Origin of the sequence: Glutamicibacter sp. FR1 (assembly GCF_047300825.1) — a bacterium.
GTDB lineage: Bacteria > Actinomycetota > Actinomycetes > Actinomycetales > Micrococcaceae > Glutamicibacter > Glutamicibacter nicotianae.
The window spans coordinates 222644-279704 of the sequence record NZ_CP178602.1 but is presented as its reverse complement, the minus strand read 5'-3'; the positions used below and the strand labels follow the sequence as shown (position 1 = coordinate 279704).

Sequence of the window (57061 nt, the reverse complement as noted above, 5' to 3'; positions counted from 1 at the left end):
AAGGCACACCCCTGCCCTGGGATATCAAGAACCGCCAAGGAAAAAGGTTGATCAGCACGTTCTGACGATCACCCGGGTAGAGCGGCTGAATAACCAGATGGTGCGCATCATCGCCGGAGCCCCGGATCTGGATGGCTACCGTTCCAACGGAGCAATCGACGAATATGTCAAAGTCTTTGTCGCTGATCCTGCCCTTGGACTCGAGCCTCCCTATGACATGCGTGCCTTGCGCCAACGCCTGCCCCGCGAAAAAGTTCCACGTTCCAAGTCGTACACGATCCGATGGATCGACGCGCTTGTCCCGGAAATTGCCATCGACTTCGTAGTTCATGGCGAGCCGGGCACCGTTGGACATTGGGCCGGAACGGTGCAGCCCGGGGCTCCTCTGGTCATTTCGCCACCGCGCAGCAAGTCCTCGCTGTCACTGAACGCCGACTATTATTTGCTGGCAGCAGATGAAGCGGGCATCCCGGCGATCTGCAAGGCTCTGGAAGCATTGCCCGCCGACGCGCACGGCATGGCGCTGCTCGAAGTTGCGGATCGGGACGCAATGTTTGACGTGAAACATCCTCCTGGAGTTGATTTGCGCTGGTTGCCGCGCGATGGGACTTCGGCGGGACGCAGCATATTGCTGGCCGATGAGCTACGCTCCTTGCCGCTGCCTCATCTTCGGATTGGGTTAATCGCTCATGCAGAGCGTTCCGCGGTCAAGGAGATCAGCCAAGTCGCCCGGCACTGGCACCTCGACAAGCGTTCCACCCATATTTCCTCATATTGGACCCTCCGTGAAGAGAGGTTGCGCCGCTAAAGACCAGGCAGCATGAGCGTCGGCATCGGCAATGGCTCTTCCGCGGCCCCATGCGCAAGAAGCAGCAATTTGCGCAGTCAACGTGATCCATTTGTTCTTGCGCCAAGGGCGTGCCTGCGACTGAGGAACATAAAATGGGTTCGGAAAGAGATTTCGAGTAATACATTGCCGTCATATGCCGCCTGGCCAGTTTTTGGCCATCGGCCTAGGAGAACTTTAGTGCGCCCCAGCTTGTCACGAATCGCAGTTGCCTTGTCCATCAGCGCATTGGCCTTCTCCCTTGTCTCGTGCGCGACGACACCTGCCGAGCCAGCGCGGGATACGGGCACAGCGGCATTTGAAGTCGGGCACTGGCCTCGCACGTTCACGGATTCAATGCAGAACGCCGTAAGGATCCCGGCAAAACCTGAACGCATCGTCTCGACCTCGGTAGGGCTAACGGGCTCTCTGCTGGCCCTGGACGCGCCGGTCATTGCCAGCGCGACGGCACCGGAAGGACCAGATGCTGATCGCGACGGCTTCTTCAAGCACTGGGCTGATGTTGCCTCGGCCCGCAAAGTCGATCCGCTCTATGAAGTTGGAAAGTTCGATCTGGAAGAAATCACCGAACAGAAGCCTGATCTCATCGTCGTGGCTGCGACAGGCGCAGACTCCGAATTAGGCAAGATTGATGCGCTGCGAAAGATTGCACCAACCATTGTCTTAGACTATGCGGATAAGGATTGGAACGAACTTTCAAAACTGCTGGCAGAAGCCACCGGCACCGAAGACAAGGCACAGCAGAACACCGCAGCCGTTGCCGAACGGATCTCAACACTGAGAGCGAAGCTGTCAATCCCTTCCGGAACCACCGCCTCGCTCATTTCCTATGCTGCCCGTGGCACCTCTCCGATCGCCAAGGCCGCCGGGCCGTACGCACAGCTGCTGAGTGGACTCGGCTTCACCGTGGTTTCAACGCCAAAGCAGTTCGACACGTCCACGCAGCCAAGGGAGGATTTCAGTTTCGTCAGCTACCAAGACCTGCCAGCGGCGCTCACTGGCGATGCCACCTTCCTGCTGGCGGCGAACAAGAAAACCGCCATGGAGTTTACCGCGGATGAATCATTAGCCCAGCTGCCTTCGGTGCAAAGCGGCTCCGTCTTCCCGCTCAGCGCCCCGCACCTGCTGGATTACTACGCAGCCCAAGAGATCCTGGACTATTTCGAGCACGATTTCCCAGGGCTGAGTTCTTCCGAGCTTGAATAGCAGCAGTCTCTTATGCCTGTGCATTCAAAGTCACGCCACCACACGAAGCAGGCACGGCTAAATCGTCAGCCCCACTGCCTATAGTTCAAGTCAGAGGCATTTTCATGCTCAAGCACCGGCCACTTTTAGGAGTAGTACCACCGCATGCGTTTGCTGCGTCGCACCTTAGCGTTTTTCACCCTCGTATCCACTCTTGTACTCAGTTCGTGCTCTTCACTGGATAGCGCAGAGTTCCCTCCCCTGCCTGATGCGCAAGGCGCACCTGCCCCAAGCACCGCAGTGCAACGTGAGATCTATGCGGAATCCCTCGAACTGCTCGACGAAATTGCTGTGAAGGGCCGCGCGCCGAAAACCGGCTACGACAGAGCAAAGTTCGGCAAGGGGTGGAAAGATCCGGACCGCAATGGATGCGACGCGCGCAACGACATCCTGTCGCGAGATTTGGTGGACGTGACCTATAAGTCGGCCGCTCGACCCTGCGTTGTCCTGAGGGGACGGTTCGATGATCCCTATACGGGCAAGACCATTGAATTCAAGCGTGGCCAAGGCACCAGCACCGCGGTGCAGATCGACCATGTTGTCGCGTTGTCCGATTCCTGGCAAAAGGGAGCGCAGGGCTGGGATGCCGACACCCGACTGGAATTTGCCAACGACCCGTTGAACCTGCTGGCTTCCGATGGGCCGACTAATGCCGCTAAGGGCGACAAGGACGCCGCATCGTGGCTGCCGCCGAACAAGAATTTCCGCTGCGACTATGTCTCGCGGCAGACCCAGGTAAAAGCCAAATACGGAGTTTGGATGACCAAGGCAGAGCACGCCGCGATCGGGAAACTGCTGAATTCCTGCATCTAGCAGCCAAGCAGCTTTGCCTGCATCAATAGCCGGACACAGGATATCCCAAGGTAATATCCGCCTTAAGGCCTATCGTAAAGTCGATGGATTTGTGGCAAGATGGATGTTATTCAACACGATAGCGATTATGTTCTGCGATCGTTTGACCTAATCCTCCACTGCAAAGGCACATGATGAAGACACGAATTCCCGGAGTCCTCCTGCTGGTTTCCAGCGGATTCATCTTCTCTTTTGCCCTGAACACCGCGCAGCGCGATACGGCCACTGCCTGCTGGGTCGTCTCCACCCTCATGTTCATTGGAGCAGCGATGCTGCTGCTGAAAGCGATTGTCGGCTCCTCCACCGTTACCGCGGGAGACCCTCCGCGAAAGCGTCGGCAATAGCTGCAAACTTCCATTTTCAGAAGCAACCTCTCGGCCTATAGCTGGGAGGTTGCTTCTGTTGAATAACCGCCAGAACTTGTACTTCTGCACCTAAATTTAACGCTAAAGCATCGACATGTTCATTCAGATGCGATAGACATATACCTTGTCACACTCGTCACATTTAGGAGTACCCATGTCTGCATTCAGGCAGATAAGCAAACTCGGTCTCGCCTCGCTGGCGACGATTTCGCTGGCGGCCGGCGGTGCCGCAGCAGCCCAGGCTACATCCACGCAGGGCCCCTCGTCGTCTACAGCCTCGGGTGCCGAAGCAGTCACCGTGGACCTAGTCGGCATCAACGACTTCCACGGGCGCATTTCCGCAGACAGAAGCTCCGCCGGTGCCTCGGTGCTCGCCGGCGCCGTTGATGAACTGCGCGCAGAAAACGAGAACACCCTGTTCGTCTCTGCCGGCGATAACATTGGCGCTTCGACCTTCGCTTCCGCGTCCCAGGATGATGAACCAACCATCGCGGCGCTCGGAGCCGGCGGCCTGGATGTCTCGGCAGTAGGCAACCACGAGTTCGACAAGGGCTTTGCTGATCTGGCTGGACGCGTCATCGACAGCTACGCCGATTCCACCGGTGAAAACGGTGCAGACTTCGCATTGGGCGCCAATGTCTATGAAAAGGGCACCAAGACTCCTGCCCTGCAGGAATATGCGATCCGTGAAGTCTCCGGCGTTTCCGTAGGCTTCATCGGCACCGTTACCGAGGACATGCCCTCGCTGGTTTCCCCAGCTGGCATTGCCGACCTGGATTTCGGCAGTGAACTGGAAGCAGCGAACCGGGTAGCAGCCCAGCTCTCCGATGGAGATGCAGCAAACGGCGAAGCTGATGTCGTGGTGCTGCTGACCCACAACGGTTCCGCTGGCGACCAGTGCGCAGATATTGCCACCGAAAACAGCACCTACGGCAAGCTCATCCGCGAAGCCAGCGATGAGATTGACGCGATCTTCTCGGGCCACACCCACCAGTCCTACGATTGCGACATCGCGGACCGCCCAGTGATCCAGTCCCATCAGTACGGCACCACCTTGGGCAAGGTTTCCCTGCAGGTGGATCCCGAAACCGGCGAAGTCACCGAAGCCGACACCGAACGAATCGCCTTGGCCACCGAGGGCGCCGACGGCGAATGGGCGGGCAACTTCGAGGCCAACGCCCAGGTTGCAGAGATCGTCAGCAACGCTGAAGCCGAAGCCGAAGTGGTCGGCAGCGTGAAGATCGGCGCCATTTCCGAAGACATCCTGCGCGGCGGCGAAGAACCAGGCTCAGACCGTGGAGTCGAATCCACCCTGGGCAACACCGTAGCCGACATCCACCTGTGGGCCACCTCGAACGACGACTTTGCCGGCGAACCAGCCGAGATCGCGTTCATGAACCCGGGCGGCCTGCGTGCCGACCTGCTCTACGGCGAAGACGGCACCGTGTCCTACAAGGACGCGGCCGAAGTCCAGCCATTCGCCAACACCCTGATCACCTTCAACCTCACCGGAGCGCAGATCCGCGAGGCGCTGGAGCAGCAGTGGCAGCCGGCTGGCTCGGAGCGCTCCAAGCTGCATCTGGGCATTTCCGAGGGACTGTCCTACACCTACGTTGAGGAAGCCGCCCAGGGCGAGCACATCAAGGACATCACCTTCAACGGCGAGCCGCTGGACGAGGAAGCAACCTTCCGGGTCGCGGCCAACGCCTTCCTGGCGACCGGTGGCGATAACTTCATCGCCTTCGCAGACGGCACCGATCACGCCGACTCCGGCCAGATCGATTTGGACGCCACCGTGAACTACTTCAAGGCGCACGACGTCGTCGAGCCGGCTCCCCTGGGCCGCGCGGTCCTGCTCGAAGAGGAAGAGCCAACTCAGTCGCCGGTCCCTTCGGATGACCCGACCGAGGATCCAACCGAGCCAACCGCTTCGCCGGAACCATCTGAAGATGCGACCGACGAGCCCACCGGAGAGCCAACCAGTTCGCCAGAGCCAACTGGGGGTGCAAGCGAATCCCCAGATGCTTCTGACGAGCCAAAGAAGGACTCCCCGGATCAGAACACCGATGATCTGGCCGACACCGGCTTCAACGCCAGCTGGATCGGCATCATCGCCGGTGTCGTTGTCCTGGCCGGCATCGCCTTGATTCTGGTACGCCGCTTCGGCAACAAGGCCGGCCGCTAAGGTCCATAGGCAAAGGCAAAGGGAAGAACCGCTGCGGTTCTTCCCTTTGCCTTTATCCCGGTAAATTAATCGATGACCAATTCGCCCATGGAATCCCAGCCCTCGCCGTCCACCTTGCGGGAGACGATCTTCGGGGTGGAGACCAAGTGTGGCCGCATGGATTCAAGACCTGCAGCGAAGTGCGCCGAGTTCACATGTGCCGCAGCGGCCTCGTCATCACGGAAGGCCTCGACCAGAACGAATTCGTTGGGGTCTTCGACACTCACGGACCAGTCGAAGAAGATGTTGCCTTCCTCGGCGCGGGTAGCCGCGGTGAATTCAGCGACCTGATCCATGAAGGTCGGGGTTGATTCTGGCTTTACCTGGTATTTAACAACGATGAAGTACATGCCTCTAGTCTATGCTCCCCTTGTTAATTGTGCCTTGCAGGCGGATGTATTCTTTGTCCCTCCGGGGCATGCCGTCGACCACCAGATCATAGGAATCCTCGATGAGTTCACGCATCAGGTTCGGGTCGAGTCCAGCACGCACGGAATTCCAGTGCTTCTTGTTCATGTGATAGCCCGGGGTGATCTGCGGATGCTCGCTGCGTTGCTGGTCAGCAAGGGCAGGCTCGCATTTCAGGTTCAGCACCAATTCACCATTCAGCTGCATGATCAGCCCGAACATCTTGCCATTGCCAGGATCTCTGCCTGCCACCTTGAATACGGTGCTCTCAGGGCCAAAAGGATAATCGGCATAAGCGCACGGCATGCTCAGGCACAGCTGCGCCCACGCATTTTCCAGTTCATCTTGAGCAGCTGATATTGCCATCAATTCCTCGCTATCGGAATGGGTACTCAATCTTAGGGCAGGTATCCATCACCACGTCCAATCCCGCGTCCTTGGCCCGCTGGGCAGCGGCTTCGTCGATCACGCCGAGCTGCAGCCACACCGATTTGGTGCCCACGGCGATCGCCTGGTCAACGATATCCCCCACCTTGGAGGAGTTCACGAAGCAATCCACCACATCGATGGGTTCAGGGATATCAGCAAGCTTCGTGAATCCCGGTTCGCCCATCACGGTTTCTCCGCTCAATGACACAGGAAAAATCTTCATCGACAGCTCGTCGCGCAGGAACCGTGCGATGGAAGGAGCCACGCGAGCGGGATTATTGGTCAGGCCGACAACGGCCCAGCGCCCCGGTGCGCTCAACAGCCTGCGGATCGTCTCTGGATCATTTACGTGATGGGTGTCCATGCACGACACCCTACCGCGTTGCCGGCGATTCAGCTTCCGGGCATCAAAGAAAGACCAGTGGCCCGGACCCATCCATGCCACTGGCCTTTCAAGCTTGCGGAATTCAGTGCTGCAGCTGCGCTGCTTTCTGGGTGGATGCTGCGCTGTTCTGCGTGAACGCTCCGCGGTATTGGGCCGCCGGATGATTTTCCGGAAGCTTGTCCCCGCGGCCGAACACCTTCTGCCGCAGGCTCCCCGGCGTGTACCCGGTTTGCGCCAGGCCGCGGCGACGCAGCTCCGGAAGGACGCCTTCGATGAAGTTGTCATAGGATCCGGGCAGTACGTGGTTCATGATGTTCAACCCATCAATCCCCGCGTCCTGCCATTGTTCCAGCTCATCAACGATCTGTTCCGGAGTGCCGACGATCTGCTGCGCCTTGGCGCGGTAGTGCGCCAGGTCGCGAAGGGTTGGGTTGCGTCCCGGGGTCGAGGCCAGCGCCGCTTCCAGCACGCCTTGGGCGCCTTCGGTCTTCACTTCCCCCAGCGGGGTATCCAGATCCAGTCCACCCAGATCCACTCCGATGCCTCCGCCGATGTGGGCGATGATGGCGTGCGGATCCAGGTACTGGTCGTATTCAGCTTCAAGGGCCTTGGCTTCAGCTTCCGTGGAACCGACCACGAAGGACAGTCCGGCGAAGACCTTGATGTCTTCGCGGGTGCGGCCGGCGGCCTGCAGGTTGCTGGTCAACTGCGCATTCTTCTTCGCCACATACTGCGGGTGCGGGGCAAAGAGGAACGTCGCTTCCGCATGCGTCGCGGCGAACTGGGAGCCTCGTGGCGAGGAGCCTGCCTGGAATAGGAATGGGGTGCGTTGCGCGCTGGGCAGAGCCAGATGCGGACCATCGATGGAGTACAGCTCGCCACGATGATTGATCTTGTTGACCCGTGCAGGGTCGGCGTAGATGCCCGACTCCTTGTCGGCCAGCAGCGCGTCGTCCTCCCAGGACCCTTCCCACAGCTTGTAGGCCGATTCCACATATTCCTCGGCCCAGGCGTAGCGGTCATCGTGCGCGACCAGGCTCGCCCCGCCGAAGTTGCGGTGCGAGTTCTCGAGCACGCTGGTGACGATGTTCCACGCCACGCGGCCTCGCGAGAGATGGTCCAGCGTGGACAGCTGGCGGGCGAACTGGAACGGGTGCGCCTGGATGACCGAGCTGGTCATCGCCAGTCCGATGTCCTTGGTGGTGGCGGCCAGCGCGGAGAGCAGCACCAGCGGGTCGTGGCTGGGCACCTGCATGCCCTTGCGCACATGGGAGGCCCAGCCGCCTTCGTGGTCGCCGTAGAGGCCCACCACGTCGGCGAAGAACAAGTTGTCGAACTTGGCTTCTTCCAGCTTCTTGGCCAGGTCCACCCACAGATCCAGCTCGTTGAACTTGTGCTGCTGCGCCTCAGGGTGGCGCCACATGCCGCCGAGGATGTGGCTTGAGGTGTTCATGAGGAAGGCCGACAGCAGGAAGCGCGGACGTGATTCGAAGGTACTCATGGCTACTTGGCTCCCTTGGCTTCACCGATCGAGTGCAGACCCGTCGGGATGGTTCCGTTGATGAAGTAGTCGCCGACCGAGCGCGCCTTGAAGGCCACCGGATTGTGGGTGGCGACGGTGCGTGCGTTGCGCCAGAAACGGTCCAGCGACTTCGAAGTGGATACCGCCGAGGCGCCGGTGACGTCGAAGAGTTCGCTGGTGGCATCCAAGACCAGCTTCGGTGCGGCCACGTGCGCCTGTTGCACGGCGAGCTCGGCGCGCAGGAAGGCCTCCTCGGCATTCAGGCCGAGGCTCGGGTCCAGTGCTGCGTCGAGGTCGCAGGCCGCTGACACCACAATTGATTCTGCGGCGAATACGTTCGAGGCAAGGCGTCCTACGAGCTCCTGGATCTGCGGATCGTCCTTGAACAGTGCGCCGGAGCCGGTGTTGAAGGTACGGGTGCGGGTCGCCACGATGCGGGCGGCTTCGTTGCGGGCTGCTTTGCCGATGCCAACCAGTACCGAGAGCAGGCAGAGCTGGAAGAACGCCGGCTCCAGGGTGGAAGCCACCTTGCGCTGGATGATGTTCTGCTCGTCCACCGCGACGTCGGTGAAGATCGCGGTGCCGGTGCCGGTCAGCGGCTGGCCGAAGCCGTCCCAGTCGTCCAGGATTTCGACGCCTTTGGCGTGGCGTTCGACTACCGCGTACTGCCGCCCCTCAACGCCGTCGGTGGTGGCCATGACGACAACCCAGTCCGCGAAGATCGATCCGGTGGTGTAGTACTTCTCGCCGCGCAGCACCCACCCGGCGTCCGTCTTGACGAGCTTGGTGTTGGTGCTGCCCAGGGCGTTGCCGCCGCGCTCGGTGGCGGCATTGCCGAAGATCTCCCCCGCAAGCACCCGCGGGAACCAGCGGTCCTGGAACTCCTGCGGCTGCAGGGCAATCGTTTCCACGAACGAGAAGTGGCTGCGCAGCAAGTGGGCTACGTTGGAGTCGGCTGCCGCCAGTTCGATAAGCAGGCGGAACAGGTGCTCATGGCTAACCGGCGAACCACCGTGGCTGGCTGGCACGCGCAAGGTGGTGAATCCTGCGTCCTTGAGCCACTGCACCTGCTCGAAAGGCAGAATGCGCTGCTGTTCGCGTTCGGTAGCTCCCTGCGCGATACGGGCAAATACCTGGCTGAAGTGTGCCAAAAGTTCTTGGTAAGCGGCTTCGGTGTGCTGCTGGGCGGAAGGACGGAATGTTGCCAAGGCTTCAGTGCTCATGGATGCTCCTAGTAGATTTTGGAATTGGTGTGAAATGGCTAGGCGGTACGCGTATCGGCCAATTCGCGAAGTACCTTGCCGGGATTCGCCGCAAGCAGGGTCCTGGTGTACTCATGCTGGGGATTGGAATAGATTTCATCAACGGTTCCCGACTCGACAATTTGCCCACGGCACATCACACCAACGCGGTGGCTGATCCGTTCCACCACATGCAGATCATGGGAAATGAACAGGTAGGTCAGTTGTTCTTCGCGCTGCAACTGGTCGAGCAACTCAAGTATTTGTTCCTGGGTGAGTACATCAAGTGCGCTCAATGCTTCATCTAGGACGAGAATTTTGGCACCGCTTGCCAGAGCCCGGGCAATGGCGACGCGTTGGCGTTGTCCCCCGGAAAGCTCTCCTGGGCGTCTTCCGACCAGCTGTTCTGGCAGGTTCACCTGATCCATCAACTGCGCTACTCGCTGGGCACGCCAAGCGGAATCACCCAGACGGTAGTTGACCATTGGTTCAGCGATGATCGAGCCGATCGACTGTCGCGGGTCCAGGGCAGAGTCGGGGTTCTGATAGACCAGTTGCGCGTCCCTCCACAGGTCATAGCGCTGCTTGCCACTGATGTTGGCAACGTCTCTGCCGTTGACCAGCACCGATCCTTCGGTGGCTGGATGCATTCCCATGATGATTTTTGCTGTTGTGGATTTTCCGGAACCGGATTCGCCTACCAGCGAGAACGTGGTGCCTCGCTGCACTTCGAAACTGACGCCCGAAAGAACCTGGTGTTCGTTGCGGCCTTTGCCGAAGACCTTGCCGAGTCCCTCCACTGTGATCGCGATGTCGTCTGAGGTTGAAGGTTGCTGCCGGTCCTGATGCGCGTAGGCCTGGTCGAGCAGTGCCTTGGTGTACGGTTCAGTGCTCTGTGCAACCAGCGCCGGAACGCTGCGATCTTCGAGGACCCGCCCCGAATTCATGACCAGTACCCGGTCTGCGATGTCAGTCGCAACAGCCAGATCGTGAGTTACGAAGAGTACAGTGGTTCCCTTCTTCCGAGCCAGCGATACGAAAACTTCCAAAACCGTGCGCTGGACGGTGACGTCCAAGGCGCTGGTGGGTTCATCCGCAATGAGCAGTTGAGGATTCAACGCGAAGGCAATGGCAATCAATACACGTTGCTTCAGCCCGCCAGAAAGCTCGTGCGGAAATTGATCCAGCCTGCTTTCCGCCCGGTCGATGCCAACGCTCTGCATCAGTTCGATCGCCTTAGAGCGCCATTGGGCCTTTGGCACTGAGCGTGACGGATGCAAACGGAATACTTCGATGATCTGGGAGCCAATGGTCTTCACGGGATCCAGCGAGGCGCCCGGATCCTGCGGGACTAAGCCGATTCCGGCACCACGAATGGCACGCCAGTCGGACAAAGAAAGATTGGTGACTTCAGTCCCGCCGAAACGCACACTTCCCTGGACCTCCGTCCCCTGTGGCAATAGGCCAATCAGGGTCTTGGTCAGCGTTGATTTGCCCGAGCCGGATTCACCGACAATGGCAACGATTTGTCCCGCTGGAATTTCCAAGTTGATACTGTCAGCAGCTACGGTACCTTGGGCATACTGGACGGTTAAGTCCTCTATGCGGATCACCGCAGAAGAAGCGTTGCTGGTTGCGTTCATGGTCTTGTCCGTTCATCGAAGAGTAGAGCTAGAAGCGGAATGCCTTGTTGATGGCACGTCCCAGTACGGCTGTCAGCATGACCGCCGACACAATGACCAATCCCGGCAATGTCGTCAACCACCAAGCCACCGAAAGGTACTGGCGGCCTTCGGAAATCAGCAGTCCCCATTCAGGGGTTGGCGGTGGCGACCCGAAGCCGAGGAACCCTAAACCGGAGATCGCAAGAATTGCAGCACCCAGATCCACAGCTAGCAAGGACAGCACCGGACCGACGATATGCGGGATGATGTGCCGACGCAGCACCGTGAAGTACTTCCCGCCACTCATTAACGCTGCCTGCACGAAATCGCGAGAGCGGACCCTCAGCACCTCTGTTCGCACGAGGCGTGCGAATGCCGCGATCGAGGCGATGCCTACACCCAGGCCCAAGGACAGCGGTCCAGGTTCAGTCGCGGTGACCAGAATCAGCGCAATGAGGAATGCCGGAACTGCCAGGACAATATCGACAAATCGCATTGCCACGGTATCTGCGAACCGTCCAGCAGTGCCCGCCAGCAGACCGAGGATCGAGCCGACAACGCTTCCAACCAAGCACGCCAGGCCCGCGGTCAGCAGCGTCTGGCGCGTTCCGTAGACAACTCGGCTGTAGATGTCACGCCCCAGATGGTCGGTTCCGAACAGGTGTTCCGCGGATGGCGCTAGCAGCTTGTCAGCCGGCACACCAGTAATCGGGTCGTGGCCCGTAAAGAGCGATGGAAGAAAAGCCCACGCCACAAATACGGCCAGCGGAATGAGAACCCACCAGGCGGCAAACCAGCGTGCTGCTGGATTTCCTATTTTGGTTGCAGGCTTGGTTGAAGCCATCGGCTGGTCATCACTGGCCACCGATCCAACGTGTTCGGTTATGAGACTCATTAGTCCTACTTTCCTTACGCAACAAGCGAGCGGGTTGCGCCGCTTGTTGACGTGACGATGCGTGGATCGAGCTGCGGGTGGATGAGATCAACGAGCAAGTTGACTGCGGTGAAAACGACTGCGGTCAGCAGCACCAATCCCTGGACCAGTGGAATGTCCTGCGCCGTCACTGACTGCAAGATAAGCTGGCCTAATCCCGCGCGGGAAAACACGGTCTCGGTGATGACGGAACCAGCGAGCAAGGCACCAATGGTGATACCGGCAATGGATAGCGCGGCCGGGGCCGCGTTCTTCAAGGTATGCCGGTAGAAGATCCATGCTTCGCTTGCGCCTTTGGCGCGCAAAACTTCAATAAACGGTTGCCTATTCACTTCCTGCACGCTCTTGATCAGGACCTGGGCAATCGGAGCGCTCAGATGCACGGCCAGCACGAAGATTGGCACCGCCAACGACATGAACGATCCATCCGGGAACAGCGACATCACGCCGAGCTGCACGGCCAACAGCTGCAAGAGCAGCAGCCCCAACCAGAAAACAGGTATCGAAACCATCAAAGGTGGCAGGTTCAGCAGCGCCTTGCGCAACTTCCCGCCTCTGGCCAAGCTCGCAGCCGACGCGATAATCAGGGCGAATACCACCGAAAGAACGAATGCACTACCAGCCAGAACCAAGGTGGATCCAGCGACTTCCCCGATGCGCGTCGCCACTTCCGAACCATTGGATAACGAATATCCAAGATCCCCGCGAAGCAGCCCGAGCAACTGCGAGAAGTACTGCACGAAGAGCGGCTGGTCGTATCCGTAGTATGCCTTCATCTGGGCAATGGTGGCCGGATCCACCGCCGAGTCAGTGCTCAGGAAGATCGTGACCGGGTCATTCGGCAAGGATTGCACGGCAATGAAAACCGCTGTGTAGGCAAGCCAGATGACCAGAAGCGCCTGTCCCAGTCGTTTTACGATGTAAGTGCCCATGGATTTGGTTCCTAGCCTTCGCTCTTCCAAGCACCTTGGAAGATGGGCGCGGTACCGGAAGTGAACTCGACGTTCGCCGAGCTATTGGCGCCATAGACCTGGACTTCGTCCCAAAGAACCAGCGTCAGGGCCTTGTCCAGCACCAGGGCACGCTGTTCCTCTTCGACCAGCTTCAGGTGTTCCTCATCGGTGGCCGCCGACTGCTCTTTGATGAAAAGCTTGTTCAGTTCAGGATCAGCGCGAAGGGTCTGGTTGTTGTTCGCAGGTGCATAGACCGGGCCCAGTCCGCCGTACGCAAACTGGCGAGTTCCGAAGAACTCCACCTTGTCGTCGACAAGTGCGTTGGTCAGGAAAGTATTGTCTGCCGCGCGGTTGATCAGCTGGACACCAATCTCGCGCCATTGCTGTTCAATCAGTTCGAACGCTGGCTTAATGACTACGGAGTTATTGGAGGTGGAAACCGTGACTTCCAGTTTCTTCCCGTTCTTCTCCCGAATGCCATCTGCGCCCGGCTTCCATCCGGCCTCGTCCAATAACTGCTTGGCCTTTTCCGGGTTATAGGCCAATTCAGCTGACAGGTCTACAAACCCTGGTGCCTTGTGGTTGAGGATCGATCCCGAGATGACATAGCTATCCGAGAGAACGGTGTCTTTGATTGCCTGGCGGTCGATTGCAACCTGCAGTGCCTGGCGGACTTTGACGTCTTCCAGCTTTCCCGAGCCAATGCGCACGGCCGCGTGGTTGGTGGTCAGGTCCACCCCTTCGGCGGCATAAACCTTGCCGCCACTGGAGGCCAGCACCTGTTCATCTACCGGCTGCAATCCTCGGACGAGATCCACCTGCCCGGACTGGGCGGCGCCGGCACGGCTAGCGACCTCTGGAAGGTACTTGATAACCAGGGTATCCAGATAGGCATCACCCTGGTTCGGCGCAGTTTCTGGCGCCCAGGCGTAGTCATCCCGGCTGCTGAAAACGACTTCTTCATCAGGCTTTTCCGATTCGAAGACGAATGGGCCGGAACCAACAATCTTGGAGATCGAAGACTGCGCGGCATTGTCCAGTTCAAGGGTCTTCGGGGACACCAAACCAGCAGTTACGGAGGAAGTCGACCTAAGGAAATTGGCATCTGGCCGCTTGAGCGTGACCTTGACCTTGTTGTCCCCTACGACCTCTGCCGACTTATAGGCAGCAAAGTCAACGTTTGGCGCAATCTGGGCAGACTTGATTCCCTTTCCAAGGGCGTCCAGGTTCAGCTTCACAGCCTCAGCATCCAGCGTGGAGCCGTCTGAGAAAGTGACACCGTCGCGAATGGTGAAGGTGAACTCCGTCTGGTCTTCATTAGCTTCGAATTCGCTGGCGATCCAGCCAACCAGTTTGCCGGCTTCCACATCGTAGTAGGTCAGGCGATCAAGCACTGAGTTCAGAACATTCGCTTTCTCATAGAAGCGTGCTGCCTGAGTCTGCCAATTGTTGATAGGGGTAACTTCAGCGAAGGTGAAGGTGCCACCTTCAACCGGAGTCCCTGGATCGGCTGCTGCTTGCGCTGCGCCCGTCTTGGTGGCGTTGCCTCCGCAAGCGGTGAGCGACAAGCCCAGAACGGCAAGAATCGCAGTGGTCTTCAGTCCAAAATGTGCTGTACGCATGATTTCAAATGTCCTCTCGGTTGGTGACCCGAGGATTACGCCTAGATTCGCTGCACGTTCTGCCATGATTTGTGGGAATACTCTTGGCGAGTTTCTCCCCGCAGACCGCCGTGAAAATTAGCAATCTCCATCGGTCCTGGCCTTAGCACCGCTCCCGTTCACGGGTGGTTGCTGCGACTTCAACGAGCCAGGTCTCTCGGTCGCTCTGGATGGGGTGTCCGGCTGTACCGGCCGAACAATTCAAGTCTGCAACCCGTGAATTCAGCAGACAAGCGTTACGTAAGGAGCGGTCATGAAGTCACACAAAGCATCCTGAAATGCCCGATGTTCGTCATACTGGGCGTCACGAAAACCCTTTCATGCGTCATATGACTTTCCATGACGGCAGGTTTGGGCAGATCCGCAGAAATCCTTGCTTATGCTGGATTTCCGATTGAAGGTTTGGGGAATTACCCCACCCGCTAGCCGGTTGTAGCAGATGCAAGAACTTACGAGAGGACCTCATGAAGATCGCAATTACCGGAGCCACCGGACAGCTGGGAAAACTCGTCATCGATGCACTGCTGGAGCGCGGGGCCGATCCCGCGCAGCTGATTGCCATCGGCCGTTCGGAAGAAAAACTGGCCCCGCTGGCAGGCAAGGGCTTGGAAACCCGCGTTGCCGATTACAACGTCCAGCCAGATCTGGTTTCCGCGCTTGAAGGCGTCGACAAGCTGCTGCTGATCTCCTCCAGCGAGGTAGGCCAGCGCGTCGCCCAGCATGAGAACATCATCAACGCCGCCAAGCAGGTGGACGTCTCGCTGATCGCCTACACGTCAATTGCCAACGCGATGACCGGCGGCATGGAGCTCGCCGAGGAGCACATCGCCACCGAGCGGTTGCTGGCTGGATCAGGCATCGGCTACGTGCTGCTGCGCAACGGCTGGTACATCGAAAACTACACCGACCAGCTCATGGGCTACCTCAATAGCGGCGTAATCCTCGGTGCCGCGGGCGAGGGCAGAATCAGCGCTGCCGCCCGTGCCGATTTCGCGGAGGCAGCCGCGGCGGTGCTGCTGTCCGATGAAGAGCAGAACGGCAAGATCTACGAGTTGGGCAGCGACAAGCCATTCACCCTCGCCCAGCTTGCTGGCGCTGTCGGCGCCGCCGCTGGCCAGGACGTCGCCTACCAGGAAATGGATCCCGAACAGCTGGAAAAGATCTACGCTGACGCCGGAGTCCCCGGACCCTTCGCGCACATCCTCGTCGATACCGACGTGCGCATTCGCGAAGGAGCACTGGAGGTTGGAACCGGCGACCTGGCCAAGCTGATCGGCCGCGCTCCAGCGTCCCTGGGCAAGGTCATCAAGGACAACCTGGACAAGTAGCACCCTCTCATCAAGGGTCCAACGGGCAGGCACTCGCGGCAGTCGTTGCCGCGGTGCCTGCCCTTCAGCATTTAAGCTTCATAACCGCGAATATTCGCTCGACAAGGGGAAATTTAACACCCAGATAGATAGTGCCGCGTGTCACAAGCTCGCCGGGAGAGCCCGCTCCCGTAAATTTGCGCATACTTCATCCCCACCTGAAGAGGAGATCAAAGTATGCCACGAGCACGTTTGAGGCCAGTTGCCTGCGCTGCAGCCATCGCCTTGGGCCTGGGAGCTTTCTCGGCTGTCTCGGCGAGTGCGGATCCACGCCACACCGAAAAGGTCCCGACTGCCATCGGAACCGGAGGCGCGGTGTCATCGGTGGACCCGGAGGCCACCGCCGCCGGTATCGAGGTCCTGCGCAAGGGAGGCAACGCCGTGGATGCGGCTGTGGCCACCGCGGCGGCCCTCGGCGTCACCGAACCCTACAGCGCCGGCATTGGCGGTGGCGGATACTTCCTCTACTACGATGCGCAGTCGGGAAAGGTCAGCACGATCGATGGTCGCGAAACCGCCCCGGCAGGCATGGCCAATGACGCATTCATTGATCCCGAAACCGGCGAGCCGTACAACTTCACCCCGGAACTGGTTACCAGCGGCGTGGCAGTAGGCGTGCCCGGAACCTTGGCCACATGGCAACGCGCCCTGGACAATTGGGGTTCGCAGAACCTGAAGCAGGTCTTGCGCCCGGCAACCAAAATCGCTTCCCGCGGCTTTGCCATTGATGAGACCTTCCGCGAGCAGACCTTGGATAACAAGGAACGGTTCGCCGCGTTCCCTGCCACGAGCGAATTGTTCTTGCCCGGCGGGGATGCTCCCCAGGTCGGGACCATCTTCAAGAATCCGGATCTGGCGGACACCTATCGGATGCTGGCCAAGCAAGGCCTCGATGGGTTCTATGCGGGAGACTTGGCCGCCGAGATCGCCCACACGGTGCAGGCACCGCCAAAGAGCGCAGATACCGGCCTCCCGGTTCCCGCGGGGCAGTTGTCCACCGCCGATCTGGCCGGCTACGAAGTGGTTGAGCAGGAACCCACGCAAGTGGATTACCGGGGCTACGATGTCTTCGGCATGGCTCCATCTTCCAGCGGAGGAACCACCATCGGCGAATCGCTGAACGTCCTGGGCCAGTTCGACGTGGCGGCCATGGACGAAGCCGATGCGTTGCACCATTATTTCGAGGCAACTGCTCTTGCCTACGCTGATCGCGGCAAATTCGTCGGCGACCCGGCTTTCGCCAACGTCCCGACCCGCACCCTGACCGACAAGTTGTTCGGTGCGGAGCGGGCGTGCGTCATCGACCCGGACCAGGCCGCGGCCAAGCCGGTCGCTCCGGGCGATATCGAGAACTATGATGGCCAGTGCCCGGCTGCCACCAGCGAGCCGGTTGAAGAGCGGGACACGGAAAACATCTCCACCACCCACCTGTCGGTGGTGGATCGCTGGGGCAACGTCGTTTCCTACACGTTGACCATCGAGCAGACCGGAGGCTCGGGCATGGTGGTTCCGGGCCGCGGATTCCTGCTGAACAACGAGCTGACCGATTTCTCCACGGTCTACGATCCGCAGGATCCGAACCGCATTGAGCCGGGCAAGCGCCCGCGCTCATCGATGGCGCCCACCATTGTCCTGCAGGACGGCGAACCGGTGCTGGCCATCGGTTCCCCGGGCGGTTCAACCATCATCACCACGGTGCTGCAGACCCTGGTGAACCGCATCGACTTGGGCATGAGCATCAGCGAAGCCATCGCCGCGCCGCGGGCTTCGCAGCGCAATACTGCCGCGGTCACCGCCGAACCCGAGTTCATCGAAGCCTATGGTCCTGCGCTTGAGGCCTTCGGCCACAAGCTCACGCCAGCTGGCGATTCCTTCACCCCGCAGGCTGAAATCGGCGCCGTCGAAGCGGTGGAGATCGCGGCCGATGGCACGCTCACGGCAGCGGCCGAGCCCACCAGGCGCGGCGGCGGTTCGGCCATGGTGCTGGAGCCGATCAAGTAGGCACGCAGTGAAAACGGCGGCCTGCGGCAACATTCTTGCGAAGTTGCCGCAGGCCGCCGATTGCGCTATCTAGCCTGATGCTCAGGCCTGCGCGGCCATCCGGTTGGCGATCTTGAACTGGGCTGCACGGTGGGTGTCCTTCACCCGGTCGCCGGCGCCGAACAGCTTGTTGCGCAACGTGCCCTCGGTGTACTCGGTCTTGTAGACGCCACGGGCCTGCAGCTCAGGCACCACGTACTCGACGATGTCCTCGAAGGTGCCAGGAGTGACAGCGTAGGCGAGGTTGAAGCCGTCCACGTCGGTGTATTCCACCCAGTCGATGAGCTTCTCGGCAACCTCGGCACCCGAACCGACGGAAACCGGGCCGAAGCCGCCTACGCCGATCCATTCGGCCAGCTGGCGGATGGTCCATGGCTTTCCGGTATCGCCGCTGGCCTTCTTGAAGGTTTCCACCGAGGACTGGATGGCGTTGGACTTCACGTCATCGCCAATGACATCGTCCGGTCCGTACACGGACATGTCGATGCCGGTCCAGCCCGACAGCAGCGCCAGCGAGCCCTCGGTATCCACGTAGGAGCGGTAGTCCTCGAACTTCGCCTGGGCCAGTTCCGAGGTTTCGGCGGTGATGATGGTCTGCATGGCGAAGACCTTGACGTCGTAGCGGCCGCGGCCAGCCGCTTGGGCAGCGTCGCGGATCTTGGTGACAGCTTCCTTGAGCAGTTCGCGGGTTGGGCAGGTGACGAAGATGGCTTCGGCGTTCGACGCGGCGAATTCGGTGCCGCGCTTGGAGGCACCCGCCTGGTAGATCACCGGGGTGCGCTGCTTCGACGGCTCGGTGATCGCGATGCCCGGGACCTTGAAGTACTTGCCTTCGTGCTCAATCGGGTGCACCTTGGACGGATCGGTGTAGATGCCGGTTTCCTTGTTGTTCTGCACCGCGTCGTCTTCCCACGAGCCTTCGAGCAGCTTGTAGACCACTTCGAGGTACTCATCTGCGTGGTTGTAGCGCTCGTCGTGCTCCATCTGATCTCCCTGGCCCATATTGCGAGCAGCCGATGGCAGGTACCCGGTGACCACGTTCCAGCCGACGCGGCCGTTGGTCAGGTGGTCCAGGGTGGCCAGGCGGCGGGCGAAGGCGTAGGGGTGCTCATAGGCGGTACCCGCGGTGACGCCGAAGCCGAGGTTCTCGGTCACGGCGGCCATGGCCGAGACCAGCATCATCGGGTCGTTGACCGGCGCCTGGGCGCCGGAGGTCAGCGGGGTGATGTTGTTGCCCTTGTACACGTCGTAGGTGCCCAGCACATCGGCGAGGAACAGGCCGTCGAACTTGCCCTTCTCCAGCACCTTGGCCATATGCGTCCAGTAGCCCAGGGTGTTGTAGGTCGAGGCCTTGTCCTCCGGGTGGCGCCACAGGCCTGGCGACTGGTGCACCACGCAGTTCATGTCGAATGCGTTGAATAGGATCTCGCGCCTGTTCTCGCTCATGCCTTTGCCCCCATTAGGTCGATATTCATGGAAAGTTCCTGGTTTGCGACGCGGGCTCTCAGGCCCGCTGGGTCGAATCTTCGCCGGTGACGGACAGCCGCTGCGGCTGGACGCCGTTGATCTCGTAGTCCCCGACGATGCGCGCCTTGTAGATCGCCGGGTTGTGCGTGGCGATGGTGCGCGCATTGCGCCAGTGCCGGTCAAGGTTGCAGCCGCTCCTGGTGGACGAGGCCCCCAGCCCGTCGAAGAGCTTGCTCGTTACGCCGATGGCCAGCGGCTGCACCACGGTTTGCGCACGGTTGGCTGCCAGCTCGCAGACCGCGTAGCGTTCCTCGTCGTTCAGTCCCGGATCGCCCAGGGCCGCCTCGACTTCAAGCACCGCGCCGATCACCACCGAGTCGGCGGCGGAGGATTCCGCGGACACCTCCCCCACCAGCTGCAGGACCTGGGGTTCCTGGTATACCGGCACCCCGGTTCCGGTGGTGAAGATGCGGGTGCGTGCCTGCACCGCGCTGCGCAGGTCGTTCAGCGCGGCGCGGGCGATGCCTGCCTGCACGGACATGAGCACCAGCTGGAAGATCGCCGCTTCGGAGTCATTGCGCTGCTGCGGCATGAAGCAGTCCACCGGGACCTGATGGAATTCGGTGGTACCGGTTCCGGTCAGTCCCTGGCCGAATCCGTCCCAGTCATCGAGGATCTTGACGCCGCTGCGCTGGGTGGACACCACCGCGATCTGGCGTCCGGCAAGCTCAGGGTGGGCCACCGCAACAGTGGTCCAGTCGGCAAAGATGGTGCCGGTGCAGTAGTACTTCTCGCCGTCGACTACCCAGCGCCCGTCCACGAAGCTGGCCTTCGTATTCAAGGTGCCCAGGGCGTTGCCGCCGCGCTCGGTGTAGGCGTTGCCGACAATCTGCCCGGCCGCGATGCGGGCCACCCACTTCTTGCGCAGCGCCTCGTCTTCCAGTGCCAGCACATTCTCGACAAAAGCGATATGCGCGCGCCACAGCTGGCCTACATGGGAGTCGGCCTCGGAGAGCTCGATGAGCAGGCGGAAGACATCCACCAGCCGCGCACCGTAGCCGCCGTCGGCCACGGGAAGGCGCAGCGCGCCGAAGCGCTCGCGGTTCAGTAGGCCTACCTGCTCGAAGGGAAGCACGCGGTTCAGGTCGCGGTCCTTGGCGGTCGCGGCGATCTGGGCGAAGACCGGGCGGAAGATTTCGGCCAGCCGGTCGTACTGCTCATCCGCGCCGGGACCGGGAGTGATCTTCAGCAGCTGCCGCGTGGGCAGCTGCTCCTCGAACTCGTCCAGTTCCAGAGCGCTGGCTTGCGAAGGATCGCTGAGCTGGTTGAAGTCCAGCCCTGGGGCATTCGGTGATTCGCCAATAGGCATCAGGGTTCTCAATTCTTTCCATCGGTCCTGGCAGTAGCACCGTCCCGCTCTTCGGGTGGTTGCTGCGGCGTCGTGGAGCCAGATCTCTCAGCCGCTCTGGATGGGTCGTGATTCATTTGTAACGGTAATAATCCGGCGCTTCCAAGCCGCGAAGTCATATTTCGCCTCAGATTTGGAAGGGCCTATGCTCAAATCCCACAGCCTAATCCCCGTCCCATCGAAGATGAGTTGCAAGGATAGGCCTGCTGTCGATCAAACCGGCCCTAGGTAAAATAAATAACGAAATTTCTGGGCAATGTGACGCACGTATCGAAGATTTTTTCATGTTACGCAAGATTTGCGTCCAAATCGTTCAACTCGCTGTAATAGAGGGGTAACCATCCCGAGCGGCCGAGAGATCTGGCTCTTTGACGCCGCAGCAACCACCTTCGGAGCTCCACCTCCGCAGGCCGGTGCTACCGCCAGGACCGATGGAGATTGATATGGCTCTTACCATTGCAGCGCCCGAGGCAACTTCAACCACCTCAACCGCACTGGACGTCCAATTCAGCAACGTGTCGCGGACCTTCACCACAAAGAAGGAAAGCCGTACCGTGCTGGCCGACATCAACTTGCACATTCCAGCCGGCCAAGTCGTCGCGATCCTGGGCGCCAGCGGCTGCGGAAAATCCACGCTGCTGCGTTCGGTCTCCGGGTTGGACCACCCCTCCACCGGTGACATCCGCACAGGCACCCACGAGGTCAACGGCATCAACGAGCTATGTGCCGTTGCTTTCCAGGAACCACGGCTGCTTCCGTGGCGATCGGTGCGCGAGAACATTGCGCTGGGTCTGGCTCCAGGAACCGAAAAGGCCTCTGGCGACGCGCTGATTGATGAGCTGATCGAGCTGACCGGGCTGAGCCATGCAGCCAGCCTGCGCCCGCGGGAGATTTCCGGCGGCATGGCCCAGCGTGTTTCGCTGGCTCGCGCGCTGGCCCGCCGCCCGGGCGTATTGCTTCTCGATGAGCCCTTCGGCGCACTCGATGCCCTGACCCGCCTGAAGATGCAGGATTTGCTGCTCTCAATTCACGCATCATTCCCCACCACGGTACTCATGGTGACCCATGACGTGGACGAGGCTTTGACCTTGGCTGACCGCGTTATCGTCTTGGGACGCAGCACCGGGAACGGCGCGGCTGGTGTCATCGAAGACCTAGCGATCTCCGCCGGGCAACCACGCCGGCACACGGACGAGAAGTTCGTTGCCGATCGCCTGCACCTGCTGCGCCTGCTCGGCGTCGATCCAACCAACCATTAGTCCAGGGAACGCATTGGATCCACGGCGATCCTTACTCTTTGCCCTATCATCCATCCGCTTGCACGCATAATTCTAGGATTCTCCATGCTCTTGAACCGCTTCTCCCGCCGCACCGCTCTGTCCGCCGCCGCTTTGCTCATGGGCGCAGTTGCCCTGACCGGCTGCGCTGGCGAAAACGCTACTGCCGACTCCGGTGATCAGACCTTGTCCATCGACTTTGCCACGTACAACCCGCTGAGCCTGGTGCTCAAGGAAAAGGGGTGGCTGGATGCGGCCGCCAAGGAACAGGGCGTTGACGTCGAGTGGATCCAGTCCGCAGGTTCCAACAAGGCCAATGAGGCGCTTCGCGCCGGTGCGATTGACGTCGGTTCCACCGCCGGTTCAGCAGCGTTGCTGAACCGTTCCAACGGTGCACCAATCAAGACCGTCGCCCTGTACTCCCAGCCGGAATGGGCAGCCCTGGTAGTGGACAAGGATTCAAAGATCGAATCCGTTGAAGACCTGGCAGGGAAGACCGTGGCGGCCACCAAGGGCACCGATCCATACTTCTTCCTGCTCCAGGCTCTGGACACCGCGGGACTGAGCGAAGATGACATCAAGCTGCAGAACCTGCAGCATGCCGATGGCCGCACCGCACTGGTCAACGGTTCGGTCGATGCCTGGAGCGGACTGGATCCAATCATGGCAGCCGCCGAAGAAGACGGCGCGCAGCTGGTTTACCGGAATCTGGACTTCAACACCTACGGTGCGCTGAACGCTCGCGAAGACTTCATCGAGCAGAGCCCCGAACTGGCCCAGCTCGTGGTCGACGCCTATGAGAAGGCTCGCGATTGGGCGGCCGAAAACCCTGGGGAAACCGCTGAGATCCTTGCCGACGTTGCAGGGCTCGAACCAGAAGTTGCCAAGACCGTGATCGAGGAACGCTCCAATCTGGACGTTCCAGCGGTTCCCGACGCCAAATTCACCGGAGTGCTGAGCAACATTGGCCCCACCCTGGTCGCCAGCGGCGATGTTTCCAAGCAGGAATCCGTAGATGAAGCACTAGCAACCCTCGTTGACGACCAGTTTGCCCTCAAGGCAGATGCAACGAAGATCTCCGGAGAGTAAACAGCGATGAGCACCGCAAACGCGGCTGATACCCGCGAAAATCCGACACCTGCCAAGCACAAGGCAGACATCGCCGCAACGATCCTGCGCGCACCTAAATGGTTGCTTGCGCTGATCCTGCCTCTGGCCACCGTGGCTGTCTGGCAATTCGTCACGGTGAGCGGCATCGTTGCCCCGTGGACGCTGCCGACTCCAGGCTCGGTCGTTGCCGCCGCCTTTGAGCTCCTCGAAGATGGCGATCTTGGTAAGCACATAGGCATTTCCACCCAGCGTGTACTGCTGGGCTTCGCCTTCGGTTCCCTGCTCGGCCTGGCGCTGGGCGCCCTCGTCGGCCTGTCCAAATTGGCAGATGCGTTTCTGGGCCTGAGCATCAGCGCCCTGCGCGCCGTCCCTTCGCTGGCTTGGGTTCCGTTGCTGGTGCTTTGGATGAAAATGGGCGAAGATTCCAAGGTCACGCTCGTGATCATCGGCGCGTTCTTCCCGGTCTTCACCACCGTCGCCTTGGCCTTGCGCCATGTCGATGCCCACCTGATCGAGGCCGCTCGTTCCTTCGGCTTGAAGGGACTGAAGCTGCTGCGCACAGTCCAGCTGCCCGCGGTAGTCCCTTCCATCTTCTCCGGACTGCGCTTGGCACTGGCCCAGGCGTGGCTCTTCCTGGTCGCGGCTGAACTGCTCGGAGCGTCGATGGGATTGGGCTTCCTGCTCACCGATTCGCAGAACAATGGCCGCCTGGACCGCCTGATCATGACCATCGTGCTGCTGGCCGTCTTCGGAAAAATCACCGATGCCCTGCTATCGATAGCCGAACGCTGGGCGATCAAACGCTGGACCTAGCCCCGGACTAACTAGCACCGGCTGGCAACGCTATCCCGTCCCCCACCAAAGAAAGTTTGCAATGACCACCGAATTGGCAACAACCTCAGCACCTGAATCAGAGGCGGCACGCCAGGAATTCTGGGACGAAGCGGCGCACCTTTTGGATTGGGACACCCCGTGGCACACCACCAGCCGCATCATTCCGGCTGACCCCCAGGCGCAGCGCGGCCCGGAAATTTCCTGGTACCTCGGAGGCAAGCTGAACGCGGCAGTGAACTGCGCCGACCGCCACGTCGCCACAGGACGCGGTGAGAAGGTTGCGCTGTACTTCGAAGGCGAACCCGGCGACCGCGTTGCAGTCACCTACAAGAATCTGCAGGAGCGGGTTTCCCAAGCTGCCAATGCCTTGGAATCCCTGGGCGTGGTGAAGGGCGACCGCGTGGTCATCTACCTGCCGGTGCTCATTGAAACCATCGTCATCACCTTGGCATGCGCCCGCATCGGTGCCATCCACTCGCTGGTCTTCGGCGGATTCTCTGCCGAAGCGCTGAAGTTCCGCGTGGAAGACACCAAGGCCAAGGTGCTGGTCACCACCGACGGCCAGTTCCGCCGCGGCACCTCGGTCCCGGTCAAAGACAACGCCGATGCGGCAGTTGCTGGCGAGAACGCCATCGAAAAGGTGCTGGTGATCCGCCGAACCGGAGATGAGATCCCGTGGACCGAGGGCCGCGACGTCTGGTGGCATGAGGTCGTTGATACCCAGTCCACCGAGCACACCCCGGAGTTCTTCGACTCCGAAACACCGCTATTCATCATGTACACCTCGGGGACCACCGGCCAGCCCAAGGGCCTGGTGCATACCACCGGCGGCTACCTGACGCAGGCGGCCACCAGCTACAACATGCTGTTCGCCAATCCAGACGAGTCCCAGCGCAAGCACGATGTGCACTGGTGCACCGCTGACCTGGCCTGGGTCACCGCCCACACCTACGAGATCTACGGTCCACTGGCCAACGGCGTCACCCAGGTCATCTACGAGGGCGTGCCCAACGCCCCGCATCCGGGCCGGCACTTCGAGGTCATCGAACGCTACAAGGTCACCAGCTACTACACCGCTCCCACCTTGGTCCGCTCGCTGATGGGCTGGTTCCCCGACGGCATCCCGGCAGAATACGACCTGTCGTCGGTGAAGATCGGCGGCACCGTGGGCGAAGCGGTCAACCCCGAGGCGTGGAAATGGTTCCGCCAGCAGATTGGCCGCGACACCGCGGCGGGCCTGCCCATGGTCGATACCTGGTGGCAGTCGGAGTCCGGCGCGACAGTGCTTTCCCCATTGCCTACCGATGAGCACTTCAAGCCGGGTTGCGCCGCACGTGCGCTGCCGGGCATTTCGGTGGACATCGTTGACGCCAATGGCCGCAGCATGCCGGCCAACGAGCAGGGAAATATTGTCATTACCCGCACCGGCCCGTCGATGGCGCGTACCGTTTGGGGCAATCCGGCACGCTACTACACCAGCTACTGGGAACAATACGTCGAGCAAGGCTGGTTCCTGGCCGGCGACGGTGCCCGCTTCGATGAGGACGGCGACATCTACATCCTGGGCCGCACCGATGACGTGATCAACATTTCCGGCCACCGGCTGTCCACCATCGAGATCGAATCGGCGCTAGTCACCAACCCCGGTGTGGTGGAAGCCGGCGTCTGCCCCACCCCGGATCCCAAGACCGGACACGCGGCAACCGCCTTCGTGGTGCCGCTGGACAAGACCCTGATCGCAGAGTCGCCCGATCCGGATCTCGCTGCCCGGCAGGCCGAGTTCATCGCCGAGCTTCGCGAGACTGTCGCGGTCCAGATCGGCCCGATTGCCAAGCCGCGTGAAATCGTCCTGGTTCCAGATGTGCCCAAGACGCGTTCTGGCAAGATCATGCGCCGCCTGCTCACCCAGCTGTTCGAGGGCACCACGCTCGGTGATACGACAAGTCTGCAGAATGAGCCGTGCATCCCGGAGATCAACGCGATCTGCCGTGCACGTGGCTAATCGACCAGGCTCTAGCACTTAAATAAAGTGAAGCTTCTTCCCGGAATCGGGAAGAAGCTTCACTTGCTTTGCCGGTAATTACTCCCCGGCAGTTGGCTTCGGACTCTCGCCGTCGCCCTCAGTTTTCTTGCCGTCCTCCACCGGGTCGGCGGTGGACTCAGCGACTTCAGTGGCAAAGATCTTCGCTTCGGCAGCCTTGCCTTCGGCGGTGACCAAAGGAATTTCGGTGGTCATCAAGCTGAACTGGCTGCCCTCATGGCGGTCAACTGCTTGCCCCACGGAATGCTCGAGAACCTTGCGGGCCACCTTGTCGCGCAGCACCAGCGGATCATTGCTCAAGTCCTTCCACAATGCCACGCAAAGCAGCAGCATCACGATGACGAATGGCAGCGCAGAGACAATCGTGATGTTCTTCAGGCCGGTCAAAGCCTCCGCCGGATGATCACCGCCAGCCAGCAGCATCACCGCGGCCACCGCACCGGTAGCCACGCCCCAGAAAATCACTGACTTCTTGGTTGGCTCTTCGGCGCCGCGTTCGCTGAGCGCACCCATCACGATCGAGGCCGAATCTGCGCCCGTCACGAAGAAGATCGCAATCAGCAGCACGGTGACGACCATCAGCACGGTGGCCACCCAGCCGGAGAGCGGCAATCGGCCAAGCATGTCGAAGAGGATCAGATCGAAGTTGATGTCCGGTGCGCCATCGACAATGCTGGCCAGCTTTTCCCCGGTTTCCCCGGCGCGTTCGGCACGTTCCTGAATACCGATTGCTCCACCGCCGAAGATCGAGAACCAGATCAGGGTGACAGTTGATGGAACCAGCAGCACACCGGTAACGAACTGGCGAATCGTGCGGCCGCGGGAAATGCGTGCAATGAACAGGCCTACGAATGGGCTCCAGGAGATCCACCATGCCCAGTAGAAGACAGTCCACGAGGAGAGCCAATCAGACATCGCCACATCGCCAGCCGCCGTGCGTGAAGCCATCTCCGGCAAGTCGCCAATGAAGGCGCCAACAGCGTTGGGGATGACGTTCAGGATGAACAGGGTTGGACCGCCAATGAAAACGATCAGCGCGATGATCACTGCCAGCACCATATTGGTGTTGGACAGCCACTGGATGCCGCGCTCAATGCCGGAAACAGCGGAAGCGACGAACAAGGCAGTAAGAATAGCGATGATGACCACGAGAACGCCGGAACCGACCTTCTCCATCATTCCTGTGGCCTGGATGCCGCCGCCAATCTGCAATGCGCCAAGACCCAGCGAACAGGCCGAGCCGAAGAGCGTGGCAATAATAGCCAAGATGTTGATGGTGCGGCCGCCCCAGCCGTGGATGGCGCGGTCGCCGAAGATCGAGCTGAACATGGCGGAGAACAGCTGCGGACGTCCCAGCCGGAAACTGCCGTAAGCCATGCCCAATCCGACAATGGCGTACATGGCCCAGGGGAAGAGCGTCCAATGGAAGAGCGTAGTGCCCATGGCTGTGCTCAGAGCCTCGCTGGTGGAGCCTTCCACCGTTCCCGGAGGAGGCGACATGTAGAAGTACAGCGGCTCACCCACGCCGTAGAAGACCAAGCCGATGCCCATGCCGGTGGCAAACATCATCGAGATCCACGAAACCGTGGAAAACTGCGGTGATTCGCCGTCCTTGCCCAGCGGGATGCGTCCGAAGTTCTTGGCCGCTACGACAATAGCGAAGACCGCGAACAATGCGGCGGCGATGACAAATAGCCAACCAGTGTTGCTGATAACCCAGTCCAAGGCTGCACTGGAGGCCTTGCCCAGCCCTGTAGGGGTGGCGAAACCCCAAATGATAAATGCCAGCGCTAGAACGCCGGCGATTCCGAATACCCAATAATCCGTACCGGAAAGGGAGTACTTCTTAGGTCGTCTGTGACGAACTGAATGCAGTTCCTCAACGAGGTCTACGATTGATTGATCCGTCTGCTTCATTGCGTTCTTCCTTCACTGGTGAGATCCCGTGGAGAAGTTCCAGACGGAATCTGCCCAGCCATCGTTTCTAGAGTCAACGATTGCCATGCAGTGTGATTGATTGCGAATTGCTTTTCGGGTGTCGGTCCGTTGTCTCTAAACCTAGCGTCAGAACTGCCTGACAGAAACAGCTATTCTGCGCAAATATCCCGCGAAATGTTCCTGCGAGGTGACCCGATTTAGCACGGAATTGACACGATAAATCCAAAATGGGCCTTTTCCAGCATTGTCGACATCTCACCGAGGGTCAAATCAGATCCTTGATTTCACGCCATTTTCTACGTTGGATACGCACTGGATCAAGATGTTTTCGCTGGTGCCGCGATCCGTGTGAGCTTCCTCGCCTCACTCGAATTTCCGGTTTCCGCTGCCGCGAAATCCTTACCCGCCTCGAATTACCTCCGAAGTCGGAATGACCTATTCTCCACTTTGTTTATTCGTCTCGAATATCCGGAATTCAACAATTACCTCAGCTTCGATTCCCCTCCGCCAAGGCATGCCTCATAAGGCATACTTCCTGCACAGAAGCTCTTTCGGCGCATTGTTGCCACTCGCCAACTTGTAACCTAAAGTACATTCGAACTTATCTTGACTCATTCAAAATAAGCGGGCATGCTGGTTACATGACATCAAAGGCAGGGATCGAGCAGGTGCTGAAGGCCGCATCGATGCGGGTTACACAACCCCGCGTTGCGGTACTGTCCGCTGTCACTGCGCACCCGCACGCGGATACCGAAACCATCATTTCGGCCGTTCGCGAAGGGCACCCTAATGTGTCGCACCAAGCTGTCTACGATTCGCTGAAGCTTTTCACGAAGCTGGGAGTCATCCGGCAGATACAGCCGCAGGGCCATACCGCCCGCTACGAAGCCCGCGTTGACGACAATCACCACCATGTGGTGTGCCGCCAGTGCGGCAAGCTGGCGGACGTCGACTGCGCTGTCGGCGGCGCCCCGTGCCTGCATGCGTCCAACGATCACGGCTTCAGCATCGACGAGGCCGAAGTGATCTACTGGGGCACATGCCCTGATTGCCAGGCTGCGAATGCGCAGAAAGATGTCGTAGTAAACCCCTAGATTTGCCATCACGCAGGACTCGTTCCGCGTGGCGGACATGAACCTCACAATCCCCTAAAAAATCCGGAAGGAAGAGCACATGTCTGAGACGACCGCAGGTCAGTGCCCAGTAGTTGGCGCGGGTCGAGTTCACCCAACCCAGGGCAATGCCAACACCGAATGGTGGCCGAACAAGCTGAACCTGAAGATCCTTGCTAAGAACCAGCAGGTATCGAACCCGTTGGATGAGGACTTCGATTACATCGAGGCGTTCAACGCACTGGACATGGAGGCCCTGAAGGCCGACTTGGCCGAGATCATGACCCAGTCCCACGACTGGTGGCCAGCAGACTTCGGACACTATGGTCCGTTCTTCATCCGCATGGCTTGGCACTCCGCCGGCACCTATCGCTCCCACGATGGGCGTGGCGGCGGTGGCGCAGGCCAGCAGCGATTCGCCCCATTGAACTCGTGGCCAGACAACGTATCGCTGGATAAGGCTCGCCGCCTGCTGTGGCCGGTAAAGAAGAAGTATGGCCAGGCCATCTCCTGGGCCGACCTGATCCTGCTGGCCGGCAACGTGGCTCTGGAGGACATGGGCTTCGAGACCTTCGGCTTCGCCGGCGGCCGCAAGGACGTCTGGGAAGCTGACGACGACGTTTACTGGGGCCCTGAAAAGGTGTGGCTGGACAACGAGCGCTACACCGGCAAGCGCGACCTGGAAGCCCCTCTGGCTGCAGTCCAAATGGGCCTGATCTACGTGAACCCTGAAGGTCCAGACGGCAACCCGGATCCGCTGGCTTCGGCCATCGACATCCGCGAAACCTTCCGCCGCATGGGTATGAATGACGAAGAGACCGTAGCGCTGATCGCTGGCGGCCACACCTTCGGCAAGACCCACGGCGCCCACGCCGATGACAAGATCGGTCCGGATCCAGAAGCAGCTCCGCTGGAAATGCAGGGCCTGGGTTGGAAGAACGGCCACGGCACCGGCAAGGGTGCAGACACCGTGTCCTCCGGTCTGGAAGTGACCTGGACCTACCACCCAACCCGTTGGGACAACGAGTTCTTCCACATCCTGTTCGCTTACGAGTGGGAACTGTTCGAGTCGCCAGCAGGTGCTAAGCAGTGGCGCCCGGTCAACGGCGGCGGAGCCGGCCTGGTTCAGCCTGCGTTCGACACCTTGGAGAAGCGCGAACCGCGCATGCTGACCAGCGACCTGGCACTGCGCTTTGATCCGATTTACGGTCCGATCTCCAAGAACTTCAAGGAGAACCCGGACAAGTTCGCCGACGCTTTCGCCCGCGCCTGGTTCAAGCTGACCCACCGCGACATGGGCCCGAAGTCCCGCTACTTCGGCCCAGAGGTTCCAGCCGAGGACCTGCTCTGGCAGGATCCGCTGCCGGCTGCTCCAGAAATCACCCTGGGTGCCAAGGAAATCGCCGAGCTGAAGTCCCTGATCAACGACGCTGGCCTTTCGGTGCAGCAGCTGGTTTCCACCGCGTGGAAGGCCGCAGCGACCTTCCGTTCTTCGGATAAGCGCGGCGGCGCAAACGGCGGCCGCATCCGCCTGGAGCCGCAGGTTTCCTGGTCAGTGAACCAGCCGGAGCAGCTGAAGCCAGTAATCGCCAAGCTCGAGGAAATCGTTGACCAGTTCAACGCCACCTCCGAGATCAAGGCATCCTTCGCCGATGTTGTGGTCTTGGCCGGCAACGTCGGTGTTGAGCAGGCTGCCCTGGCAGCCGGACAGCAAGTCGAGGTTCCATTCACCCCGGGTCGCGTTGACGCAACCCAGGAGCAGACCGACGTGGAGCAGTTCGCTTGGCTGGAGCCAGTCGCTGACGGCTTCCGCAACTACGACTCCGGTTTCCTGAACTTGCCTAGCGAGTACCTGCTGATCGACCGCGCGAACCTGCTGGGCCTGTCGGCTCCTGAGATGACCGTGCTGCTCGGCGGCCTGCGTGTCATCGGCAACAACTGGGATGGCTCGAACAAGGGCGTCTTCACCGACACCCCGGGCGCTCTGACCAACGACTACTTCGCGAACCTGCTGGAACTCGGCTTGGAGTGGACCCCGTCGGCTGACGAACAGACCTACACCACCACCGACGGCCGTTGGACCGGCAGCCGCGTGGACCTGGTCTTCGGCTCCAACTCGGAACTGCGTGCTCTCGCCGAAGTTTACGCCTCGGACGACGCCAAGGAGAAGTTCGTCAAGGACTTCGCTACTGCATGGGCCAAGCTCATGGACGCGGATCGCTTCGAACTGCTGACCAAGTAGCCGCTAACTTCTGGCAGATAGTGCTGGGCTGTTGCTCCCCTGATGGGGAGCAACAGCCCAGCACTTGCTTAATCCGGCTATGGGCAGTTAAAAAAGCGTCGCCGCGCTGCCTGCGAAGTCCGGGTTTTCAAGTTTCAGCAGCTCCGTCTTGGCTTGCAGTCCTCCCAGATAGCCGCCCAATGAGCCATCGGTGCGCAGCACCCGGTGGCAGGGCAGCACGATGGGAATCGGGTTGGTGGCGCAGGCTGAGCCGACGGCCCGCACTGCCTTCGGCTTGCCGATTTGCTGCGCGAGTTGGGCGTAGCTGCGGGTCTGGCCGTAATCGATATGTTCCAGTTGAAGCTGCACCTGGCGGCGGAACCGCGTCGAGAGCTGCAGGTCCACCGGGAGCTCGAAACTGTGCCGTGTGCCCGCGAAGTACTCATCGAGCTGCCGGGCGGTCCCATCCAGGCTCGACTTGTCGCGCAGGATGCGCGGGCTGAGCTTTTCCGAGAGCAGCTCAAGTATGCGGTCATGGCCCTCGGACTCGAATGCCACCCGCACCAGCCCGGCATCGCTGCTGGCCAGCAGCAATGAACCCACTGGGCTGTCGACCACCCGATAGGCGACATCGACAAGTTCAAGCGCCCGGGCTTTTTCAGCGAGCTGGCCTTGCAGCGCGTCGAGGGTTTGCATTTCAGCGGCCGTCGCCTGCTGCTGATAATTTTTTTCGTTCATGGCTGCTCCCGCCATAGTTCCTGGTCGTCGAGCCGGACCCGCAGGTTCTTGATCCCGTCGGCACCGGCCCTGCGGGCAGCGGCTTCGCTGCCCGAAAGGATTTCGGCAATTTGCGCGTAGCTCATCCCGCCGAGGTACCGATAGGCCACGACCTGCCTTTGCTTGCCGGGAAGCTGATTCACCTCGTGCCAGAGCTGCAGATTGTCCAACTGCAGATCCGGCCGGTTCTTCCCGGACGCGGGACTGTCCACGTCCTGGCCGATGAGGATCTCCGGCTTATGCTTGCGCAACTCGTCAATGGCCTTGTTCCGGGCAATGCGCACCAGCCACGCCAGGACATTGGCATCATCTGGCAGCTGCGGGTACGCCTTGAGCGCGGCGAGGAAGGTTTCGGACCAGGCATCTTGCGCGCGGTGCTCATCCAGCAGAGCGCGGCAAACACGCAGGACGTTCAGTCCATAGTCTTGGACTATCCGCTCGAATGGTGCTTGCATGCCTCTCCTGGGATTTCGCGACCTGCTGGCCCCTCACCGTGTAAACGCAACGGCCACCTGTTCTGTGAGGTGCGAATGAAGAATTTTTTCATTCACCCCGCTGCCGCACGGATTCCTAGAATGCCACCAGGTCAGATTCACCGGCGAGCTGCTCGAGCCGGGCCAAATCCACGTCGATAATCTCTCCATTCTCCACGCCTTGGGCTTGCCTGGTTCCTGCCAAGGCGTCGCGAATGGTGCGCATGGTGGCGCCATGGCTGACAATCATGATCTTGCGCCCGGCATGCTTGCTGGCTAGGCCCATCAGCGCCGGCACCGCGCGGTTCAAGATGTGCGCACGCGGCTCAACCTGCTCTGCGGCGGCAGCCGATTCCTCGTCGCTGACTTCCGCCATGATCCGGCCTTCCAGCGGGCCGAAACCGCGTTCGATGAGTTCCGGAACTGCGTTGCCCGTCGCTGCCCCGATCTGCTGGGCGATCAGGACGGCAGTTTCCTGGGCACGCACCAAGGGGGATGCCAGAATCAGCGAAAAGTCTTGGCCGATGAGCTTGCGCCCGACCTCGCGAGCTTGCTCGCGTCCGGTTTCGTTCAGCGGGATGTCGGTTTGCCCCTGCAGTCGGCCTGCAAGGTTCCAATCGGTCTGCCCGTGTCGAACCAGTACCAGCGAAGTATCCATGGCTCCAGCCTACCGGTGCCATAGATGTCGAAGAATCTCCGATCACAGGCCCGATACGCAACGTTACGACTCATAGTTGGGTCACGAACGGTCATGTTGCGAAGATTATTACACCATCCCGAGCGGCTGAGAGATCTGGTTCGATGACGCCGCAGCAACCTGCCACATCCGGTGGTTACGGTGCTACCGCCAGAAACGATGCAGCCGCTTACCCGTTGGAGAACGGCAGGAAGCGACATTGATTCCGGGATTCCTGCCTCGATCGCGGCCCGCCCTGCGGTGCACGTGAAACCCCCGTCGACAAGGAGTCGCAAGCCACCATGGCAGATCACAAGTTTGGATTCCGCACCCGCGCCCTGCATGCCGGAGGCACCCCCGATGCCGAGCATGGCTCACGCGCAGTGCCCATCTACCAGACCACGTCGTTCGTGTTCAAAGACGCTGACGATGCGGCCAACCTCTTTGCCCTGCAGAAGTACGGCAACATCTACTCGCGCATCGGCAACCCGACCGTGGCGGCCTTCGAAGAGCGCATGGCTTCGCTGGAAGGCGGCATCGGCGCGGTAGCCACCGGATCGGGCATGGCCGCGGAATTCGTCACCTTCGCGGCGCTGGCCCAGGCCGGCGACCACATTGTCGCCTCCTCGAAGCTCTACGGCGGCACCATCACCCAGCTGGATGTCTCGCTGCGCCGCTTCGGCGTGGACACCACCTTCATCGACTCCAACGATCCGGCCGACTTCGAAGCCGCAATCCAGGAGAACACCAAGGCCGTCTACACCGAGGTGGTGGCCAACCCGTCCGGCGACATCGCCGACCTGAAGGGCCTGGCCGAAGTCGCGCACCGCCACAACATCCCGCTGGTCGTGGACTCGACGCTCACTCCCCCATACATCCTTCGCCCCATCGAGCACGGCGCGGACATCGTGATCCACTCGGCCACCAAGTTCATCGGCGGGCACGGCACCACCCTGGGCGGCGTGGTCATCGAGTCGGGCAAGTTCAACTGGGGCAACGGCAAGTTCCCCACCATGACCGAACCGGTAGCCAGCTACGGCAACGTCTCCTGGTGGGACAACTTCGGCGAATACGGCTTCCTGACCAAGCTGCGCAGCGAGCAGCTGCGCGACTTCGGACCGTCGCTTCCGGCCCAGTCGGCATTCCAGCTGCTGCAGGGTCTGGAGACCCTTCCGCAGCGCATGGACAACCACCTGTCCAACGCCAAGCAGGTCGCCGCCTGGCTGGAATCCGATGAGCGCGTGACCTACGTGAACTACGCAGGCCTGGATTCCCATCCGCAGCACGAGCAGGCCAAGGAGCTGCTGCCCCTGGGCGTCGGCTCGGTCTTCAGCTTCGGAGTGAAGGGCGGACGCGAAGCCGGCGCCAAGTTCATCGAGGCGCTGCAGCTGGCCAGCCACCTGGCCAACATCGGCGATGCCCGCACCCTGGTGCTGCACCCTGCCTCCACCACGCACCAGCAGCTGAGCGCCGAGCAGCTGGTCTCCGCTGGCGTGCCAGAAGATCTGATCCGCTTGTCGGTGGGCCTGGAAGACGTCGAAGACATCCTCTGGGATCTGGACCAAGCGCTGGCCGCTTCGCAGGAAGCTGCCGCCGGTTCTGCCGCGCAGTTCGAAGCACCGGCTTATGACGGTTCCGCCTGCGCCTTGCCAACCGCTTCGAAGGGAGCAAACTAATGACTGCAGTTGAAACCACCTGGGAAGGCCCGGGAGCCGCGCAGCGCCTGGAGATCCTGAGCGAGACGAAGACCATCGCCATTGTCGGCGCTTCGAACAAGCCGTCACGTGCCAGCTACTTCGTGGCCACCTACCTGCTCTCCTCCTCACGGTACAAGGTGTACTTCATCAACCCGGTACTCGACGAGATCCTGGGCCAGCCGGTGTACAAGTCGCTCGCCGATCTTCCGGAGACCCCGGATCTGGTGGAGGTCTTCCGCAAGCATGATGACCTGCCCGGCGTGCTGGACGAGGCCCTGGCCGTGGGCGCGAAGACCCTGTGGCTGCAACTGGGTTCCTGGCACGAGGAAGTGGCCCATCGCGCCGAGGCCGCGGGCATGAACGTGGTCATGGACCGCTGCGTGAAGATCGAGCACGCCCGCTTTCATGGCGGTTTGCGCCTGGCCGGATTCAACACCGGCGTGATTTCCTCGAAGCGACAGGTCCTCGCCTAGGAAGTCCGGAGCTCCACATAATGGGTGCATGCAGCATTCCGCTGCATGCACCCATTACGTGTTCGGAACAGGTCCAGAGTTTCCGTGCAGGCCGACGGACTGGGCTTGTCCCGCGGCTCATTCGACAGGAACGTACAGTTCACCTGCGCAATCATGCGCGATGCAATTTCCTCGCCTCCCCCGAAACCCACTTAAAACCAAATAAAACCAAGAATTCCCTAGATTTTCACTTGACGATGTCACGCAATCGGGCATAAAGTCATGGAAACACAGATCAATGTGTTGCAGGTCATGAGGAATTGCGGAGGCAAGAATGTTCGCCGAAGAACGACACCGGCTGATCGTTGGGCAGCTCGAAGCTGACGGGAAAGTAACCGTCGCCGAGCTCGCGCAGCGCTTCGACATTACCCGGGAAACCGTGCGGCGGGATCTGGCCCAGCTGGAGTCCGAGAACTACCTTCGCCGCGTCCATGGCGGAGCGGTTGCCATCACCGAGGCGAGCACTCGCGAGGAAAGCTACGTGGTGCGCACCGCCATCCATTCCGAGTCCAAGGCCCGCATCGCCCAGCGCGCACTGAGCCTGCTGCCGGTCTCCGACGCCTCGGTTGTCATCGACGCGGGAACCACCACGGAAATCCTGGCCGAGCGCATGCTCAAAAGCGCCGCGGGCAACGGCCTGGTGGTCCTCACCCATGCCCTGCCCATCGCCGCTGCCCTGGTCCACAGCCCGGATATCGCCTTGGAGCTGATCGGCGGGCGGGTCCGCGGCATCACCGGCGCCTCCAGCGGAGCGCGCACCGTGCAGGAATATTCCCAGTACCGGGCGGACATCGCCTTCATCGGCACCAACGGGCTGCATGCAGGATTCGGCCTGAGCACCCCGGACCCGCTGGAAGCCGCCGTCAAACGCGCCCTGGTCGCCAGCGCCCGCCGCGTGGTGCTGCTGGCCGACGGATCCAAATTCGACCAGGAAACCCTGGTCTGCTTTGCCCGGCTTGAAGACATCGACGCCCTGGTCACCGACCAGCAGCCCGGCGAGCAGCTCGCTGCCGCGCTGGAAGCGGCGGATGTCGAGGTGGTGATCGCATGATCATCACGCTCACCGCCAACCCGGCACTGGACAAGACCATCGAGCTGGGCGAGCCGCTGGCCCCCGGCGCCGTGCAGCGCGCAGTGGCCAGCCATGTCCAGGCTGCAGGCAAAGGCGTGAACGTCTCGCGCGCCATCGCCGCGGCCGGCGGCGCCACCCTGGCCGTGCTGCCCGGAGCCAGCACCGACCCGCTGATCACCGCGCTGGCCCACGACCAGCTGGCTCACCGGAACCTGCCGATCGCCGAAGCGCTGCGCACCAACACCACCCTGACCGAGCCCGATGGCACCACCACCAAGATCAATGAACCAGGTCCCGCCCTTGATGCCCAGCAGCTGGCCGAGCTCGGCGAGCTGGTCGCCGAAGCGGCCACCGGCGCCAGCTGGCTGGTGATGGCCGGCTCGCTGCCGCCGGGAGTTCCCGCCGGCTTCTATGCGCAGCTGACCGCAACACTGCGAGCGGCACTGGGCTCAAAGTGCCCGAAGATCGCCGTGGACACTTCCGGCGCACCGCTGCTCGAGCTCTTTGCCCACGGCCAGCAGCATATCCCTGACCTGGTCAAGCCCAACGCCGAGGAACTGGCGCAGCTGGCTGGCGGCTACAGCGAAGCGGCACTGGAAGGCTCCATCGAGCTGGCCGCCAGCTGCGCGCAGCAGTTGCTGGACCGGGGCGCCGGCGCGGTGCTGGCCACGCTCGGGGCACAGGGCGCGCTGCTGGTCACCAAGACCGGAGCCTGGCACGGAACGCACACCCCAATTACCCCGCGCAGCACGGTGGGGGCGGGCGATTCCTCGCTCGCCGGCTACCTGCTGGCCGATGCCGCTGGGGCCAGCGCCCCTGAACGGCTGAGAAACGCCGTCGCCTACGGAGCTGCGGCAACGCAGCTGCCTGGCTCCACCATCCCGACAGAATCCGATCTCACCGCTGGCGCCGTAACCGTCAGCGAACTTACCTCAACGCAAGGAACCGAGTCATGAGTGAACTAATCACCGCAGAGCTCGTGCTGCTCGACGCCGACCTAGGCAACAGCACGAGCGAGGTCATCGAGAAGCTGGCCCTGCTGGTGGCCAACCAGGGGCGCGCCACTGATGCCGCCGCACTGGCCGCCGATGCCAAGGCCCGCGAAGCCAAGACCGCGACCGGGGTGCCCGGCGGCATCGCCATCCCGCACTGCCGTTCGGCAGCGGTCACCGAGCCGACCCTGGCCATGGTCCGGCTGGCCCCGCCGGTGGACTTCGGCGCGAAGGACGGCGAAGCCGACCTGGTGTTCTTCATTGCCGCCCCGGACGGCGCCGACCAGGACCACCTCAAGCTGCTCTCCAAGCTGGCCCGCGCGCTGGTGAAGAAGCCGTTCACCGCTTCGCTGCGCGAAGCAGGCAGCGAAGCCGAGATCGTCGAGCTGATCCGCGCGGTTATCTCAGACGCCCCGGCGGTCTCCCTCCCCGACGCTGCCCCGGCTGCCAGCCCCGCCGCGCCGGCCGCCCCGGCCGTTGCCACGAAGAAGATCATCGCGGTCACCGCCTGCCCCACCGGCATCGCGCACACCTACATGGCAGCCGATTCACTGGCCCAGGCCGCCGGCGAAATGGGTGTCGACTTCGCGGTGGAAACCCAGGGCTCCTCGGGTTCCACCCCGCTGGATCCGGCGGTCATCGAAGCCGCCGACGCAGTGATTTTCGCGGTGGACGTGGATGTGCGCGACCGCGGCCGCTTTGCGGGCAAGCCGGTGATCCAGGTTCCGGTCAAGCGCGGCATCGACGAGCCGGAAAAGCTGATCAATGACGCCATCGCCGCCTCCCAAGATCCCCAGGCACGCCGCGTTCCCGGGAGTGCCGCCGCATCCAGCGAAGAATCCGCCGGCAGCGAATCCTTCGGTGCAGGCCTGAAGCGCGCACTGCTCACCGGCGTCTCCTACATGATCCCGTTCGTCGCCGGCGGCGGCCTGCTCATCGCGCTGGGCTTCCTGCTCGGCGGATACGCCATCACCGATGTAGCAGACCAATACTTGACCGAGAATACGCTGTTCAACTTGCCGGAAGCCGGCTTGCTTGCCTACCTCGGTGCGGTGGCGTTCAAGATCGGCGGACTGTCCATGGGCTTCCTGGTCCCAGCGCTGGCCGGTTACATCGCCTACGCCTACGCCGACCGTCCGGGCATCGCCCCGGGCTTCACCGCGGGTGCCGTGGCCGGCTTCATGGGAGCCGGATTCATTGGCGGCATCGTCGGCGGTATCATCGCCGGCCTGGCCTGCCGCTGGATCAATTCCTGGACCGTGCCGCGCTGGCTGCGCGGGCTGATGCCAGTGGTCATCGTGCCGTTGCTTGGTTCCATTATCGCTTCGGGCTTGATGTTCCTGTTCCTCGGCGGTCCGATCGCCCAGCTCACCGAAGCCCTCAATGGCTGGCTCTCGGGCATGTCCGGCACCGCGGCAGCTATCCTCGGCCTGATCCTGGGCCTGATGATGGCCATCGATTTGGGCGGACCGGTCAACAAGGTGGCCTACTCCTTCGCCGTGGCAGGCCTGGGCACCGGCTCGGTTGCGGAGAACCCCGCCCCACTGATGATCATGGCGGCCGTGATGGCCGCCGGCATGGTTCCGCCACTGGCGATGGCGCTGGCCACCGCGCTCTCGCCGAAGCTGTTCACCGCCGCCGAGCGCGAAAACGGCAAGGCGGCCTGGCTGCTGGGCGCCGCGTTCATCTCCGAAGGGGCCATCCCCTTCGCCGCGGCCGACCCGCTGCGCGTCATCCCTGCTTCCATGGTGGGTGCCGGGGTCACCGGCTCGCTGATCATGAGCTTCGATGTGCTCTCCCAGGCGCCGCACGGCGGCATCTTCGTCTTCTTCGCCATGGACGGCACCTGGCCGATGTTCCTGCTGGCCACCGTGATCGGCATGCTGGTATCCGCGGCGCTGGTGATCATCCTGAAGAAATATGTCCGAAAGGCCCCCGCCCGGGCCGCTGAAGAGGCAAAGGCCGCAGCATGAGCCAGGCATTCACCGGAGTAGGCGTCAGCGCCGGACGGGTCATCGGATCCGTGCGCCGCATGCCCGAACCCATCCTCCCGCCCGCAGACGGCGCCCCCTTGCCTCACGGCTCCAGCCCGGAAGCCGAGGCCGAGCGCCTGGCCGCGGCCGCGCAAGCGGTGGCGGCCCAGCTCAAGGGGCGCGCGGCGCAGGCCACGGGCGATGCCCAGGCGGTGCTCAAGGCCACCGCGCTGATGGCCAGCGACCGCACCCTGCTCAAGTCCGCGACCAAGCTGGTCGCCTCGGGCACCTGCGCCGAATCGGCCATCTGGGAGGCTGCCGATGCGGTGGCCACGCAGCTGTCGGCACTCGGCGGCTACATGGCCGAACGCGCCGGGGACGTGCTCGATGTGCGCGCCCGCATCGTCGCGCAGCTGCGCGGCGTGCCCGCACCGGGCATCCCCGACTCGGATGAGCCGTTCATCCTGGCCGCGGTGGACCTGGCTCCGGCCGATACCGCGACACTGGATCCGGCGAAGGTCCTGGCGCTGGTCACCTCCGATGGCGGACCGCAATCGCATACCGCCATTATCGCCCGCTCGCTGGGCCTTCCGGCCGTCGTGGCGGCGCCCGGCACCACCGCGCTGGCCGACGGGGACCAGGTCTTCGTCGACGGCATCGACGGGCTGGTCATCGCCGATCCCGGCGCAGCCGAAGAGCACCTGGCCGCCACCTACGCCAACCGCGAGGCACTGCCGGAGTTCTCCGGCACCGGCCAGCTTTCTGACGGGCACCGTGTCCCGCTGCTGGCCAATGTAGGCAGCGGCGGCGACGCGCAGCTGGCAGCCGCGGCGGGAGCCGAGGGCGTGGGCCTGCTGCGCACCGAATTCTGCTTCCTGGGCAAGGACAAGGAGCCGACCCGCGAAGAGCAGGTCGAAGCCTACGGGGCGGTCTTCGCCGCCTTCGGCGGCCGGAAGGTCGTGGTGCGCACCCTGGATGCCGGGGCCGACAAGCCGCTGCCGTTCCTGACCGACGCCAGCGAGCCGAACCCCGCCCTGGGCGTGCGCGGCTATCGCACTACCCTGTCCAGCCCGGGCGTGCTCGAACGCCAGCTCGAAGCCATCGCGCAGGCCGCCGGTGAGCACCAGGCCGAGGTCTGGGTGATGGCGCCGATGATTTCCATTCCATCCGAAGCGCAGCAATTCGCGCAGCTTGCCAAGGCAGCCGGGCTGGCCACCGCCGGGACGATGATCGAGGTCCCTTCGGCGGCCATGCTGTCAGGCCAGATCCTGCAGCGCTGCGATTTCGTCTCCATCGGCACCAATGACCTGACCCAGTACACCATGGCGGCGGACCGCCAGCTCGGTGCACTGGCCGAGCTCAACGATCCCTGGCAGCCGGCAGTGCTGCACATGGTGGCCGCCACCGCCGCCGGTGCCAAGGCAGCCGGCGGCAAGCCGGTTGGCGTGTGCGGCGAGGCCGCCGCCGACCCGGCCCTGGCCGTGGTGCTGGTGGGGCTGGGCGTGAGCACCCTGTCCATGAACAAGCGGGCCCTGGCACCGGTCGCCGCGGTGCTGCGCACCGTGGATCTGGCCACCGCCCAGCGCCTGGCTCAGCTGGCTCTGGACGCCGAGTCCGCCGAGGTGGCACGCAGTGCCGTGCGCGCGCAATTGGGCGAGCTCGACCGCTTTGGCCTCTAGGCCCCGTAATTTACCGCAATCAACCATTCACGAAAACCCGAAGGAGCCATCATGGCAGAACGTACAGCAATCATCGGCAGCCGGGTCGGACTGCATGCCCGCCCGGCAGCCATCTTCGCCGAGGCCGCGGCCGAGGCGCCCGTTGAGGTCACCATCGCCCACGAGGGCGAACCTGCCGAGGAGGCGCTGGACGCGTCCAGCATCCTCTCGCTGATGGGCCTTGGCGCGGAATACGGTTCCACCGTCGTGCTGCGTGCCGAGGGCGAAGGTGCCGAGGCCGTCTTGGAGCAGCTGGCGGCCATCCTGGAAACCGATCACGACGCTGAGTAGTTTCCAGTGGTTTCCCGGGGATCATGCGCCGCCGCATGGTCCCCGGCTTCTTTAAATCCTCCCCACTGATTGACAGAACTCAATCACTGGATGGATGATAGTTCCTACGCACTACCGCAGGAGCTTTCATGAGCGCGCTCAAAACCTCTGCGCTGCGCCTCATCAAGCCGTTCGCCTACCGCGACTACGCCCTGCTGGCCAGCGCACTCGTCTTCTCCACCTTTGCCGCCGGCATGTGGGCCGTGGCAATGGTCTACCAGGTGCGCCGCTTGGGCGGCGGACCGGTGGAGCTGTCAGCGGTGGCCACCGCCAGCGCCGCCGGGCTGCTCTGCTTCGTGCTGCTCGGCGGGATCATGGCGGACCGCCATTCCTGCCGGCGCATCGTGATGCTGGTCGAGGCGCTATCGCTGGCGGTCATGGGCGTCACCGCGGTGCTCGCCATGACCGGGGCCCTGCAGCTGTGGCACCTGATCCTCGCCGGCTTCTGCACCGGGGCAGGTTCGGCCTTCTTCTACCCGGCCTACTCCGCGCTGCTGCCCAAGATGCTGCCCGCCGAGCAGCTGCTGGCCGCCAACGGGCTGGAGGGAACCGCCCGTCCGGTGGTGCACACCGCCCTGGGACCGATGGCCGCAGGCTTCATGGTGGCCGCGCTGTCGCCGGCGCATGCCATCGTCGGCATCGCGGTGGTCCACCTGGCGGCGCTGCTGATGCTGCGCCGGATCCCCAACCACCAGGCATACAACGCACCGGGGCCAGTTGAAGGCCAGGGGCAGCCCGGGATGCTGCGCCAGCTGCGCGAGGGCATCGGCTACACGGTGCGCACCCGCTGGCTGCTGTGGACGCTGCTGTTCTCGGTCATTTCCGTGTTCACCTTCATCGGCCCCTTCGAGGTGCTGCTCCCGTTCATCGTCAGCGGCAACCTGCACGGGGATGCACAGCTATTCAGCTTCGCCCTGGCCTTCTTCGGCCTCGGTTCGGCAATCGGCTCGCTGCTGGTCGCCTCCGCGAAATTCCCGCGGCGCTACCTGAGCCTGATGACCGCCTGCTGGTGCCTGGGCACCCTGCCCCTGGCTTTGGTGGGCTATGTCGATGAAGCCTGGATGCTGTTCGCGATCCTGCTGGCCTTCGGCATCACCGATGCTGTGGGCATGGTCATCTGGGGCACCCTGCTCCAACGCCGGGTGCCGGGCCATCTGCTCGGACGGATCTCCAGCCTGGATTTCTTCGTCTCGCTGGCGCTGATGCCACTGTCCATGGCGGCCGCCGGGCCCTTGACCCAGGTGCTCAGCCTGCAGGCGATTTTTATCATCGCCGGCCTCGCCTCGCCATTGTTCGGAATCATCGCCTGGTGGGCAGGGAAATTTGCCCACGACGAGATCGCGCATCCACTCTCGGACCCTGTCCCGGCCGCGCTGGACGCCGAGCGCGGCTGAGAGGCTCCGGCCAGCTGGCGTTAGGCGAGCACGGATCAAATTCCCAGCGGCTTTGGGCGTATAGGTCCCGGGCACCGCTGCGGGATGGCGAGATGGTGGAAGGATGATTTTCCGTTTGCCCGGCGTGGCGCGCCGGTCCCTGCTGCTGCCGCTGTCACTGGCCTGCCTGGTTTCATGTTCCCCGGTATCTGCACCTGCGCCCGATGCGCAACCGACCGCCTCTGCCACCAGCGAGCAGGTGGACTGCACCGTGGCCCGCTGCGTGGCGCTGACCTTCGATGACGGGCCCGGCCAATACACCGGACGGCTACTCGACGAGCTGGAGGCGGCGGATGCGCCAGCGACCTTCTTCCTCGTCGGGAAGAACATCGCCAAGTTCCCCGAGACGGTCAAGCGCATGGCTGCCGAAGGCCACCAGCTGGGCAGCCACACCTAGGACCATGCGGATCTCACGTCGCTGACCCGCGAGCAGATCGAGCATGAGTGGGGGTGGACCAGCGATGCGGTGGAAAAGGCTGCCGGGAAGAAGCCGACAGTCTTCCGTCCTCCCTATGGGAGCCACGGCGCCGTTTATGATCGACTGGTCCCCTACCCGTTGGTGCTATGGGATGTGGACACCCTGGATTGGAAGCACCATGATCCGAAGAAGACCGTGCACATCGCCATGGACGAAGTCCAGCCGGGATCGATCATCCTGATGCATGACATCCATGAGAGCTCGGTCAAGGCCGTGCCGGATCTGGTGAAGAAATTGAAGGCCGCTGGCTACACCCCGGTCACCGTGGACCAGCTCTTCAATGGCCAGCTGGAGAACTCGAAGTCCTACGCCTCGGCGCCGGCTCCCGGCTCTGCCAAATAGCTACCCGCCAACGGCTGCCGCTCAGGGAGCCTGCTCTGCGTAGAGCCGCAGCTGGTCCAGCTTGTCGCCTTCGCTTTCACGGATATTCGCCGCCAGCTCCTCGCACTGCTCCACTGTCAGGTCCGGATTGATGATCGCCACCTGCAGCACTACCTCGGTGTGCCCCGCGTCATCCTTCAGGTCGTAGCGGTAGGAGAGCCCATCGGGATTTTCCGAGGTATGCAGGATCAGCAGGCGGTTTTCGATAAGGTCATGGACGCGATACACGCGTTCATGCCCGGCAACGCGGTACACGAGGTTGGTGCCGACCTTGAGTTCCGGGTCGTCAGAATGCATGGAACCGATGCCATGGATCCACAGGGGTGTTGCTGCCCAATCGGTAAGCAGCTCCCAGACACGGTGCACCGGCAGGTGGATGACCACGGTGCTCTCGAAGACGCTGAACTGGCTCATATGCGAATAGTGCCACCCTCGGCGGCCAAATGGAATAGTTCCATGGCTGTTGTCATGCGATCCATTTCCCGCTGTCCAACGGCAAAGGCCGGCACCCAGCGAGCATGGTGCTGCTGGGTGCCGGCCTTAGCCGGGGGAAGACTTACCAGTCTTCGTCGCCGTCGTCATCTGCCTCGGAGATGCCCAGTTCGGGCTCGTTCTCGAGGTCGAAGTTGTACCAGGCCTCGGTGAAGTCGGCAATGGCGTCCAATGCGTCCTGCGCGTCGGAATCCAGCGCCTCCATCGCCTCAGCGCTGTTGAGCACTGCGGTCACTGCGAGGAATGGGTGATTGTCGAAGTAATCGGTGGGGGTGGCATCCCCGTTGAACGTCAGGTTCTCGCTCTGCGCGAAGAGTTCGACGTACTGAGCCACTGCCTCGGGCAGACGGGTCAGGTTAATGCCAGTCAGAGACTCATTGTAGATTTCAGCAGTCGCGTCGGCCCACTGCTCAATGAGCTCTTCGCTCATCTGTGCCATCAGATTATCCACCTCGTGGTCGGGGTTCTAGTGCTCACGGGATTCGGTAGCAATTCATCTTATTTCCTCAGCGGGCGCGTGCCAAGACAGAGCATCCCGCGCGGTTGTGATCTTCTACGCGCTACGGCGGTGGCCTGAAACGGGCCGCTGGACAGTACCAGGTTCGGGCCTGCCTCGGCTTCCTGGTTAAAAGCGTCCAGCGGGCATCGTCCAAAACGATACCCGCTGGAATTGCGCATCGCAGACCGGACCGTTTGCTGAAGAGAGCAAGCGCCTAGTAGGCCTTGACGCCCTGCTCCACCACCAAGTGGATCAACGCGAACTGCTTATTCTCGTCAATAGCCCGCAGCGCACTTGCCAGTGCCGCCGGAACATCTGCATCATCCTCGACGCGGACGCCGAAGCCGCCGAAGGACTGCGCCATCAACGCGAAGTCGGGATTCAGCAGCTGGGTTCCGGAGACACGTTCCGGGTACTGGCGTTCCTGGTGGGTGCGGATGGTTCCGTACTGCTGGTTGTCCATGATGATCACCAGCGGGGTGGCGCCGTACTGGGCGGCAGTTGCCAGCTCCTGGCCGTTCATCAAGAACTCGCCGTCACCGGCGATGCTCACCACGCGGCGGCCCGGGTAATTCAGCGATGCGGCGACCGCCGAAGGGATCGAGTAGCCCATGGAACCGTTGCGTGCCGAGAGCATGGAAGCGTAACCGTTGGTCGGGAAGTAGCGGTGGGCCCAGTTGGTGTGCTCGCCGGCACCGAAGGTCACCATCGCATCTTCCGGAAGGGATTCGACAAGATTGGCCATCATGGTGGCCATCTTTGCCTGGCCTTCGGATGGCTGTGCCGGTGGAAGCTCGGCGAACTTCTCCTGCTCGCCACGCATCCGCGAGGTCCATTCCTTCCAGGATTCCTTGACCGGCAGATCCATCAGCAGCAGGTCGCGGACAAAGACATCAGGCTTGGCGACAATCTGGTGCGATACCGGGCCGGAACGCCCGCGCAGCGACGGGTCGATGGTGACGAGGAAGTTCTTCTTGTCCCAGTTCTGGCGGACGTTGAAGCCGTCGGTGATGACATCGCCGGGAACCGTGCCGACGAAGATCAGCAGGTCAGTTTCCTCCAGCAGATCATAGGTCGGCTTGGGGCGGCCGTAGCCGATCGGTCCGACATAGGATGGCGAGCTGAAAGGCACAGTGCCCTCGCAACGCCATTCGGCAGCGGCCGGCAGGTCGTGCTCCTCGAGCCAGCGGGTGAAGTCCGCGGCGCCCTCGTGGGACCAGTCGTTGCCGCCGAAGATGAACAGCGGCTTGTCTGCTTCCTGCAGGGCGGAGTTCAGCGCCTTCCAGTCGGTTACGGTCATGCCGCCGGTGGCCACCGGGATTTCCGGGTGGATTTCGGCAGAAATTTCGTTGCGGATGATGTCTTCCGGCAGGCCGACGACCACCGGGCCCGGGCGTCCGGACATCGCGGCGAACATTGCCTCGGCGACGACTTCGCTGGCGCGATCGGCGTGGTCCAGGATCATGACGCGCTTGGCGCCGGTGCCGAACCATGCCTTCGGATCGAATTCCTGGAAGGCTTCCTTTTCACGGTGCTCGAACGGGATCAATCCCACGAACAGCACCAGCGGGGTCGAGTCCTGCCATGCGGTATGCAGGCCGACGTGGGCATTGGCGGCTCCGGGTCCGCGGGTCACCATGGCAACGCCGGGACGCTGGTGCATCTTGCCTTCGGCTTCGGCCATGTAGGTGGCTCCGCCTTCGTGGCGGCAGACCACGGTTTCGATTGGCGAGTTATGCAGCCCGTCCAGGACATCCAGGTAGCTTTCACCCGGTACTACGTAGGCTCGTTCCACGCCGTGCGCGGCAAGCGTGTCGACAATGACGTGTCCGGCCGACTTCTTCGTCAGGCCCTGACCTTTTTCACTCATCTTCTAGGCGTCTTTCTGGTTTCGAGAAATCATCTGACGCAACGGCGGGGAAACGGCCCTGCTGGCCAACGATGCAACGCTGCGTCAACCTGAAACAGTACTAAACAAGCTGCGACTGCACACATTGCCGATCGAATGCTACGCATATGTGACACGATGCCGTACGTGAAGCATATTTCGACGCAAAATGTCTAGAAAGTTTCACTGGATGGAACAGTTTGATTCATCACATTACAGCCGGCGTGAGCCGTGTGGTAGGCAATAATTGCCAATTTCATTGATCGGCGACTTAAGCGCGAGTAGCCTATCATGCAACAAAAGTTTACTTACGGTAAGCGCTGCATGCGCCCGGACAACGAGGTTCTCCATGGAATTCATCAACGGCGCAATTGTCGCCGCCTACCTGGCCGCAATGCTGGCCTTTGGCTGGTGGGGCAAGTCCCGCACCAAGAACAGCAGCGACTACCTGGTGGCCGGCCGCCGCCTCGGTCCCTTCCTTTATACCGGAACCATGGCCGCAGTGGTGCTTGGGGGCGCCTCCACCGTGGGCGGCGTTGGCCTGGGCTACAAATGGGGCATTTCAGGCATGTGGCTCGTGGTCGCCATCGGCGCCGGCGTGATCCTGCTGTCGCTCGCGTTCGCCCCGACACTGCAGAGGCTCAAGGTCTTTACCGTTTCGCAAATGCTCTCCCTGCGCTACGGAAGCCAGACAGCTACCAACACCTCAGGTATCGTCATGCTGGCCTACACGCTGATGCTCTGCGCCACCTCCACCAGCGCCTACGCCACCATCTTCGTGGTGCTCTTCGGCTGGGAGAAATGGCTGGCCATCGCCATCGGCGGCGCCATTGTGGTCGTCTACTCGACCATCGGCGGCATGTGGTCCATTACCCTGGCCGACCAGGTGCAGTTCATCATCAAGACCATCGGCATCTTCGCCCTGATGCTGCCATTCTCCATGCATGCCGCCGGCGGCCTGGACGGCATCCGCGAACGCATCGGTGCAGAATTCTTCGACATCACCGGCATCGGGCTGCAGTCCATCATCACCTACTTCGTGGTCTACACCCTGGGCCTGCTGATCGGCCAGGACATCTGGCAGCGCGTGTTCACCGCGAAGACCCCGAAGGTCGCCCGCTGGGGCGGCACCACCGCCGGGATCTACTGCATCATCTACGGCATCGCCGGCGCGCTCATCGGCATGGCGGCCAAGGTCGCCCTGCCGGATATCGCCGGGGCGGCAGAGAACAAGGACGTGGTCTACGCCGAGGTCGCCACCCAGCTGCTGCCGGTAGCTGTGGGCGGATTGGTCATGGCCGCCGCCGTGGCCGCGATGATGTCCACCGCGTCGGGCGCGCTGATTGCAGCGGCTACCGTGGCCCGCACCGACGTGACCCCATTCGTCGCCAGCTGGTTCGGAAAGAATATCCAGGTGAACACCGATGTGAACCCGGAGCACGACGTGCGTGCGAACCGCATTTGGGTGCTGGTGCTCGGCATCGTCACGGTGACCCTGGCGATCCTCGTCGACGACGTGGTCGCCGCGCTGACCATCGCCTACGACATCCTGGTCGGAGGCCTGCTGGTGGCCATCATCGGCGGCCTGCTGTGGAAGCGCGGCAACGGCGCGGGCGCAACTGCGTCCATGGCCGTGGGCACCGTGGTCACGCTGGGCACCATGATCATCTTGGAGATCCAAGCTGAGAACAAGTTCGATGGCGTCTACGCCAACGAACCGATCTACTACGGCCTGATCGCCTCCGCGGCGACCTTTGCCGTGGTCTCCGCTGTCACCAAGGCAACCGATTCCAAGGTGCTCACCCAGTGGAACTTGCGGGTCTCGGGCAAATCCAAGGAAGAAGGCGTCAGCGTCGAACCGTAGCCGCTCCGCTGGCGGAAGGCTCTCCTCTGGGCACCGGTACTCCGCTTGTGACAGGTATGAGGAAACCCCCAGCAGAATGCTCCTACTGGGGGTTTCCTCGTAACTGTCGGAACTAGTCGTTGATCAGATCGTGGCGCACGATGGTCTGGTCGCGGTCAGGACCCACGCCGATTGCGGAGATCCGGGTGCCGCTGATCTTCTCCAGGGCCAGGATGTAGTTGCGGGCGTTTTCCGGCAGGTCTTCCAGGGTCTTGGCCCCGGAGATGTCCTCGGTCCAGCCCGGGAAGTACTCGAAGATCGGCTTCGCATGGTGGAACTCGGTCTGGGTCATCGGCATCTCGTCGTGGCGCACGCCATCCACGTCGTAGGCCACGCAGACCGGGATCTGCTCGATGTTGGTGAGCACATCGAGCTTGGTCACGAAGTAGTCGGTGAAGCCGTTCACGCGCGAAGCGTGGCGAGCCAGAACCGCGTCGTACCAGCCGCAGCGACGTGGGCGGCCGGTGTTCACACCGAACTCGCCGCCGGTCTTCTGCAGGTAGATGCCCATGTCGTCGAACAGCTCGGTGGGGAACGGACCGGCACCCACGCGGGTGGTGTAGGCCTTGATGATGCCGATCGAACGGGTGATGCGGGTCGGGCCGATGCCCGAGCCCACCGACGCGCCGCCAGCAGTTGGGTTGGATGAGGTCACGAATGGGTAGGTGCCGTGGTCCACGTCCAGGAAGGTTGCCTGGCCGCCTTCCATCAGTACAACCTTGTCCTCATCCAGAGCCTTGTTCAGCTCATAGGTGGAGTCGATGACCAGTGGGCGCAGGCGCTCGGCGTAGGACAGGAAGTACGAGACGATTTCCTCGACCTCGACGCTGCGGCGGTTGTAGATCTTGACCAGCAGCTCGTTCTTCTGGCGCAGCGCGCCTTCGACCTTCTGGCGCAGGATCGATTCGTCGAAGACGTCCTGCACGCGGATGCCCAGGCGTCCGACCTTGTCCATGTAGGCCGGGCCGATGCCGCGGCCGGTGGTGCCGATGGCCCGCTTGCCTAAGAATCGTTCGGTGACCTTGTCCATGGTCTGGTGGTACGGGGCCACCAGGTGGGCGTTGGCCGAAACGCGCAGCTTGGAGGTATCGGCGCCGCGGGATTCCAGGCCGTCGATCTCTTCGAAGAGGGCCTCAAGGTTCACCACGCAGCCATTGCCGATAATCGGAGTGGCGTTCGGCGAAAGGATGCCGGCTGGAAGGAGCTTGAGCTCGTACTTCTCGCCGCCCACGACCACGGTGTGCCCGGCGTTGTTGCCGCCGTTCGGCTTAACTACGTAGTCGACCTTGCCACCGAGCAGGTCGGTAGCTTTTCCTTTGCCTTCATCGCCCCATTGGGCTCCGACGATCACGATTGCTGGCATGGGATCCTCCCCCTTGCTTATAAGCAGCGGTTGCGGCGTGCTTAGCGCCGTCCCGGCACGGTGCCGGGCAAAAAATATGCCCCTGTCCTGCTCACTGAAACCCGGAGGTCCGTTGCAAGAGTTAGGGGCTCTTACGACCAAAGTTTACCGAAACGATTAGCGAATCTCGAGCTGTGCGTCACCGAGCCGGTGCGATTCATGGATATCCGCGGCTTTTTCAAGCAAACTTGACCCTGACACTGTGTAAGGGCGGAGAACTGAAGCATGTTATCCATCGGCGCGTTTGCGCAAATCGGCCAGGTGACCCACCGCATGCTGCGGCACTGGGATGCCGCCGGGGTGCTCAAACCCGCCCACGTGGACCCGTTCAGCGGCTACCGTTCCTACGACCCCTCCCAGCTGCAGCGCTTGCACCAGATCGTTGCGCTGCGCGAACTGGGCTTCGGTCTGGAGGAGGTTTCCTCGATCCTTGATCGGGGAGCCACCGCGGAAGAGATTGCTGGGCACCTGCGGCACCGTGCTGCGCAGGTCGAGGCCGAACACCGGCTCGCCACGCAGCGGCTTCAGGATGTGCAACGGCGTCTGCGCTTGATCTCGAAGGAGAAATTCATGTCACGCATTGAAATCATCCATAAGCCGCTGCCTGCGGTGCGCTTGGCCGCCGGCCGCTTCACTGTGGCCGAGCAGCCCCAGATCGCCGGGCTGATCGGTGGAGTGTTCGACCGTGTCGCCCAGGCGCTGTCTGGGCAGAGCCTGGCGACGCCAATTGCGCAGTACACCGGCAGCGAGTCCGGAATGGAGGTCATTGCCGGGTATGCCAGCACGGCTGACACCGTCGACGGCGCCGAAATCATCGAGCTGCCCGCGGTTCCCGAGGCCATCTGCGGAATGCATCTGGGGGCCATGGACAGCATCCACGAAAGCTGGCAGGCGGTGCACGACGAGGTGCTGGTCCGCGGGCTGGTGCCCTCCGGGCCGTGCCGCGAAGTGTATCTGCGGGCCGCGTCGGAAGACCAGGCCGATTGGGTGACCGAGCTGCAGCAGCCGGTCAGCGCCCCCTAGGCCACCAGCTGATGTGGGGCTTCGAGCAGGTCCCCGACCACGCTTCGCGCCGCGCCGGCCAACGCGCCGGCCTGCCCCAGCGGCGAGCACGCCAGCTTGGCTTCGCTGGCGATGCCCGGCGCGTGGGCCTGCAATGCCTCATGGACCGCCGGCAGCAGCCACCGTTCCAGGGCGGCGAAATGCCCGCCGAACACCACGGTGGAGATATCGAACAGGCGCAGCGTGGAAGCCAGGGCGATGCCCACCGCGGTTCCGGCTTCGGCCACCGCGCGCAGCGCTTTTTCTTCTCCCGCCTCCAGGGCCCGGTAGAAATTGCCGATGCGCTGCTGGCGCGAGAGGCCGTGCGTGGAATCGGCCGATTCGGCGGCCGCCAGGATTGCTTCCTGGCCGGCCACGGTTTCCAGGCAGCCCTGTCCGCCGCAGCTGCAGGGATTGCCTCCCGGCTGGATCACCACGTGGCCCAGTTCGCCCGCGTGGCTCTGCGGTCCGGTGAAGAGTTGCGCGTCGATGACCACGCCGCCGCCGATGCCCACTTCGCCGGAAACGAACAGGAAGTCCCGCTGGTCCGGTTCCATCAGCTGCAGCTGCGCCAGCGCGGAGGCATTGGCCTCATTGAACAGGCGGACGCGGGTCTTCGGCTCGGCCAGCAGCTTCGCGGCATCCAGCACCTGATCCGCCCAGCCCAGGTTCGGGGCCTGGAGCACCATGAATTTTTCCTCGTCCACCAGGCCCGGCACGGCGAGCGCCCCGCCCAGGATCTCAAGTCCCTGGGCCGTGGCTGCCTGCTGCATCTCGGCACTCAGCTCGCCGAGGTCAGCCATGACCCGCTCGGTGGTGGCTGTGCCGTTGGCGCGGGCGACGATCCGGTGATCCAGCAATTTCCCGGACAGGTCGACCAACCCGGCGGAGATGTAGTCGACATTGATTTCCATGCCGATCACGCAACGTGCCGGGTTCAGCACCAGCCCCACCGAGGGCCTGCCGCGTTCACCGTCGCGGTGCACCCCGATTTCGATGACCAGGCCGGTTTCCAGCAGATCCGCAACCAGGCTGGATACCGAGGCCTTGGTGAGCTTGCTGCGGGCCGCGATATCGGCGCGGGACAGGCGCTGGCCGCTGGCTGCACCTGCAATCACCGCAAGCACCCTGGCCAGGTTCGCCTTGCGGACATCCCCCACGCTGCCCGGCGCCGTGGACGGCGCAGGCTGGGTTTTGGCTGTTGTCGTGCGCATGCCTGCTCCTAGGAAATTGGCGACCGGACTGATGTTCTTCGCTATTGACTCTAGCGCATGGCCACCCATATAGTTCAGGACATAAACTAAATGGTGGAAGCCACCCCACCCCGATCCAAGGATGCATCCCATGACCCTTCAGCCAACCGCCGCCGACCGCTTCACTTTTGGATTGTGGACCGTGGGATGGGCCGGCGCCGACCCCTTCGGCGTCGCCACCCGCGAGAACCTGGACCCGGTGGAAGCCGTCCACAAGCTGGCCGAGCTCGGCGCCTACGGCATCACCTTCCACGACAACGACCTGGTTCCCTTCGACGCCACCGAGGCGGAACGTGAACAGATCCTGGCAGGCTTCCGCACGGCGCTGGAGGAAACCGGGTTGAAGGTCCCGATGGTGACCACCAACCTGTTCAGCCACCCGGTGTTCAAGGACGGCGGCTTCACCTCCAACGACCGCTCGATCCGCCGCTTCGCGCTGGCCAAGGTGCTGCACAACATCGATCTGGCGGCCGAAATGGGCGCCGAGACCTTCGTCATGTGGGGCGGCCGCGAAGGCTCCGAGTACGACGGCTCCAAGGATCTGGCAGCGGCGCTGGACCGCATGCGCGAAGGCGTGGACACCGCTGCCGGCTACATCAAGGAAAAAGGCTACAACCTGCGCATCGCGCTGGAGCCAAAGCCGAATGAGCCGCGCGGCGACATCTTCCTGCCCACCGTGGGCCACGGCCTGGCCTTCATCGGGCAACTGGAACACGGCGACATTGTCGGGCTGAACCCGGAAACCGGACATGAGCAGATGGCCGGCCTGAACTTCACCCACGGCATCGCCCAGGCGCTATGGGCCGGCAAGCTGTTCCACATCGACCTCAACGGCCAGCGCGGCATCAAGTACGACCAGGACCTGGTCTTCGGCCACGGCGACCTGGCCAGCGCCTTCTTCACCGTGGACCTGCTGGAAAACGGCTTCCCGAACGGCGGGCCTACGTACGATGGCCCCCGCCACTTCGACTACAAGCCATCGCGCACCGACGGCTACGACGGTGTGTGGGACTCGGCCAAGGCCAACATGTCCATGTACCTGATGCTCAAGGAACGCGCCGCCGCCTTCCGCGCGGATCCCGAGGTGCAGGAGGCCATGAAATTCTCGGGCGTGTTCGAGCTGGGCGAAAGCACCCTGGGCGCCGGCGAGAGTGCGCAGCAGTTGATGGCCGATGCGGCAAGTTTCGACGGATTCGACGCCAACGCCGCAGCGCAGCGCAACTTCGCGTTCATCCGCCTGAACCAGCTGGCCATCGAGCACCTGCTGGGCGCCCGCTAGACCGCTCACACCCGCCCACAGCAGAAAGCAGCCAAAGAACCATGACGCTCGTAGCCGGCATCGATTCCTCCACCCAGTCCTGCAAGGTGGTGATCCGCGACGCCGCCACCGGCAGGCTGGTCCGCTCCGGCCGGGCCGCGCACCCCGAGGGTACCGAAGTGGATCCGGAAGCCTGGTTCAGCGCATTGCAGGAAGCGATCGCCCAGGCAGGAGGCCTGGATGACGTGGACGCCGTCTCGGTGAGCGGGCAGCAGCATGGCATGGTGGTGCTCGACGCCGACGGCGCGGTGATCCGCCCGGCGCTGCTGTGGAACGACAGGCGCAGCGCGCAGGCGGCCAGCCAGATCATCGCCGAGGCCGGCCAGGGCGATGCCGCCGCGGGCGCCAAGTACTGGGCGCAGCGCACCGGCACCGTCCCGGTCCCCTCGATCACGCTGGCCAAGCTGCGCTGGCTGAAGGATCATGAACCTGCGAACGCGGCCAAGGTCGCGGCCATCTGCCTGCCGCACGACTGGCTGTCCTGGCGCCTGGCCGGCTACGGCCCGGGCTCCGGGGCGGTCGGCCTGGCCGCACTGCGCACCGACCGCTCGGATGCCTCGGGCACCGGCTACTACCGCGCCGCCGACAACTCCTATGACCTCGAAGCGCTCGAGCAGCACCTGGGCCATGTCCCGCTGCTGCCGCAGGTGGCGGGCCCGCTGGAATCCATCGGCCGCACCGCCTCCGGAGCGCTCATCGGACCGGGCGCCGGCGACAACGCCGCGGCCGGCCTGGGCGTCGGCGCCCAGGTGGGCGACGTGGTCATTTCTTTGGGCACTTCCGGCACCGTATTCGCGGTCGCCGATTCACCCGCGGCCGATGCCTCCGGCCTGGTGGCAGGCTTCGCCGACGCCACCGGCAACTACCTGCCATTGGTATGCACCTTGAACGCCACCCGCATCTTCGATGCCACCGCCGGCCTGCTGCAGGTCAGCCTCGAGGAATTCAATGACCTGGCGCTGTCCGCCGCCCCGGGCTGCGATGGCCTGGTGCTGCTGCCCTACTTCGACGGCGAGCGCACCCCGAACCTGCCAGAGGCCACCGGCTCGCTGCATGGCATCACCCGGGCCAACTACACTCCCGCAAACCTGGCCCGCAGCGCGGTGGAAGCCGTGGTCTGCTCCCTGGCCGACGGGCTGCGCGCACTTGAAGCGCAGGGAGTGCAGGCCCAGCGCATCATCCTTGCCGGCGGCGGCGCGCAATCCCGCGCGGTCCAGCAGATCGCCGCCCAGATCCTCGGCCTGACCATCCTGCTGCCTGCCCTGGGCGAATACGTGGCCGATGGTGCGGCGCGCCAAGCGGCCGGCGTGCTGGCCGGGGAATTCCCCGACTGGGCCCAGGACACTGCCGAGCTTCCGGCGATGGAACCTGCCCCGCAAATTCTCGAACGCTACCGCGCACTGGCTTCCAGCCAGTGGCTCGATAAGTAAGGATTAGCCGTGGAACTGCGCAACAAGGAACTGAACTGGGCCGGAAATCTTGAATACCGGGCCACGCAACTGCTGCATCCCGCCAGCTTCGAGCAGCTGCAGGAGTTTGTTCGCGCAGCCAAGGCCGTGAAGGTCCTGGGCTCCCGCCATTCCTTCAATGGCATCGCCGATACCGGCGAAACCATGATCACCCTGGCCAAGATGCCGGAAGCCATCGAGATTGATGAGCTGGCCATGGCCGCGCGCGTCAGCGCCGGCACCACCTACGGCGCCCTGGCCGATGCACTGCAACGCGCCGGCTACGCCCTGCACAATCTCGCCTCCCTGCCGCATATCTCGGTTGCCGGCGCAGTATCCACCGGAACCCACGGTTCGGGCGAAACCCATGGCAACCTCGCCACCGCCGTGCGCGCAGTGGAACTGGTGCTGGCCGACGGCTCGCAACTGAGCATGCAGCGCGGCGACGAGGATTTCAATGGCATCGTCGTCGGCCTGGGCGCGCTGGGCGTGCTGACCCACCTCACCTTGGATATCGTGCCTAGCTTCGAGGTGCAGCAGACCGTCTACCAGGATCTGTCCTGGGACAAAGTGCTCGACGGCTTCGACACCATCCAGGCTTCGGCCTTCAGCGTCAGCCTGTTCACTGACTGGAGCGGCGAGCAGGTGGGCCAGACCTGGCTCAAGCGCCGCGTCGGCGATGCGCTGGTAGAGCATATTGACCAGGGCCGGTTCGGCGGGTTCCCGGCGACCGCTGCGCTGCACCCGCTGCCCGGCGCCGATGGCGGGATCTGTAGCATCCAGTTGGGCCAGGCGGGTTCATGGTCGGATCGCTTGGCGCATTTCCGCATGGACTTCACCCCCAGCGCCGGCGATGAATTGCAGACCGAATACCTGGTCCCGCGCGAGCACGCGGTAGAAGCGATCCAGGCTATCCGCAGCCTTTCCCCCGCCATCACTCCCCTGCTACTGGTCTCGGAAGTGCGCACCATTGCCGCCGATGACCTGTGGCTCAGTGGAAACTACGGCCGTGACGGCATCGCTCTGCACTTCACCTGGAAGCCCCGGCAGGAGGCTGTCGAGGCGCTCCTACCGCGGATCGAGGAAGCGCTGGCTCCCTTTGCGGCACGCCCGCACTGGGGCAAGCTCTTCGCAGCCACCTCTACGCAGCTGGCCGGGCTGTATCCGAAGTTCAACGACTTCATTGCATTGGCGCAGCGCCTGGATCCGTCCGGCAAGTTCCGCAACGACTTCCTGGACCGCACGGTGTTTGGAGCCTAAGCGCGCACAGGCGTTGCGACTAGACTTGTCACCATGGCATTGACTCAGTTAACGGTCGTGGACACCGCGGTCGGCATCCTGCAACAGTTCGGGTTGGCTGATTTGTCGATGCGCCGATTGGCCAAGGAACTCGATGTCCAGGTCGGTGCGCTCTACTGGCATGTGAAGAATAAGCAGGAGCTGCTGGCGCAGGTTGCCGCCCAGCTGCTGAATACCCCTGCGCTGTCGGTGGATGCCGAGGACTACAATTCCCCATCCGAGGCGATCCTTCAGCTGGCGCGCAAGCTCTACCTCGCGTTGCTGCCGATTCAGGACAGCCCCGAGGTCATCGAGGTCGCCACCGCAATGCAGGCCACCGAGCTCCAGCCGGTGTTGCAGCTTCGCACCCTGCTGGAAGCAGCAGGGCTGCCTGCCGAAAACGCCCGCCATGGACAGCAGCTTTTGCTGAACCACGTGCTCGGCTCGGTCGCCTACCGCCAGAACCTAGTGCAGCTCGATGT

Annotated in this window: 48 protein-coding genes, 1 pseudogene and 4 riboswitches (2 of these 53 cut by a window edge); of the genes and pseudogenes, 29 read left to right on the top strand and 20 right to left on the bottom strand. The window is 62.5% G+C overall.

From position 1 onward, the window contains the following. The 5 genes from ACLQ8T_RS01415 to ACLQ8T_RS01395 all read left to right on the top strand — a co-directional run. On the top strand, positions 1–808 hold the 3' portion of the coding sequence (locus tag ACLQ8T_RS01415) for a siderophore-interacting protein (RefSeq protein ID WP_413455449.1). The gene continues 386 nt to the left of window position 1, outside the view; the window shows 808 of its 1194 coding nt (coding positions 387–1194); its start codon lies off the left edge, out of view; its stop codon occupies positions 806–808. Between the two features lie 12 nt (positions 809–820). Then, complete coding sequence (gene fepB / locus ACLQ8T_RS01410; protein WP_413455448.1) at positions 821–2053, top strand: Fe2+-enterobactin ABC transporter substrate-binding protein; 1233 nt, start codon at positions 821–823, stop codon at positions 2051–2053. A 279-nt stretch (positions 2054–2332) separates the two neighbouring features. Further along, a complete protein-coding gene (locus ACLQ8T_RS01405; RefSeq protein ID WP_338085733.1) occupies positions 2333–2905 on the top strand; it encodes an HNH endonuclease family protein in 573 nt (190 codons plus the stop codon). A gap of 170 nt (positions 2906–3075) precedes the next feature. Continuing rightward, entirely contained in the window at positions 3076–3288 is a 213-nt protein-coding gene (locus ACLQ8T_RS01400; RefSeq protein WP_038991944.1) for a hypothetical protein, read from the top strand. Between the two features lie 175 nt (positions 3289–3463). Then, complete coding sequence (locus ACLQ8T_RS01395) at positions 3464–5494, top strand: 5'-nucleotidase C-terminal domain-containing protein (protein ID WP_413455447.1); 2031 nt, start codon at positions 3464–3466, stop codon at positions 5492–5494. A gap of 65 nt (positions 5495–5559) precedes the next feature. Here the strand turns inward: ACLQ8T_RS01395 and ACLQ8T_RS01390 are convergent, their stop codons facing one another. From ACLQ8T_RS01390 to ACLQ8T_RS01350, 9 genes are all read right to left on the bottom strand, one after another. Further along, positions 5560–5883, bottom strand: a complete 324-nt coding sequence (locus tag ACLQ8T_RS01390) for a putative quinol monooxygenase (protein WP_038991945.1) — start codon at positions 5881–5883, stop codon at positions 5560–5562. A 4-nt stretch (positions 5884–5887) separates the two neighbouring features. Beyond that, on the bottom strand, positions 5888–6307 hold the full coding sequence (locus tag ACLQ8T_RS01385) for an MmcQ/YjbR family DNA-binding protein (RefSeq protein WP_413455446.1): 420 nt from the start codon (positions 6305–6307) through the stop codon (positions 5888–5890). Between the two features lie 10 nt (positions 6308–6317). After that, a complete protein-coding gene (locus ACLQ8T_RS01380; protein ID WP_413455445.1) occupies positions 6318–6734 on the bottom strand; it encodes a CoA-binding protein in 417 nt (138 codons plus the stop codon). Positions 6735–6837: 103 nt separating this feature from the next. Then, positions 6838–8256: an NtaA/DmoA family FMN-dependent monooxygenase gene (locus ACLQ8T_RS01375; protein WP_413455444.1), complete on the bottom strand. Its 1419-nt coding sequence runs from the start codon at positions 8254–8256 to the stop codon at positions 6838–6840. 2 nt (positions 8257–8258) lie between these two features. Further along, positions 8259–9500 (bottom strand): acyl-CoA dehydrogenase family protein, encoded by a 1242-nt coding sequence (locus ACLQ8T_RS01370; RefSeq protein ID WP_413455443.1) that lies wholly within the window; start codon positions 9498–9500, stop codon positions 8259–8261. Positions 9501–9538: 38 nt separating this feature from the next. Beyond that, positions 9539–11161, bottom strand: a complete 1623-nt coding sequence (locus ACLQ8T_RS01365; protein ID WP_413455442.1) for an ABC transporter ATP-binding protein — start codon at positions 11159–11161, stop codon at positions 9539–9541. Between the two features lie 28 nt (positions 11162–11189). Next, positions 11190–12077, bottom strand: coding sequence for an ABC transporter permease (locus tag ACLQ8T_RS01360; protein ID WP_413455441.1), 888 nt, complete (start codon positions 12075–12077; stop codon positions 11190–11192). A gap of 14 nt (positions 12078–12091) precedes the next feature. Then, positions 12092–13048, bottom strand: a complete 957-nt coding sequence (locus ACLQ8T_RS01355) for an ABC transporter permease (protein WP_413455440.1) — start codon at positions 13046–13048, stop codon at positions 12092–12094. A gap of 11 nt (positions 13049–13059) precedes the next feature. Next, complete coding sequence (locus ACLQ8T_RS01350; protein ID WP_239543150.1) at positions 13060–14691, bottom strand: ABC transporter substrate-binding protein; 1632 nt, start codon at positions 14689–14691, stop codon at positions 13060–13062. Positions 14692–14815: 124 nt separating this feature from the next. Continuing rightward, positions 14816–14907, bottom strand: a riboswitch (SAM riboswitch). Between the two features lie 287 nt (positions 14908–15194). On the opposite strand from ACLQ8T_RS01350, the gene ACLQ8T_RS01345 reads away from it, so the two are divergent. Next, on the top strand, positions 15195–16058 hold the full coding sequence (locus ACLQ8T_RS01345; RefSeq protein ID WP_413455439.1) for an SDR family oxidoreductase: 864 nt from the start codon (positions 15195–15197) through the stop codon (positions 16056–16058). 216 nt (positions 16059–16274) lie between these two features. After that, positions 16275–18098 (top strand): gamma-glutamyltransferase, encoded by a 1824-nt coding sequence (gene ggt, locus ACLQ8T_RS01340; protein ID WP_413455438.1) that lies wholly within the window; start codon positions 16275–16277, stop codon positions 18096–18098. Positions 18099–18179: 81 nt separating this feature from the next. On the opposite strand, the gene ACLQ8T_RS01335 is transcribed toward ggt, so the two are convergent. Together ACLQ8T_RS01335 and ACLQ8T_RS01330 are read right to left on the bottom strand one after the other, a co-directional pair. After that, positions 18180–19583 (bottom strand): LLM class flavin-dependent oxidoreductase, encoded by a 1404-nt coding sequence (locus tag ACLQ8T_RS01335; RefSeq protein ID WP_413455437.1) that lies wholly within the window; start codon positions 19581–19583, stop codon positions 18180–18182. A gap of 58 nt (positions 19584–19641) precedes the next feature. Beyond that, complete coding sequence (locus ACLQ8T_RS01330; RefSeq protein ID WP_413455436.1) at positions 19642–20973, bottom strand: acyl-CoA dehydrogenase family protein; 1332 nt, start codon at positions 20971–20973, stop codon at positions 19642–19644. A gap of 15 nt (positions 20974–20988) precedes the next feature. Then, positions 20989–21080, bottom strand: a riboswitch (SAM riboswitch). 267 nt (positions 21081–21347) lie between these two features. Continuing rightward, positions 21348–21450: riboswitch (SAM riboswitch) on the top strand. Between the two features lie 5 nt (positions 21451–21455). On the opposite strand from ACLQ8T_RS01330, the gene ACLQ8T_RS01325 reads away from it, so the two are divergent. From ACLQ8T_RS01325 to acs, 4 genes are all read left to right on the top strand, one after another. Beyond that, positions 21456–22271: an ABC transporter ATP-binding protein gene (locus ACLQ8T_RS01325; protein ID WP_204720102.1), complete on the top strand. Its 816-nt coding sequence runs from the start codon at positions 21456–21458 to the stop codon at positions 22269–22271. A gap of 84 nt (positions 22272–22355) precedes the next feature. Beyond that, positions 22356–23378 (top strand): aliphatic sulfonate ABC transporter substrate-binding protein, encoded by a 1023-nt coding sequence (locus ACLQ8T_RS01320; protein WP_204720101.1) that lies wholly within the window; start codon positions 22356–22358, stop codon positions 23376–23378. A 6-nt stretch (positions 23379–23384) separates the two neighbouring features. Then, positions 23385–24212 carry an ABC transporter permease gene (locus ACLQ8T_RS01315; RefSeq protein ID WP_413455435.1) on the top strand — a complete coding sequence of 276 codons (828 nt, stop codon included), beginning with the start codon at positions 23385–23387 and terminating at the stop codon, positions 24210–24212. 61 nt (positions 24213–24273) lie between these two features. Next, positions 24274–26235, top strand: a complete 1962-nt coding sequence (gene acs / locus ACLQ8T_RS01310) for an acetate--CoA ligase (RefSeq protein WP_413455434.1) — start codon at positions 24274–24276, stop codon at positions 26233–26235. Positions 26236–26313: 78 nt separating this feature from the next. Here acs and ACLQ8T_RS01305 read toward each other — a convergent pair whose 3' ends face one another. Next, positions 26314–28191 (bottom strand): BCCT family transporter, encoded by a 1878-nt coding sequence (locus ACLQ8T_RS01305; protein WP_413455433.1) that lies wholly within the window; start codon positions 28189–28191, stop codon positions 26314–26316. A 662-nt stretch (positions 28192–28853) separates the two neighbouring features. Between ACLQ8T_RS01305 and ACLQ8T_RS01300 the strand changes: the two genes are divergently transcribed. Both ACLQ8T_RS01300 and katG read left to right on the top strand, forming a co-directional pair. Then, positions 28854–29306 carry a Fur family transcriptional regulator gene (locus ACLQ8T_RS01300; RefSeq protein ID WP_413455432.1) on the top strand — a complete coding sequence of 151 codons (453 nt, stop codon included), beginning with the start codon at positions 28854–28856 and terminating at the stop codon, positions 29304–29306. Positions 29307–29385: 79 nt separating this feature from the next. Then, positions 29386–31566, top strand: coding sequence for a catalase/peroxidase HPI (gene katG / locus ACLQ8T_RS01295; RefSeq protein WP_204720093.1), 2181 nt, complete (start codon positions 29386–29388; stop codon positions 31564–31566). An 87-nt stretch (positions 31567–31653) separates the two neighbouring features. Here the strand turns inward: katG and ACLQ8T_RS01290 are convergent, their stop codons facing one another. The 3 genes from ACLQ8T_RS01290 to ACLQ8T_RS01280 form a co-directional block, all read right to left on the bottom strand. Continuing rightward, the gene (locus ACLQ8T_RS01290) at positions 31654–32298 is read right to left on the bottom strand and encodes a methylated-DNA--[protein]-cysteine S-methyltransferase (protein WP_239543146.1); all 645 of its coding nucleotides are present in this window, start codon (positions 32296–32298) and stop codon (positions 31654–31656) included. Next, a complete protein-coding gene (locus ACLQ8T_RS01285; RefSeq protein ID WP_413455431.1) occupies positions 32280–32777 on the bottom strand; it encodes an RNA polymerase sigma factor in 498 nt (165 codons plus the stop codon). Before ACLQ8T_RS01285 ends, ACLQ8T_RS01290 begins: the two co-directional genes overlap by 19 nt. A 115-nt stretch (positions 32778–32892) precedes the next feature. Beyond that, positions 32893–33453 carry a histidine phosphatase family protein gene (locus ACLQ8T_RS01280; protein ID WP_413455430.1) on the bottom strand — a complete coding sequence of 187 codons (561 nt, stop codon included), beginning with the start codon at positions 33451–33453 and terminating at the stop codon, positions 32893–32895. 110 nt (positions 33454–33563) lie between these two features. Further along, positions 33564–33675, top strand: a riboswitch (SAM riboswitch). Positions 33676–33773: 98 nt separating this feature from the next. On the opposite strand from ACLQ8T_RS01280, the gene ACLQ8T_RS01275 reads away from it, so the two are divergent. From ACLQ8T_RS01275 to ACLQ8T_RS01230, 10 genes and pseudogenes are all read left to right on the top strand, one after another. Then, complete coding sequence (locus tag ACLQ8T_RS01275; RefSeq protein ID WP_413455429.1) at positions 33774–35147, top strand: O-acetylhomoserine aminocarboxypropyltransferase/cysteine synthase family protein; 1374 nt, start codon at positions 33774–33776, stop codon at positions 35145–35147. Then, entirely contained in the window at positions 35147–35641 is a 495-nt protein-coding gene (locus tag ACLQ8T_RS01270) for a CoA-binding protein (protein WP_413455428.1), read from the top strand. Before ACLQ8T_RS01275 ends, ACLQ8T_RS01270 begins: the two co-directional genes overlap by 1 nt. 313 nt (positions 35642–35954) lie before the next feature. Continuing rightward, complete coding sequence (locus ACLQ8T_RS01265; RefSeq protein WP_413455427.1) at positions 35955–36731, top strand: DeoR/GlpR family DNA-binding transcription regulator; 777 nt, start codon at positions 35955–35957, stop codon at positions 36729–36731. Continuing rightward, positions 36728–37708: a 1-phosphofructokinase family hexose kinase gene (locus tag ACLQ8T_RS01260; RefSeq protein ID WP_413455426.1), complete on the top strand. Its 981-nt coding sequence runs from the start codon at positions 36728–36730 to the stop codon at positions 37706–37708. Before ACLQ8T_RS01265 ends, ACLQ8T_RS01260 begins: the two co-directional genes overlap by 4 nt. Then, positions 37705–39717 carry a fructose-specific PTS transporter subunit EIIC gene (locus ACLQ8T_RS01255; protein WP_413455425.1) on the top strand — a complete coding sequence of 671 codons (2013 nt, stop codon included), beginning with the start codon at positions 37705–37707 and terminating at the stop codon, positions 39715–39717. Before ACLQ8T_RS01260 ends, ACLQ8T_RS01255 begins: the two co-directional genes overlap by 4 nt. After that, complete coding sequence (ptsP, locus tag ACLQ8T_RS01250; protein WP_413455424.1) at positions 39714–41396, top strand: phosphoenolpyruvate--protein phosphotransferase; 1683 nt, start codon at positions 39714–39716, stop codon at positions 41394–41396. The genes ACLQ8T_RS01255 and ptsP overlap by 4 nt, the downstream gene beginning before the upstream one ends. A 51-nt stretch (positions 41397–41447) precedes the next feature. Further along, positions 41448–41726, top strand: coding sequence for an HPr family phosphocarrier protein (locus ACLQ8T_RS01245; protein WP_190264431.1), 279 nt, complete (start codon positions 41448–41450; stop codon positions 41724–41726). A 128-nt stretch (positions 41727–41854) separates the two neighbouring features. Further along, positions 41855–43159 (top strand): MFS transporter, encoded by a 1305-nt coding sequence (locus tag ACLQ8T_RS01240; protein ID WP_413455423.1) that lies wholly within the window; start codon positions 41855–41857, stop codon positions 43157–43159. Between the two features lie 103 nt (positions 43160–43262). Continuing rightward, positions 43263–43664: pseudogene (locus ACLQ8T_RS01235) on the top strand (polysaccharide deacetylase family protein); the annotation flags it as partial. Then, positions 43665–44018 (top strand): hypothetical protein, encoded by a 354-nt coding sequence (locus tag ACLQ8T_RS01230; RefSeq protein ID WP_413456433.1) that lies wholly within the window; start codon positions 43665–43667, stop codon positions 44016–44018. 21 nt (positions 44019–44039) lie between these two features. Here the strand turns inward: ACLQ8T_RS01230 and ACLQ8T_RS01225 are convergent, their stop codons facing one another. From ACLQ8T_RS01225 to ACLQ8T_RS01215, 3 genes are all read right to left on the bottom strand, one after another. Continuing rightward, entirely contained in the window at positions 44040–44471 is a 432-nt protein-coding gene (locus ACLQ8T_RS01225; protein ID WP_038991977.1) for an SRPBCC family protein, read from the bottom strand. A 142-nt stretch (positions 44472–44613) separates the two neighbouring features. Next, a complete protein-coding gene (locus ACLQ8T_RS01220; protein WP_413455422.1) occupies positions 44614–44988 on the bottom strand; it encodes a hypothetical protein in 375 nt (124 codons plus the stop codon). Between the two features lie 274 nt (positions 44989–45262). Then, a complete protein-coding gene (locus tag ACLQ8T_RS01215; protein WP_073707319.1) occupies positions 45263–46918 on the bottom strand; it encodes a thiamine pyrophosphate-dependent enzyme in 1656 nt (551 codons plus the stop codon). Between the two features lie 367 nt (positions 46919–47285). On the opposite strand from ACLQ8T_RS01215, the gene ACLQ8T_RS01210 reads away from it, so the two are divergent. After that, positions 47286–48800, top strand: coding sequence for a sodium:solute symporter (locus ACLQ8T_RS01210; RefSeq protein ID WP_413455421.1), 1515 nt, complete (start codon positions 47286–47288; stop codon positions 48798–48800). A 112-nt stretch (positions 48801–48912) separates the two neighbouring features. Here the strand turns inward: ACLQ8T_RS01210 and ACLQ8T_RS01205 are convergent, their stop codons facing one another. Beyond that, a complete protein-coding gene (locus ACLQ8T_RS01205) occupies positions 48913–50202 on the bottom strand; it encodes an adenylosuccinate synthase (protein ID WP_413455420.1) in 1290 nt (429 codons plus the stop codon). Positions 50203–50466: 264 nt separating this feature from the next. Between ACLQ8T_RS01205 and ACLQ8T_RS01200 the strand changes: the two genes are divergently transcribed. Then, on the top strand, positions 50467–51264 hold the full coding sequence (locus tag ACLQ8T_RS01200) for a MerR family transcriptional regulator (protein ID WP_413455419.1): 798 nt from the start codon (positions 50467–50469) through the stop codon (positions 51262–51264). Here ACLQ8T_RS01200 and ACLQ8T_RS01195 read toward each other — a convergent pair. Beyond that, positions 51261–52496, bottom strand: a complete 1236-nt coding sequence (locus ACLQ8T_RS01195) for an ROK family transcriptional regulator (protein WP_413455418.1) — start codon at positions 52494–52496, stop codon at positions 51261–51263. The genes ACLQ8T_RS01200 and ACLQ8T_RS01195 overlap by 4 nt on opposite strands. A gap of 130 nt (positions 52497–52626) precedes the next feature. Here ACLQ8T_RS01195 and xylA point away from each other — a divergent pair, with 130 nt between their 5' ends. The 4 genes in view from xylA to ACLQ8T_RS01175 are tightly spaced (at most 41 nt apart) and all read left to right on the top strand, a layout consistent with a single transcriptional unit that may run on beyond the window. Further along, a complete protein-coding gene (gene xylA, locus ACLQ8T_RS01190; RefSeq protein WP_413455417.1) occupies positions 52627–53814 on the top strand; it encodes a xylose isomerase in 1188 nt (395 codons plus the stop codon). A gap of 41 nt (positions 53815–53855) precedes the next feature. Continuing rightward, positions 53856–55283, top strand: coding sequence for a xylulokinase (xylB, locus tag ACLQ8T_RS01185; protein ID WP_413455416.1), 1428 nt, complete (start codon positions 53856–53858; stop codon positions 55281–55283). 9 nt (positions 55284–55292) lie between these two features. Next, entirely contained in the window at positions 55293–56561 is a 1269-nt protein-coding gene (locus ACLQ8T_RS01180; protein WP_413455415.1) for an FAD-binding protein, read from the top strand. A gap of 33 nt (positions 56562–56594) precedes the next feature. Further along, positions 56595–57061, top strand: partial view of a TetR/AcrR family transcriptional regulator gene (locus ACLQ8T_RS01175; RefSeq protein WP_413455414.1) — the 5' portion only. 67 nt of this gene lie beyond the right edge of the window; 467 of the gene's 534 nt are visible here — the first part of the coding sequence; its start codon is at positions 56595–56597; the stop codon falls past the right edge of the window.

Bases quoted from the DNA above. Each gene is read 5' to 3' on its own strand.
- ACLQ8T_RS01380 (WP_413455445.1), bottom strand. From the start codon at position 6,734: ATGGACACCCATCACGTAAATGATCCAGAGACGATCCGCAGGCTGTTG.
- ACLQ8T_RS01245 (WP_190264431.1), top strand. From the start codon at position 41,448: ATGGCAGAACGTACAGCAATCATCGGCAGCCGGGTCGGACTGCATGCC.
- ACLQ8T_RS01325 (WP_204720102.1), top strand. From the start codon at position 21,456: ATGGCTCTTACCATTGCAGCGCCCGAGGCAACTTCAACCACCTCAACC.
- ACLQ8T_RS01220 (WP_413455422.1), bottom strand. From the start codon at position 44,988: ATGGCACAGATGAGCGAAGAGCTCATTGAGCAGTGGGCCGACGCGACT.
- ACLQ8T_RS01280 (WP_413455430.1), bottom strand. From the start codon at position 33,453: ATGGATACTTCGCTGGTACTGGTTCGACACGGGCAGACCGATTGGAAC.
- ACLQ8T_RS01300 (WP_413455432.1), top strand. From the start codon at position 28,854: ATGACATCAAAGGCAGGGATCGAGCAGGTGCTGAAGGCCGCATCGATG.
- ACLQ8T_RS01375 (WP_413455444.1), bottom strand. From the start codon at position 8,256: ATGAGTACCTTCGAATCACGTCCGCGCTTCCTGCTGTCGGCCTTCCTC.
- acs (WP_413455434.1), top strand. From the start codon at position 24,274: ATGACCACCGAATTGGCAACAACCTCAGCACCTGAATCAGAGGCGGCA.
- ACLQ8T_RS01205 (WP_413455420.1), bottom strand. From the start codon at position 50,202: ATGCCAGCAATCGTGATCGTCGGAGCCCAATGGGGCGATGAAGGCAAA.
- ACLQ8T_RS01200 (WP_413455419.1), top strand. From the start codon at position 50,467: ATGTTATCCATCGGCGCGTTTGCGCAAATCGGCCAGGTGACCCACCGC.
- ACLQ8T_RS01315 (WP_413455435.1), top strand. From the start codon at position 23,385: ATGAGCACCGCAAACGCGGCTGATACCCGCGAAAATCCGACACCTGCC.
- ACLQ8T_RS01400 (WP_038991944.1), top strand. From the start codon at position 3,076: ATGATGAAGACACGAATTCCCGGAGTCCTCCTGCTGGTTTCCAGCGGA.
- xylB (WP_413455416.1), top strand. From the start codon at position 53,856: ATGACGCTCGTAGCCGGCATCGATTCCTCCACCCAGTCCTGCAAGGTG.
- ACLQ8T_RS01275 (WP_413455429.1), top strand. From the start codon at position 33,774: ATGGCAGATCACAAGTTTGGATTCCGCACCCGCGCCCTGCATGCCGGA.
- ACLQ8T_RS01265 (WP_413455427.1), top strand. From the start codon at position 35,955: ATGTTCGCCGAAGAACGACACCGGCTGATCGTTGGGCAGCTCGAAGCT.
- ACLQ8T_RS01370 (WP_413455443.1), bottom strand. From the start codon at position 9,500: ATGAGCACTGAAGCCTTGGCAACATTCCGTCCTTCCGCCCAGCAGCAC.
- xylA (WP_413455417.1), top strand. From the start codon at position 52,627: ATGACCCTTCAGCCAACCGCCGCCGACCGCTTCACTTTTGGATTGTGG.
- ACLQ8T_RS01225 (WP_038991977.1), bottom strand. From the start codon at position 44,471: ATGAGCCAGTTCAGCGTCTTCGAGAGCACCGTGGTCATCCACCTGCCG.
- ACLQ8T_RS01305 (WP_413455433.1), bottom strand. From the start codon at position 28,191: ATGAAGCAGACGGATCAATCAATCGTAGACCTCGTTGAGGAACTGCAT.
- ACLQ8T_RS01210 (WP_413455421.1), top strand. From the start codon at position 47,286: ATGGAATTCATCAACGGCGCAATTGTCGCCGCCTACCTGGCCGCAATG.
- ACLQ8T_RS01290 (WP_239543146.1), bottom strand. From the start codon at position 32,298: ATGGCGGGAGCAGCCATGAACGAAAAAAATTATCAGCAGCAGGCGACG.
- ACLQ8T_RS01390 (WP_038991945.1), bottom strand. From the start codon at position 5,883: ATGTACTTCATCGTTGTTAAATACCAGGTAAAGCCAGAATCAACCCCG.
- ACLQ8T_RS01215 (WP_073707319.1), bottom strand. From the start codon at position 46,918: ATGAGTGAAAAAGGTCAGGGCCTGACGAAGAAGTCGGCCGGACACGTC.
- ACLQ8T_RS01320 (WP_204720101.1), top strand. From the start codon at position 22,356: ATGCTCTTGAACCGCTTCTCCCGCCGCACCGCTCTGTCCGCCGCCGCT.
- ACLQ8T_RS01335 (WP_413455437.1), bottom strand. From the start codon at position 19,583: ATGAGCGAGAACAGGCGCGAGATCCTATTCAACGCATTCGACATGAAC.
- ACLQ8T_RS01195 (WP_413455418.1), bottom strand. From the start codon at position 52,496: ATGCGCACGACAACAGCCAAAACCCAGCCTGCGCCGTCCACGGCGCCG.
- ACLQ8T_RS01255 (WP_413455425.1), top strand. From the start codon at position 37,705: ATGAGTGAACTAATCACCGCAGAGCTCGTGCTGCTCGACGCCGACCTA.
- fepB (WP_413455448.1), top strand. From the start codon at position 821: ATGAGCGTCGGCATCGGCAATGGCTCTTCCGCGGCCCCATGCGCAAGA.
- ggt (WP_413455438.1), top strand. From the start codon at position 16,275: ATGCCACGAGCACGTTTGAGGCCAGTTGCCTGCGCTGCAGCCATCGCC.
- ACLQ8T_RS01270 (WP_413455428.1), top strand. From the start codon at position 35,147: ATGACTGCAGTTGAAACCACCTGGGAAGGCCCGGGAGCCGCGCAGCGC.
- ACLQ8T_RS01260 (WP_413455426.1), top strand. From the start codon at position 36,728: ATGATCATCACGCTCACCGCCAACCCGGCACTGGACAAGACCATCGAG.
- ACLQ8T_RS01395 (WP_413455447.1), top strand. From the start codon at position 3,464: ATGTCTGCATTCAGGCAGATAAGCAAACTCGGTCTCGCCTCGCTGGCG.
- ACLQ8T_RS01355 (WP_413455440.1), bottom strand. From the start codon at position 13,048: ATGGGCACTTACATCGTAAAACGACTGGGACAGGCGCTTCTGGTCATC.
- ptsP (WP_413455424.1), top strand. From the start codon at position 39,714: ATGAGCCAGGCATTCACCGGAGTAGGCGTCAGCGCCGGACGGGTCATC.
- katG (WP_204720093.1), top strand. From the start codon at position 29,386: ATGTCTGAGACGACCGCAGGTCAGTGCCCAGTAGTTGGCGCGGGTCGA.
- ACLQ8T_RS01385 (WP_413455446.1), bottom strand. From the start codon at position 6,307: ATGGCAATATCAGCTGCTCAAGATGAACTGGAAAATGCGTGGGCGCAG.
- ACLQ8T_RS01365 (WP_413455442.1), bottom strand. From the start codon at position 11,161: ATGAACGCAACCAGCAACGCTTCTTCTGCGGTGATCCGCATAGAGGAC.
- ACLQ8T_RS01360 (WP_413455441.1), bottom strand. From the start codon at position 12,077: ATGAGTCTCATAACCGAACACGTTGGATCGGTGGCCAGTGATGACCAG.
- ACLQ8T_RS01240 (WP_413455423.1), top strand. From the start codon at position 41,855: ATGAGCGCGCTCAAAACCTCTGCGCTGCGCCTCATCAAGCCGTTCGCC.
- ACLQ8T_RS01285 (WP_413455431.1), bottom strand. From the start codon at position 32,777: ATGCAAGCACCATTCGAGCGGATAGTCCAAGACTATGGACTGAACGTC.
- ACLQ8T_RS01345 (WP_413455439.1), top strand. From the start codon at position 15,195: ATGAAGATCGCAATTACCGGAGCCACCGGACAGCTGGGAAAACTCGTC.
- ACLQ8T_RS01330 (WP_413455436.1), bottom strand. From the start codon at position 20,973: ATGCCTATTGGCGAATCACCGAATGCCCCAGGGCTGGACTTCAACCAG.
- ACLQ8T_RS01350 (WP_239543150.1), bottom strand. From the start codon at position 14,691: ATGCGTACAGCACATTTTGGACTGAAGACCACTGCGATTCTTGCCGTT.